The organism is Streptomyces sp. NPDC014907 (assembly GCF_055562975.1).
The window spans coordinates 386,698-441,419 of the sequence record NZ_JBVHEG010000005.1; the positions used below are offsets into that span (position 1 = coordinate 386,698).

Here is a 54,722-nt window from a genome sequence, read left to right on the forward strand (position 1 = left end):
CGGCCGGGTCGGCGAGATCACCGCCATCGAGACCGGCGCCATCGAAGCCCTCCTGGAGGACGGCCGCATCCCGGTCGTCTCCTCCATCGCACGCTCCCAGGACGACGGACATGTCTACAACGTCAATGCTGATACGGCGGCTGCGGCACTCGCTGCGGCGCTGGGTGCCGAGACCCTGATGGTCCTGACCGACGTCGAGGGCCTCTACGAGGACTGGCCGAACAGCGACGAGGTCATCAGCCGCCTCACCGCGAGCCAGCTGGAGAAGCTGCTGCCCGAGCTCTCCAGCGGCATGGTCCCCAAGATGGAGGGCTGCCTGCACGCCGTACGGAACGGGGTCACCACGGCCCGCGTGATCGACGGGCGGGTCCCGCACTCGATCCTGCTGGAGATCTTCACCGACGAGGGCATCGGCACGATGGTCGTGCCGGACGACCGGAACGGACCGGGGGACCGATGAACGGCGACGGCAACACGGAGCTGACCCTGCGCTGGCAGGGCTCGCTCATGGACAACTACGGCACGCCCCGGCTGCCCCTCGTCCGCGGCGAGGGCGCCAGGGTGTGGGACGCCGACGGCAGGGAGTACCTGGACTTCGTCGGCGGCATCGCCGTCAACGCCCTCGGCCACGCCCACCCGGCGGTCGTCGAGGCCGTCACCCGGCAGGCCGGGACCCTCGGCCACGTCTCCAACCTCTTCGTCGCCGAGCCGCCCGTGGCCCTCGCCGAACGGCTCCTCGGCCTCTTCGGCCGGCCCGGGAAGGTCTTCTTCTGCAACTCGGGCGCCGAGGCCGTCGAAGGCGCCTTCAAGCTCGGCCGGCTCACCGGCCGCCCCCACATGGTCGCCACGCGGGGCGGCTTCCACGGCCGGACCATGGGCTCCCTCGCGCTCACCGGCCAGCCCGCCAAGCAGACCCCCTTCCTTCCGCTGCCCGGCGACGTCACGCACGTCCCGTACGGCGACGCGGAGGCGCTGCGGGCCGCGGTCACCGAGGACACCGCCCTCGTGATCATCGAGCCGATCCAGGGCGAGAACGGCGTCGTCGTCCCGCCCGCCGGCTACCTGAGGGCCGCCCGCGAGATCACCCGCGCCACCGGGACGCTGCTCGTCCTCGACGAGGTGCAGACCGGCATCGGACGGTGCGGCCACTGGTTCGAGCACCAGGCCCACGAGGGCGTGGAGCCCGACGTCGTGACCCTCGCCAAGGGGCTCGGCGGCGGCCTCCCGATCGGAGCGACCGTCGCCTTCGGCCGCGCCGCGGACCTCTTCGGCCCCGGCCACCACGGCACCACCTTCGGCGGCAACCCGATCGCCTGCGCCGCCGGCCTCGCCGTCCTGGACACCCTCGCCGCCGACGCCGCCCTCGACCACGTGAAGGCGGTCGGGGAGCGGCTGCGGCGGGGAATCGAGGCCCTGGGCCACCCCCTGGTCTCCCACGTCCGGGGTGCGGGGCTCCTGCTGGGTATCGTGCTCACCGAGCCCCTCGCGCCCCAGGTGCAGCAGGCGGCTCAGGACGCCGGCCTCCTGGTGAACGCGCCCGCCCCCGACGTCGTACGGATCATGCCCTCGCTGCTCCTCGCCGACGCCGAGGCGGACGCCTTCCTCCGGGCGCTGCCCGGGGTCCTCGACGTGGCGAACGGGCAAGGACGAAGCGGAGAATGAGGCGACGATGACCGACGCGCAGGAGAACGAGCACGGAGGGCCGTCCGTTCCGCAGACCCGTACCGCCCGCCACCGCAGGATCGTCGACATCCTCAACCGGCAGCCGGTGCGGTCGCAGAGCCAGCTCGCCAAGCTCCTCGCGGACGACGGCCTGAGCGTCACCCAGGCGACGCTCTCCCGCGACCTGGACGAGCTGGGCGCGGTGAAGATCCGCAACACCGGAGGCGAGCTGATCTACGCGGTGCCCAGCGAGGGCGGTTTCCGCACCCCGCAGGCGCCGCTCGGCGAGTCCGCCAAGGAGGAGCGCATGCGGCGCCTCTCCGGCGAACTGCTGATCTCCGCCGAGGCCTCCGCCAACCTGGTGGTGCTGCGGACCCCGCCGGGCGCCGCCCAGTTCCTCGCGTCGGCCATCGACCAGGCCGAACTCCACGCCATCCTCGGCACCATCGCCGGTGACGACACCCTCCTGCTGATCAGCCGGGACCCGGCGGGGGGCCAGGCACTCGCGGACCACCTCCTGAAGCTGGCCCAGAAGTAGGCGGCCGGGCCCGGCGGCGCGTTCGTCTCCGGGCCCGCCGCGCCGGTCCCGGAGGCCGCCACCGGCCCCGGCCCGGACCCGGCGGCGGGGCGCGGCCCGTACGGCGGGCCCGTACGGGCCGCGCGGCCTCACCCGGTCTGCCCGGCGCCCTCCGGGGCGGGCAGCGGGGGAAGCGGCAGCGGGAGCGCCGGCAGCCCGTCGAGGCTGCTCGCGAGGTGCTCCTTGCGCGCGCAGTACGCGTTGAACTCCTCGTCCGTCTTCCGGTTGAAGTACTCGGCGTGCAGCGCCCGGTCCTCCCGGTACTCCATCAGCGGAACGGCGAACCCGCAGGAGTCGCCGATCCGCCGCGCCCGCACCAGGACGATCGCCCGCGCGCTGCCCTGCCCCGCCACGGCCTCGGCGGGGAACCGCGCGAACAGCTCGTTCCAGCGCGGGTCGTCCCGGAGCACCGCCTCCCCGGTGCCGTGCACCCGCACCACCGTCGGCGGCCCCGAGAAAGCGGTCCACATCAGGGTGATCCGCCCGTTGCCCGGCTCGCGCAGGTGCGCGATCGTCTCGGCGCTGCTGCCGCCGAAGTCGACGTAGGCGAGGGTCAGTTCGTCGAGGACCACGAGGGTGCCGCGCCGCCCCTTGGGGGAGAGGTTGACGTGCCCGTCGCCGGCGAGGGGAGCGGTCGCGGTGAAGAACACCGGTTGTTCCTCGATGAAGGAGCGCAGGCGTCCGTCGATGCGTTCGTATGTTTTTCCCATGTGGCGCATTCTGGTCGCCCCGTCCTCCCGGGGCACCCTTCCGGCACGTTCCTCGCGGAAGAGGGCGATCATGCCCGTGCCCGGCGCGCGCGTGCGCGCAGCTTCGGGTCCGGATCGTCTCCGAGGACCCGGACCGCCTCCCGGTACGGGAGTCCGCCGACCTCGGCCAGAAGCCTCAGCGCGCCCTTCCGGACGTGCGGGTCCGGACCGGCGACCGCGCGCCGCAGGAGCCCGTCGGACGGGAGTCGGCCGGCCCACGGCAGCAGCGCGGTCACCGTCTCGCGCACGACCCGTGGCGAACCGTCGTCCAGCAGCGGTACGAGCGGTTCGGCCCGGACCGCGTCGAGCCGGCGCAGCCCCGCCACGGCGCTCGCCCGCACGCGGGACCGCCCGTGGCCCGTGAGCGCCCACAGGACCGCGCCGTCCACGGCCCGGTCCCCGCACTCGGCGAGCCCGAGCGGCGCGTCGTCGGGCACCCCGGCACCGGCCGCGCAGGCCGCCCGGTACAGCGGCAGCGGGTCGGTGCCCGCCTGCCGCAGCACCCAGCGGGCGCAGGCGCGCACCAGCGCGGAGCGGTCGTGCAGGAACGGCCCGGCCCCGGCGGCCCGGCCCGCCCGGCGCAGCCCCGTCACCCCCGCCGCCCGCACCCGGCCCTGCCGGGAGCCCAGCAGCGGGGCGAGGACGGCCGCGCAGGCCCCGTCCCCCTCTCCGTCCCCCGCCCCGGCGAGCGCCGCGCTCGCGCAGAGGTCCTGGACGACCACGTCGGGGTCGCTCGCGGCGATCGCCGCGAGCCGGGCCGGGGAGAGCAGGCCGCGCTCCACGGCGGTCCGGTGGGCGAGCCGCCGGACCGCCCGGTCCCCGCTCGTGAGCAGGGCGGTCACCCGGTCGGCGGGACCTTCCCGTACGGCTTCGGTCAGGAGGTCCCGCGCGGCGTCCCCGCGCAGCCGGCCCCCGGTCAGCAGCGCGACCGCCAGGAGACCGCCGAACGCCCCGGCCGGCAGTCCCGGCGACTCCGCGCGCAGCACGGCGCGCGCCCGCTCGCGCACGGGCCCGGCCCAGTCGGCGCAGCGGACGACGACCAGGGGGAGGAGTCCGGGGAACCCTCTCACGGAGGAGAGGGCGGTCTCCCTGGTCCGGCCGTCGGGATCGCACAGGGCGACGGCGACCCGCTCGGCCGGAGTGCCGGGGAACCGGGAAACCGGATGCGGGCGGGCGGGAGGGGCCCACCGGAGCGCGGCCCTGACCCGCTCGTCGAAGTCGGTCCACAGGGTCGCGTCCGCTCCCTCCAGGGCCTGGGCGAGCCGGTCGGCGAGTTCGTCCGAGGTGCTGGTCCGCATGGGCGGAGCCTAGATCCGGACGCGAGGGGACGCCGCCGAATATCCGGGGGCGGCGGCCCGGGCGCGCTACCGCCGAAGCGCGTTGACAAAACATACGGCTGATTGCATAGTTATGCCATCACCTTCTCCACCCCGGGTCGGGAAGGTGGCGGTACACCCACCCTCCCGAGGAGCAGTAGCTGTGAGCAGCAACAACGGTGACGTACGGCTCTGGGGCGGACGGTTCGCCGACGGTCCCGCCGAGGCCCTGGCGAAGCTGTCCGCGTCGGTCCACTTCGACTGGCGCCTCGCCCCGTACGACATCGCCGGCTCCCGCGCCCACGCACGCGTGCTGCACAAGGCGGGCCTGCTCACCCAGGACGAACTGACCCGCATGCTGGCCGGTCTCGACCGGCTGGAGGCGGACGTGGCGGACGGCTCCTTCGTCGGCACCCTCGCCGACGAGGACGTCCACACCGCCCTGGAGCGGGGCCTCCTGGAGCGCCTCGGCCCGGACCTCGGCGGCAAGCTGCGCGCCGGCCGGTCCCGGAACGACCAGGTCGCCACCCTCTTCCGGATGTACCTGCGCGACCACGCCCGGATCATCGGCGGCCTCCTCGCCGACCTCCAGGACGCCCTGGTCGGTCTCGCCGAGGCGCACGCGGACGTCGCCATGCCCGGCCGTACGCACCTCCAGCACGCCCAGCCGGTGCTCTTCGCCCACCACGTCCTCGCCCACGTCCAGTCCCTCTCCCGGGACGCCGAGCGGCTGCGCCAGTGGGACACCCGGACGGCGGTCTCCCCGTACGGCTCCGGCGCCCTCGCCGGCTCCTCCCTCGGGCTCGACCCGGAGGCGGTCGCGAAGGACCTCGGCTTCGAGCGGGGCAGCGCGGGCAACTCGATCGACGGCACGGCCTCCCGCGACTTCGTCGCCGAGTTCGCCTTCATCACGGCGATGATCGGGGTGAACCTCTCCCGGATCGCGGAGGAGATCATCATCTGGAACACGAAGGAGTTCTCCTTCGTCACCCTCCACGACGCCTTCTCCACCGGTTCGTCGATCATGCCGCAGAAGAAGAACCCCGACATCGCGGAGCTGGCCCGGGGCAAGTCCGGCCGTCTCATCGGCAACCTGTCGGGCCTGATGGCCACCCTCAAGGCCCTTCCGCTCGCGTACAACCGCGACCTCCAGGAGGACAAGGAGCCGGTCTTCGACTCCTGCGACCAGCTGGAGGTCCTGCTCCCCGCCTTCACCGGCATGATGGCCACGCTCACCGTCAACCGGGAGCGCATGGAGGAGCTGGCCCCGGCCGGCTTCTCGCTGGCCACGGACATCGCGGAGTGGCTGGTCAGGCAGGGCGTCCCGTTCCGGGTGGCGCACGAGGTGGCGGGCGAGTGCGTGAAGGTCGCCGAGGCCGGCGGCAAGGAGCTGGACGAGCTGACCGACGAGGAGTTCGCCAAGATCTCCGAGCACCTCACCCCCGAGGTCCGCACGGTCCTCGACGTCCCCGGCGCCCTCGCCTCCCGCGACGGACGCGGCGGCACCGCCCCCTCCGCCGTCGCCGTCCAGCTCGTGGAGGTCAAGGCGGACCTGGTGATCCAGCACGCCTGGGCCGAGGCCAAGAGGTAACCGTCCGTACGCGTTCCGCGCGCCGCCGCCCCCGGGCCCCGGGGGCGGCGGCGTCGTGCCGTCCGCGCCGGCGCGTGCCGCGCCCGGCCGTGCGGCGTCTCCAGCCAGTGCGACATCCACCATCCGAATGAGACGTCAACGTCTCATCTCATGTATGGTTGTCTCATGTCAGTCGACCGCACCCAGATGCTCCGCGCCGCCGCCGCCCTCCTCTCCCGGAAATCGACCGCCACCATGGACGAGGTCGCACGGGCCGCCGGGGTCGGCAGGGCCACGCTGCACCGGCACTTCGCCGGACGCGACGCCCTGGTGCGGGCGCTCGAAGAACTGGGCCTCCAGGAACTGGACGCGGCCCTCGACGCGGCCGGGATCGAGGAGGGACCCGAGGACGAGGCCGTACGCCGGCTCATCGCCTCCGTGGAACCCGTGGCGCCCCTGCTGTCGTTCCTCGTCAGTGAGAACCAGCTCTTCGAGGGCGACCGGCGGAACGAGGGCTGGGAGCGCATCGACGCCCGGATCTCCGCCCTCTTCCGGCGCGGCCAGGAGCGCGGCGTCTTCCGGATCGACCTGACCCCCGCCTGGCTCACCGAGGCCCTCTACGGGCTCGTGGGCTCCGGCACCTGGGCCGTGCAGGACGGCCGGGTCGCCGCCAAGGACTTCCAGTACATGATCGTCGAGTTGCTGCTCGGCGGAGCGCGCAGGAGCGTGGAGAAGTGAGCACCAACACCCTCAAGACCCCGACCCATACCGAGGGCGTCCGCGGTCCCGGCCGGTGGCTCGCCCTCTCCGTCCTCGTCCTGGCCGTACTGCTCGTGGCGGTCGACGCCACGGTGCTCGGCCTCGCCACCCCCTTCCTCTCCGAGGACCTCGAACCCACCGGCACCCAGCTCCTCTGGATCGGCGACGTCTACTCCTTCGTCATCGCCGGCCTCCTGGTCTCCATGGGAAGCCTCGGCGACCGCATCGGGCGCAAGAAGCTGCTCCTGGCCGGCGCCACCGCCTTCGGCGCCGTCTCCGTGCTCAACGCCTACGCGACCAGCCCGGAGATGATGATCGTCGCCCGCGCGCTCCTCGGCGTCGCCGGCGCGACCCTCATGCCGTCCACCCTGGCGCTCATCCGCAACCTGTTCCACGATCCGCGCGAGCGCAGTCTCGCCATCGGCATCTGGGGTGCCATGGCCTCCGCGGGCGCGGCCGTCGGCCCGGTCGTCGGCGGCTTCCTCCTGGAGCACTTCTGGTGGGGCTCGGTCTTCCTCATCAACCTGCCCGTCATGGCCGTCCTCGTCCTCGTCGGCATCAAGCTGATCCCCGAGTCGAAGAACCCGGCCCCGGGCCCCTGGGACCTGCCCAGCGTGGCGCTCTCCCTCGTCGGCATGATCGGCGTCGTCTACGCCGTCAAGGAGCTGGCCTCCCACGGCCTCTCGCCCGCCGTGGGCGTCTCCGCCGCCGCCGGAGCCGCGGCCCTCGCCTGGTTCGTCCGCAGGCAGCTGACCCTGCCCGCGCCCCTCCTGGACATGCGGCTCTTCCGCCACCGGGGCTTCTCCGGGGCCGTCCTCGCGGACCTGCTGACCATCCTGGGCCTCTCCGGCCTGGTGTTCTTCCTGTCCCAGTTCTTCCAGCTGGTCCAGGGCCGCCACCCCCTGGAGGCCGGACTCGCCGAACTGCCCGCCGCGGTCGGCGCCGTCACCGCGGGGCTGATCGCGGGCAGGGCGGCCCGCCGCTTCTCCGTACGGTCCGTGGTGGCCGGAGGCCTCGCGGCGGTCGGCGTCTCCCTCGCCGTCCTGACGACGCTCGACCAGCACACCGGCTATCCGCTGCTCGGCGGCGCCCTGCTCGTCGTCGGCGTCGGCGCGGGCTTCGCCTTCACCGTCACCGCCGACGTGATCCTCTCCAGCGTCCCCAAGGAGCAGGCCGGTTCCGCCTCCGCCGTCTCCGAGACCGCGTACGAACTGGGCGCCGCGCTCGGCATCGCCGTCCTCGGCTCGATCGTGACCGGCGTCTACCGGGGCTTCCCCACCCCGGCCGGCGTCCCCGCGGACGTCACGTCGGCCGCCCACGAATCCCTCGGCGGCGCGGTCGAGGCCGCCGGCGCCCTCGCCCCCGACACGTCGGCCGCCCTGGTGTCGGCCGCGCAGACGGCCTTCGTCGACGGCCTGCGGATCGCGGCCGGCGCCGGCGCGGCGGTCCTCCTCGCCACGGCCGCCGCCGCCTGGTTCCTGCTCAGGGGCCAGAAGCTGGAGGACGGCGTCGAGCACTGACGCCCCGCACAGGGAGGTGCCCCCGTACAGCCGGGCTGTACGGGGGCACCCTCACGCGTGCGCGTACGTCCTCACGCGGCCTTCGCCTTGGTGGCGTACATGTCCACGTACTCCTGCCCGGAGAGCCGCATCACCTCGGCCATCACCGAGTCCGTCACCGCCCGCAGGACGTAGCGGTCGCGGTCCATCCCCTCGTACCGGGAGAACTCCATCGCCTCGCCGAAGCGGACCGTCACCCGGCCCGGACGGGGGAAGCCCGCCCCGCCCGGCTGGATCTTGTCGGTGCCGATCATCGCGAACGGCACCACCGGCGCGCCGGTCATCAGGGTCAGCCGCGCGATCCCCGTGCGGCCCCGGTACAGCCGGCCGTCGGGGGAGCGGGTGCCCTCCGGGTAGATCGAGAAGACCTTGCCCTCGTCGAGCACCCGACGGCCCGTCATCAGCGCCGCCACGCCGCCGCGTCCGCCGTCCCGGTCCACCGGGATCATGCCGACGCTGGTGAAGAACCAGGCCATCGCCCGGCCCTTGAGGCCCTTGCCCGTCACGTACTCGTCCTTGCCGATGAAGTAGACCGGACGGTCCAGGCAGATCGGCATGATCATCGAGTCGATGAAGGTCAGGTGGTTGCCCGCGAGGATCACGGGACCCGTCCCCGGAACGTTCTCGGCGCCCTCCACGCGGGGGCGGAACATCAGGCGCATGACCGGCCCGAGCACTGCCTTGATGATCGCGAGACGGGACAACGGTTCCTCCGGTGGGAAGCGGGTCAGCCGAGGACGGACGAACTGACGGTGCGACTGGCGACGATACTCGCGGGTCACCTCCGCGCGCACATCGGGTTCACCGAACGGATACGCAGTGTTGACACGTGTTTCCGCCATGTTCGACGCAGGTCTGCCGTCCGTAGGGGGTCGGTGCCTAACGTCGGGGGCAGCGCCGTCAGGTGCGGGACATCACACCACGATCCACCCAGGAGGACCCTTCATGACCCAGGGCGAACGCCGGACCCCGGCACGGCGGACGGTCCTCGGCGCCGCGGGCGCCACCGTCCTCGGCGCCTCCGCGGCCCTCACGGCCGGCACCGCGCAGGCCGCCCCGGCCGCCGCGGCGAACCGTCCGCACGGCCGCGGCTACCGCTCCCTCCCCGTCCCCACGGTCATCGGCCACCGCGGCGCGAGCGGCTACCGCCCCGAGCACACCCTCGGCTCCTACCGGCTCGCCCTCGACCTCGGCGCCCACGTCGTCGAACAGGACCTCGTCCCCACCCGGGACGGACACCTGGTCTGCCGGCACGAGAACGACATCACCGGCACCACCGACGTCGCCGACCATCCCGAGTTCGCGTCCCGGAAGACCACCAAGACCGTCGACGGCACCCGGATCACCGGCTGGTTCACCGAGGACTTCACGCTCGCCGAGCTCAAGACCCTGCGGGCCCAGGAGCGCATCCCCGGCACCCGCCAGGAGAACACCCTCTACGACGGCCGCTGGACGGTCCCCACCTTCGAGGAGGTGCTGCGCTGGGCCGACGAGGAGGGCCGCCGCCGGGGCCGCGAGATCTGGCTGTACGTCGAGACCAAGCACCCCACGTACTTCCGCTCCCTCGGCCTCGGCCTGGAGGAACGGCTCGCGAAGCTCCTGCGCCGGTACGGACGCCACCGCGCCCACTCGCCCCTCATCCTCCAGTCCTTCGAGCCGAGCAGCGTCCGGCGCCTGGCGGAACTGGTCGACACCCCCGGCGTCGTCCTGCTCTCCGGGGCGAACAGCCGCCCGTGGGACTTCGTCGAGGCCGGGGACCCGCGCACGGTCGCGGACCTGATCACGCCCGGGGGCCTGCGCCGCATCGCCTCGTACGCGCGGGGCATCGGCCCCACGCTCGACCTGGTCATCCCCCGGGACGCGAACGGCCGGCTCGGCGCGCCGACCACCCTGGTCCGCGACGCCCACGCGGCCGGCCTGATCCTCCACCCGTACACGCACCGCAACGAGAACGCCTTCCTGCCCGCCGACTTCCGCCGCGGCACCGACCCGAACGCCTACGGCGACTCCATCGGCGCCCTGAAGCGGTACCTGGAGACGGGCATCGACGGCATCTTCTCCGACAACCCCGACACCGCCCTGCTCGCCGCCGAGGACCTCACCGGCCGCGGCTGAGGCGCGCGTCCGGGGGCCCGCCCGGCCCGCGGCGCCCGGGACGGACGGCCGCGCGGGTCCGCTCCCGGGCCCGCGCGACCCCCTCCCGGGTGGTTTACGCCCCCGCACCGGGACCACGGGCGCGCGGGCCCGGCATCGTGCGGGGCATGACCACCCCCGCCGTTCCGGAGCCGGCCGCCGGCCCCCGGACCGCCCCCGACGCGCGCGCCGGGCTCCTCGCCGCGCTCGCCCCGCTGCTCGCCGCCGAGTCGGTCGCCGAGGCCCCCGCCGCCGGCGTCGAACCCGGCGACCTGGAACAGGCCGTCTGGCTCCGCCTCCTCGAACGCCTCCAGGAGACGGGAGCCCCCGCGCGGCCCGCCGACTGGCTGCGCCGGGCCGTCCGCGCCGAGGCCCGCCGCGCCCGCCGGACCGGCGACCGGGAACGCCCCTACCGGGACGAACCCGCCCACGACCGGGACGGCTCCGGGTCCCACGGCTCCCCGGAGCACTCCCTGCTGGCCGACGAGCGCCGCCGCACGGTGCGCGCCGCCGTCACCCGCACCCCCGGCCGCTGCCCCGGGGTCCTCGCCGCGATGCTCGATCCGGGGGACCCCACCTACCGGGAAATCGCAGGAGAGTTGGGTATCTCACAGGGGAGTCTGGGGCCGATGCGTTCCCGTTGCCTGGGATGCCTGCGCAGAATGCTGGCTGCGGAGGTTCCCGCCCCGGACCGTCGGGGAAGGGTGCGGTAGACCGGTGATCGGCAGGGGAGCGGGAGGCGGGCACCCATGGGCCTGAGCGTGACCATCTCGGCGGCGGACGCGCGGGACGCGGAGCAGATCCTGAAGTTGCAGTACCTCTGCTATCAGGGCGAGGCGGAGCTGTACGGGGACTGGTCGATCGAACCGCTCACCCAGTCGCTCGACGCCCTGCGCGCCGAACTGGAGGAGGGGCACGGACTCGTGGCCCGGCTCGGCGACGAGGTCGTCGCCTCCGTACGGGCCAGGCTCGACGAGGACGGCACGGTGCGCATCGCCAAGCTCATCGTCCACCCGCGCATGCGGCGGCACGGTCTCGGCGGCCGCCTCCTCGACGGCATCGAACGCCACTTCGCGACCGCGCCCGCGCCGCCCGCCAAGCGCTTCCGGCTCTTCACCGGCCACCGCAGCGAGGGCAATCTGCGCCTCTACCGCCGCAAGGGGTACGCACCGGTCGGCACCCGCGAACTCGGCACCGGGCTCACCCTGGTGACCCTGGAGAAGGCCGCCTGACCCGGCGGCCCGGCGTCCGTCCCCGGCCCGGCGTCCGCCTGACCCGGCGTCCGTCCCCGGTCCGCGACCCGTCTCCGGTCCGCGACCCGTCTCCGGCCCGCCGCCCGCTCCCGGTCCGCCGGACGGGCGTCAGACCGCCGGCACCGCGCGCGACCGGCGCAGCCACCAGATGCCGGTCAGCGGCAGCAGCACCGGGATGAAGACGTAGCCGTAGCCGTACTTCGACCAGACGGTCGTGTCCGGGAAGGCGGACGGCTCGATCAGCGTCCAGGTCCCCACGACCAGGACGCCCGCGAGTTCGGCGGCGCAGCACACCAGCGCCGCCCTGCGGGCCGCCTCCCCGCCGCGCACCAGCGTGTACGTGATGAAGACGTAGACGACGGCCGCCACCGCCGACAGGCCGTACGCGAGCGGCGCCCGGTCGAACTCGGTGGCGATCTGGAAGGCCGAGCGGGAGACCGCGCCCACCGACATCACGCCGTACAGCCAGACGACCAGCATGCCCGGACCCGTGACGAGCCGGGTCCCCGTGCTCCCCGCGGCCCTCTCCTGCGTCCCGGTCATGGTCAGCCCACCGTCCAGATGTCGTAGAGACGCACTTCGAGCACGGCCAGCACGACCGCGCCCGCCGCCACCGTCGCCGAACCCCACCGGCTGCGCTCCGCGAGCGACATGAACCCGGCGATCGGCACCGCGCACAACGCGCCGAGCAGATAGGCGACGAAGATCGTCGCGCCCTCCTCGGCCTTCTCGCCGCGCGCCAGCTGCACGACGCCGACGATCAGCTGGACCAGGACCAGGAAGGTCACCACGGCCATGCCGATGAAGTGCCAGTCCTTGGTCGGCCGGTCGCGGAAGGCGGCGAAGCCGCACCAGGCGGCGAGGGCGAGCGCGGCCGCGGAGACCGCGACCGTCAGGGCGTCGAGCATGCGCCCGAGGGTATTACGGGCCGGGCGGCCCGACGCGCCCGGCCCTCCCCTCCCGGCCGCGCGGGCGCCCCTGTGTCCTCGGCCACAGCCCGCTCCGGACCGCTCCCCGGGAGGACCGGCCGGGCCCCGGAAAGACGCGGCGAGAAGGGCCCCCGGACCGTCCGCATGCCGTCTCAGGCATGTCCGCTATTCGGACAGGGCGCTTTCGTTCGCAGTCGCGCATGCTTTACTTGCAGACATGACCACGACGAGCAGCCGCATCCTTGCGACCGAGGCGACCACGACGCCCGGTGCTCGCCGCATGTGTCGAATGTGCGCCTTCTGAGGGCCCCCGCCCGAGTCCCGCGCCCCGAAGCGGGACCGACGGCAGCGCCGGTACCCGCCGAACGGCGGTGGACCGTGCCCGCCCCGCGCACCCGCCGGCGCCCGGCCACCCGCCGGACCGGCACCCCCGTGCGCCTGACTGTCCGATGACGAATGCCCCGTGCGTGACGGACCCCGCGTCGCGCACTCGACAGTGACGGAAACCCCTGTGATCACCACTTCGGGCCTGACCAAGGTCTACGAGTCGCGCGGCCGGCAGGTCACCGCTCTGGACGGCGTCGACCTCCACGTCCGCGAGGGCGAGGTGTTCGGCGTGATCGGCCAGAGCGGCGCCGGCAAGTCCTCCCTCATCCGCTGCGTCAACCTCCTGGAGCGCCCCACCTCCGGCACGGTGACCGTCGACGGCGTCGACCTCACCGCCCTCGCCGGCAGGGGCCGCCGCGCGGGCAAGGACCTGCGGCGGGCGCGCAGCGGCATCGGCATGGTCTTCCAGCACTTCAACCTGCTGTCCTCCCGCACGGTCAAGGACAACATCGAGCTGCCCCTGGAGATCCTCGGCGTCTCCGGTGCCGAGCGCTCCCGCCGCGCCCTGGAACTCCTCGACCTCGTCGGCCTCGCCGACAAGGCCAAGGCCTACCCCGGCCAGCTCTCCGGCGGCCAGAAGCAGCGCGTCGGCATCGCCCGCGCCCTCGCCGGCCGGCCCAAGGTCCTCCTCTCCGACGAGGCCACCAGCGCCCTCGACCCGGAGACCACCCGCTCCATCCTCCAGCTCCTGCGCGACCTCAACCGGCAGCTCGGCCTCACCGTCCTGCTCATCACGCACGAGATGGACGTCGTCAAGACCGTCTGCGACTCCGCCGCCCTCATGCGGCAGGGCCGGATCGTCGAGTCCGGCACGGTCGCCGGACTCCTCGCCACCCCCGGCTCCCGGCTGGCCGCCGAACTGTTCCCGGTGAGCGGCCGCGCCACCGGCGCCGACCGCACCGTCGTCGACGTCACCTTCCACGGCGAGGCCGCCGCCCGGCCGGTGATCTCCCGGCTCTCCCGCACGTACAACATCGACATCTCCATCCTCGGAGCCGCGATGGACACCGTCGGCGGGAAGCAGATCGGCCGCATGCGGATCGAACTGCCCGGCCGGTACGAGGAGAACGTCGTCCCGATCGGCTTCCTGCGCGAGCAGGGCCTCCAGGTCGAACCCGTCGAAGAACCGCACGAGGAGGGCGCGCCCGCGCTGCCCGTCCAGCGGCCCGTGCTCGCGAAGGAGAGTGCCAAGTGACCTGGGAAGAGATGCGCCCCCTGCTCGAACAGGGCACCGTCGACACGCTCTACATGGTCCTGTGGGCCACCGTCGTCACCGTCCTCGGCGGCCTGCCGCTCGGCATCCTCCTCGTCCTCACGGACAAGGGCGGACTGCTGCAGAACAAGCCGGTGAACAAGACCGTCGGTGCGATCGTGAACATCGGCCGCTCGCTGCCCTTCATCATCCTGCTGATCGCCCTGATCCCCTTCACCACCTTCGTCGTCGGCACCTTCATCGGCCCGACCGCGATGATCGTGCCGCTCGCCGTCGGCGCCGTCCCCTTCTTCGCGCGCCTCGTCGAGACCGCGATCCGCGAGGTCGACCACGGGCTCGTCGAAGCCGTCCAGGCCATGGGCGGCGGCATCCCCACCATCGTCCGCAAGGTCCTGCTCCCGCAGGCCCTGCCCTCCCTGGTCTCGGCCGTCACCACCACCGTGATCGTGCTCATCGGCTACTCCGCGATGGCCGGCGCGGTCGGCGGCGAAGGCCTCGGCTCCAAGGCCGTCACCTACGGATACCAGCGCTTCGACACCACCTTCATGCTCGTCACGGTGGTCGTCCTCGTCCTGATCGTGACCGTCGTCCAGCTCATCGGCGACGGAGCCGTCCGGCTCCTCGCCCGCCGGGGCCGCACCACCTGACGGCCCCCGGCCCCCACAGACTTCGTCCTTCGAAGAACAGTCCGGACTTGTTGTCCAGACGTCCACCGCTCCACCGGAAAGAGGCACTCTTCGTGCGCAAGAACATCAAGCTCGCCGCCGGCCTGGCCGCCGTCTCCTCCCTCGCCCTCGGCCTCACCGCCTGCGGCACCTCCTCCGACCCGTCCTCCTCCAAGGACCCGGCCGGCTCCGCCGGCAAGCCCCTCGTCGTCGCCGCGTCCCCGACGCCGCACGCCGACATCCTCGACTTCGTCAGGGACAACCTGGCCGGAAAGGCCGGCCTGAAGCTGGAGGTGAAGGAGTTCACGGACTACGTCCTGCCGAACACCGCCACCCAGTCCGGCCAGGTCGACGCCAACTTCTTCCAGCACAAGCCGTACCTCGACGACTTCAACCAGAAGAACAAGACCACCGTCGTCCCCGTGGTCAACGTCCACCTGGAGCCGCTGGGCCTCTACTCCAAGAAGCTGAAGTCGCTGAAGGACGTCAAGCCCGGCCAGACCGTCGCCGTCCCCAACGACACCACCAACGGCGGCCGCGCGCTCCAGCTCCTCGCCGACAACGGCCTGATCGTCCTCAAGGACGGCGTCGGCACCGGTGCCAAGCTCTCCGACATCACCGACAAGAAGGGCCTGGAGTTCAAGGAGCTGGAGGCCGCCACCGTGCCCCGCGCCCTGAACGACGTGGACGCCGCCGTCATCAACGGCAACTACGCCCTGGAGGCCGGGCTCCGGCCGGCGAAGGACTCCCTCGCCCTGGAGAAGGCGGAGGGCAACCCCTACGCCAACTTCCTCGCCGTCAAGAAGGGCAACGAGAAGGACGCCCGCGTCCAGAAGCTCGCCGCGCTCCTCAACTCGCCCGAGGTGAAGAAGTACATCGAGGACACCTACAAGGGATCGGTCGTCCCGGCCTTCGGGCCCGTCGAGTAGGACCCGGTGACCGAGGGGCCGTCAGAACGCCGCCCCCTCCCGGTCCTTGAGCCGAAGGCCCCCGCACCCCGGCCGGTGCGCGGGGCCTTCGGCGCCCCCGTCCCCACACCCGACCCGGCCATGCGCACCGGCGGCGGCATGCTGCATGCTGTGCGTTCACGGTCGATTCGGACGGTCCACGGCATGGAGCTGCGCATGACTACCACCTTTCCGGACATCTCCATCAACACGGACCGGCTGGTGCTGCGCGCGCTCGAGGAGGCGGACGTCCCCGCGCTCGCCGAGATGATGAACGACGAACTCGTCGGCGCCTGGACCGCCGTGCCCCAGCCCTGCACCGAGGCCGCCGCCCGTACCTGGATCACCCGGCACGCGCCCGCCGAACGCGCCGCCGGCCGCGGCCTCGACCTCGCCGTCACCGAGTTCCTCACCCAGCGCCTCGTCGGGGTGATCCGGCTGGACAACACCGACTGGCGGGTCCGCTCCACCGAACTCTCGTACATCGTCGCCCCCTGGGCCCGCGGCGAGGGCTACGCCTCCGAGGCCGCCCTCGCCACCGCCCGGTGGCTCTTCGGCGACCAGAGGTTCGAACGCCTGGAACTGCGCACCGCCGCCGACAACACCGCCGCCCAGCAGGTCGCCCAGAAGATCGGCTGCATCAGCGAGGGCGTCCTGCGCAACGCCTGCATAGCCCGCACCCGTACCGAGGACGGGAGCTGGACCGACCTGCGCACCGACTTCATCGTCTGGGGCCTCCTCCCCGAGGACCTCGACGACGCCGCCGACCAGATGGCCGAGGCCGGGTACTCCTCGTACACCGACTGGAGCTGATTCCCGGAGCCGATCCCGGGGTACGCTCGGCACGCCCCCGACCTGCGACAACACCACAGGGAGACAGACGACGATGGCCGACCGCGTCACGGTGATCGGCTGGGACGGCTCGCCCCTTTCCCCGGCGGCCCGGTCCGCGCTCTCCGCCGCCACGCTCGTGGCAGGAGCCGCCCACCACCTGGCCCGGCCGGAGGTGCCCCCCGCCGCCGAACGCATCCGGCTCGGCAGCGTCGACCTCGCCGCCCGCCGCATCGCGGGCCACCGCGGCACCGCCGTCGTCCTCGCCGACGGCGACCCCGGGTTCTTCGGCGTCGTGCGCACCCTGCGCGCCCCCGAGCACGGCCTGGAGGTCGAGGTCGTCCCCGCCGTCTCCTCCGTCGCCGCCGCCTTCGCCCGCGCCGGCATGCCCTGGGAGGACGCCCGGATCGTCGTCGCCCACCAGCGCACCCTGCGCCGCGCCGTCAACGTCTGCCGCGCCCACCCCAAGGTCGCCGTCCTCACCTCGCCGGGCGCCGGCCCCGCCGAACTCGCCCTCCTCCTCGACGGGGTCCACCGCACCTTCGTCGTCTGCGAGGAACTGGGCACCGAACGCGAACGGGTCTCCGTCCTCACCTCCGACAAGGCCGCCGACCACAGCTGGCGCGACCCCAACGTCGTCCTCGTCATCGGCGGGGGCGGCGGTGCCCCCGCCGCCCCCTGGCTGGCGGGCCACGACCCCGCCGTCCACCCCGTACGGGGCTGGGGCCTGCCCGCCGGGGAGTACGACTCCGAGGAGCACGGCCCCGGAACCGGCACCGTCCGGACGGGCGCGGGCGCGGACCCCGCCCTCCGCGCCGCCCAGCTGGCCCGGCTCGGCCCCCGCACCGGCGACCTCGTCTGGGACGTCGGCTGCGGGGGAGGGGCCTTCTCCGTCGAGGCGGCCCGTTTCGGCGCCGCCGTCATCGCCGTCGACGCCGACCCGGACGCCTGCGCCCGCACCGAGGCCGCCGCCCGCCGCCACGGCGTCCCGCTCCAGGCCGTGCCGGGCCGCGCCCCGCACGTCCTGGAGAGCCTGCCCGAACCCGACGTCGTGCGGATCGCGGCCGGCGGCGTCCAGGTCGTCACCGCCTGCACCGACCGGCGCCCGGAGCGCATCGTCGCCCACGCCTCCACCCGTGACGAGGCCGAGGCGATCGGCGCCGCCCTCATCGCGGGCGGCTACCTCACCGAGAGCGTCCTCCTCCAGACCGTCGGCCTCGACCCGGACACCTGGTCGGAACGCGATCGTTCGGCCGTCTTCCTGCTCTCCGGACGCAGGATCGAACGCGCCCCCTGACCCGGCCGCCCCACCGGGCCAGGTAGGCTGGCCGATTGTTGTACCGCGTCCGGACACTCGTCGCTTCGTGTGCCGATGTCCCGAATGGGTGGCCCTCCGGGGGCCCTCGGCGCGGTACGCGACGAGGGGGGACCGCGCGACGTGGCGCAGTCCACAAGCGCATCGTGGCGGATCTTCCCGCCACGGGGGCCGGAGGTCGCGACAATGTGTCAGTGTCCGCGTCCTTCGTGCCGCGCGGCGCGCGCGCTCGTTCTTCTCGACGGGCGCAGGTCTGAAGGAACACAAGCGATGGGCGAGGGGTACGCATGACGGACACCGGCCAGGTCCCGGGCGAGGGGCTGCCGGAGAACGCAGGCATGGTCGAGCAGCCGGGCATCCCCGCACCGGGCGCGTACACCTTCCTGGACCCCTCCGAGCACACACCCGAGGACGACGACCTGCTCCTGATGCCGGGCGCCCAGGGCGCCTGGAGCGAGCACCCGCCGGGCGTCGTGCCCGCGCCGCCGGTCGCCGTGCCGCCCCCGCCGGCCCCGGTGGTCCCGCACCAGGGCGTGCCGCACGCGGCGGCCCCGCACCAGGAGGCCCCGGCCCCGGCGGGCGATCCGCTGACCGACCCGCTCCCGGAGCCCGCCGCCCCCGGCGACGCGCCGGCCGCCCCGTGGCACGGGACCCCGCCGCAGGGCGTGCCGACCGACCCGTTCACCGGCACCCCGGCGCACGGCGTCCCGGCGGCCGGCACCCCGGCGCACGGCGTCCCCACGGCCCCGCAGGAGCCGGTCACCACCGACCACGGTTACGAGCCCGGCATCCTCGACACCGGGGCGCACGAGGCCGCCGGCCGGGACACGGGCTCCGTCGACCTCGGTGCCGTCCGCACGCCGCACACCGCCCCGACCCCGCCGCCCGCCCGCCGCCCGCTGCACATGGGCCCGCCCGTGCCCGAGGGCACCGGCGGCGTGGTGCGCTCGCTGGCCGACCGGGGCCCGGCCACCGCGCCCGCCCCGGCCCCGCAGCCCGTTCCGGAGCCCCTCGTGGCCACCGGCCCCGCCCCCGTGCCGGTCCGGAACCCGGGCCCGCCCACCACGGGCCCCGAGTACTTCGACATCGCGCAGGAGCAGCAGCCCGCGCCGCAGGGCGCCGAGCCGTGGCCCGCGCAGCCGCAGGAGCGGGGCCCCGCAGAAACGGTCGTCCCGCAGTCGGGCGGGTTCGTCCAGGTGGAGGGTTCCGTCCCGACCGCCCCGCACCTGGCCCCGACGCCCGCCCCGGTGGCGGAGACCATGACCGGTGCCCCGGCCGAACCCGCCGCCGAGACGGCTCCCGCGCCGGAGGAGGCGCCCGAGGCCGCCGTGGCGCCCGGCACCGTCGTGCCCGCGCCGCGCGAGGCCGAGCCCGCCGCCGTGGCGCCCGAGCCCACGGAGCCGGAAGCCGCAGCGCCCACGACGCCTGAAACCGCCGTGCCCGCGCCCGTCGAGGCCGCCGTGCCCGCGCCGGACGAGACCGTCGCGCCCGTCGAGGCCGCCGTGCCCGCGCCGGACGAGCCCGCCGTGCCGGTCGAGGCCGCCGTGCCCGCGCCGGACGGGACCGGGCAGATCCCGGGGAACGCGCCCGAGGCGCCCGTGCCGACGGAACTGCCGGAGGAGCGGGCCCCCGAGGAGCGGGAGAGCACCCCGGAAGCCCCCCTGGCGGAACCGCTTCCGCCGACCGGGGAGACCGTGGAAACGGCGGAACCGGAGACGGAGACCGCCGCCGCCGGGGAACAGATCCAGGGACAGTCCCCGGAACCGGTCCGGGAGCAGACCCGGGAACCGGCCCCCGCCACGGAACCGGCCCCCGTCGAGGAGCAGGTCCCGGCCGGGGAGCAGGTTCCGGCCGGGGAACAGGCCTCGACCGAGGAGCCGGCCCCGGCCTCCGTCGAAGCCGCGCTCCCCGCCGAAGACCCGGCCCCCGCCCAGGACCCGGCTCCCGCCGACGCCCCGGCTCCCGCCGACGCCCCGGCTCCCGCCGACGCCCCGGCTCCCGCCGGCGAGGCCCCCGACGGCCCCGGCCAGGAGGACGCCGTTCCGGCTCCCGCGCGGCAGGAGCGGACCGCCCCGGCCCCCGGGTACGACGAGGCCGAGCGGGACGCGGTCCTGCGGGTGATGCGGGAGCGCCGCGACATCCGCAACGGCTTCCGTTCCGACCCGATCCCGCACGAGGTGCTGCTCCGCGTCCTGGAGGCCGCGCACACGGCGCCCAGCGTCGGCCACTCGCAGCCCTGGGACTTCGTCGTCATCCGCTCCGCCGAGACCCGGCAGGCGATGCACGAGCTGGCCCGGAAGCAGCGCGAGGCGTACGCCCAGTCGCTGCCGAAGGCCCGGGCGAAGCAGTTCAAGGAACTGAAGATCGAGGCCATCCTCGACACCCCGGTCAACATCGTCGTGACCGCCGACCCCACCCGGGGCGGCCGCCACACGCTCGGCCGCCACACGCAGCCGCAGATGGCCCCGTACTCCTCCGCGCTCGCGGTCGAGAACCTCTGGCTCGCGGCCCGAGCCGAAGGCCTCGGCGTCGGCTGGGTCAGCTTCTTCGACGAGCGCGAGATGGTCCGCGCCCTCGGCCTCCCCGAGCACCTCGAAGTGGTCGCGTACCTGTGCGTGGGGTACGTGGACGAGTTCCCCGAGGAGCCCGAGCTGGTGCAGGCGGGCTGGTCCAGGCGCCGCCCGCTGGCCTGGGTCGTCCACGAGGAGACGTACGGCCGCCGCGCCCTGCCCGGCGAGGAGCCGCACGACCTCCTCCAGGAGACCGTCGCGAACATCCGCCCGCTGGACGCCAAGGCGCTCGGCGAGGCGTGGGAGCGCCAGAAGCGGATGACCAAGCCCGCCGGCGCGCTCGGCATGCTGGAGATCATCTCCGCCCAGCTCTCCGGCCTCTCCCGGATGTGCCCGCCGCCGATCCCGGAGCCCGCGGCCGTCGCGATCTTCGCCGGCGACCACGGCGTGCACGCCCAGGGCGTCACCCCCTGGCCGCAGGAGGTCACCGCCCAGATGGTGGCCAACTTCCTCGGCGGGGGAGCGGTCTGCAACGCCTTCGCCAACCAGGTGGGCGCCGAGGTCTGCGTCGTCGACGTGGGCGTCGCCGCCGAACTCCCGGCCACCCCGGGCCTCCTTCCCCGCAAGGTCCGCCCCGGCACCGGCGACTTCACCACGGGCCCCGCGATGAGCCGCGAAGAGGTCCTGGCGGCGATCGAGGTCGGCGTCGAGACCGCGCGCGACCTGGTCGCGGCGGGCAACAAGGCCCTGCTCACCGGTGAGATGGGCATCGCGAACACCACCGCGTCCGCCGCCCTGATCTCGGTCTACACCGGTGTGGACCCGGCCGAGGTCACGGGCCGGGGGACCGGCATCAACGACGAGACGCACGCCCGCAAGGTCGACGTGGTCCGCCGTGCCCTCGCCCTGCACGAGCCCGACCCGGAGGACCCGATCGGCGTCCTCGCGGCGGTCGGCGGCCTGGAGCACGCGGCCCTCGTGGGCCTGATCCTGGGGGCGGCCTCCCTGCGCACCCCGGTCGTCCTCGACGGCGTCTCCACCGGAGCGGCGGCGCTCGTGGCCCGGGCGATCGCGCCCGAGGCGCTCGCGGCCTGCATCGCGGGCCACCGCAGCGCCGAGCCGGGGCACGTGGCGGCCCTGAACAAGCTGGGCCTGCGTCCCCTGGTCGACCTGGACCTCCGCCTCGGCGAGGGGACGGGCGCGCTGCTCGCCCTCCCGCTGGTGCAGAGCGCGGCCCGCGCGATGCACGAGGTGGCCACGTTCGACGCCGCGGGGATCACCGAGAAGTAGCACCCCTCCGCGCGTCTCCCCGCCCGCCGGCGCGGCGGGGAGACGCGCGGGGCCGCGCCCGGGCACGCGGAGCGCGACCCGGGCGCCGCCGGACGGCCCGGACGGCGGGCGCGGCCGGACGGGCCCGGGACGGCGGGCGCGGCCGGTCACGCGGTTTCCGGGCACGAACCCGGGCGGCTCCGCGCGCACCCGCCCCCGGGAGATCCGTCACAGAGTGGCACCCCCGGGCCACCGATATCGTGTGTCGGACGAACAGCGTCCCACCAGCCGCTCCACCGCCGCAGCGGCCCGCACCTGCCACGCCCCGAGGAGCCGCTCACCCATGGCCAAGAACGCCGGGCCCGTCGAGCCCGCAGAGAAGGCGACGCACCCCGCCTACCCCGTCGGCCTGCGCCTCACCGGCCGCCGCGTCGTCGTCCTCGGCGGCGGCCAGGTCGCCCAGCGCCGCCTCCCCGCCCTGATCGCGGCGGGCGCGGACGTCACGCTGATCTCGCCCTCCGCGACCCCGTCCGTGGACGCGATGGCCGGGACGGGCGAGATCACCTGGATCAGGCGCCGGTACGAGGAGGGCGACCTCGCCGGGGCCTGGTACGTCCTGGTCGCCACCACCGACCCGGCCGCGAACGCCACCGCCTCCGCCGAGGCCGAGCGCTCCCGGATCTGGTGCGTCCGCTCGGACGACGCGGAGGCGGCCACCGCCTGGACCCCGGCCACCGGCCGGGACGAGGGCGTCACGGTGGCGGTGCTCACCGGCCACGACCCGCGCCGCTCGGCCGCCGTGCGGGACGCGATCGTGGAGGGGCTGCGGGACGGCTCGCTCGCGGCCCGGCAGCACCGGGCCCGCGCCCCGTTCGTGGCCCTGGTCGGCGGCGGTCCCGGCGACCCGGACCTCATCACGGTGCGCGGCCGCCGCCTGCTCGCGGAGGCCGATGTGGTGATCGCGGACCGGCTCGGCCCCCGCGACCTGCTCGACGAGCTGCCCCCGCACGTCGAGGTGATCGACGCGGCGAAGATCCCGTACGGCCGGTTCATGGCCCAGGAGGCCATCAACAACGCGCTGATCGAGCACGCGAAGGCGGGGAAGTCCGTCGTCCGTCTGAAGGGCGGCGACCCCTTCGTCTTCGGCCGGGGCATGGAGGAGGCGCAGGCGCTCGCCGCCGCGGGCATCGCCTGCACGGTCGTGCCGGGCATCTCCAGCTCGATCTCGGTCCCGGGCGCGGCCGGCATCCCGGTCACGCACCGGGGAGTGGCCCACGAGTTCACCGTGGTCAGCGGCCACGTCGCCCCCGACGACCCGCGCTCCCTGGTGGACTGGGCCTCGCTCGCCAAGCTCACCGGCACCCTCGTGATCCTCATGGGCGTCGACAAGATCGGAAGGATCGCGGAGGCGCTCATCGCCCACGGCAAGGACCCGGAGACCCCGCTGGCCCTCGTCCAGGAGGGCACGACGGCCGCCCAGCGCCGGGTGGACGCGACGCTCGCGACGGTCGCGGAGACCGTCCGGGCGGAAGAGGTCCGTCCGCCGGCGGTCGTCGTCATCGGCGACGTCGTCGGGGAGAACCCGGACCGCCTGGTCGGCTAGCGACACGACACCCGGGGAAGACCCCGAACAGACCCCCACTGGCACCCCACCCGGACAAGGCAGTATCACCCCGTGGCCGAACCCCTCACGATCGACGCCCCCGACGACCCGCGCCTGCGCGACTACACGGACCTGACCGACGTCGAGCTGCGCCGCAGACGCGAGCCGGCCGAGGGCCTGTTCATCGCGGAGGGCGAGAAGGTCATCCGACGGGCCCTGCGGGCCGGGTACGAGATGCGGTCCATGCTGCTCTCGGCCAAGTGGGTCGGGGCCATGCGGGACGTCATCGACGAGACCGGCGCGCCGGTGTACGTGATCGAGCCGGACCTGGCGGAACGCGTCACCGGCTACCACGTGCACCGGGGCGCCCTCGCGTCCATGCGGCGCAAGCCCCTCCCGGACGCCGCCGGGGTGCTCGCCGGCGCCCGCCGGGTCGTGGTCATGGAGTCGGTCAACGACCACACCAACATCGGCGCCGTCTTCCGCAGCGCCGCCGCCCTCGGCATGGACGCGGTCCTGCTCTCCCCGGACTGCGCGGACCCGCTCTACCGGCGCTCGGTGAAGGTCTCCATGGGCGCGGTCTTCTCCGTCCCGTACGCCCGCCTGGAGGACTGGCCGCGGAGCCTGGAGACCGTACGGGAGGCGGGCTTCGAACTGCTGGCGCTCACCCCGGCGGAGGAGGCGGTCTCCATCGACGAGGCGGCCCCGCACCGGATGGACCGGGTGGCGCTGATGCTGGGCGCGGAGGGCGAGGGCCTGTCGGCGCGGGCCCTGCGGGCCGCCGGCACGTGGGTCCGCATCCCGATGGCCCACGGCGTGGACTCGCTCAACGTGGGCGCGGCGGCCGCCGTCGCCTTCTACGCTGTGGTGACGGGCCGGCCGGAGTCCTGAGGGGCCCGCCCGCGCGGGGCGGCTCAGCCCTGGAGGGCCTGCGCGGCGGCGATGCCCAGGGCGACGACGAGGGTCACGACCACGAAGACGAAGAGCCGCTGGCGCAGCAGCCGGGGGTTGGCGGGACGGCGGCCCGTCGCGGTGGAACGGGCCCCGGGCCTGGTGCCCGGACGGGACCGCGGGTCCCGCGAGCCCCCGGTCCGCGGCCCGGCGGAGGGGCGCGACGACGGCCCGGGACCGCGCCCCTGACCCCGCTCGGGCCCGCGCCCCCGGGTGTCCCGCTCGGTGTACCGCTCGGTCGGCCGGGCGGTACCGCGCTCCTCGGCCCGCTCCCGCTGCACGGGCGGCCGGGCGGCCGGGAGGCCCTGCGCCTCGCGCGCCGCGATCTCCTTGAGCCGCATCGACAGCTGGAGCGTGCTGGGACGGTCCTCGGGGTCCTTCGCGAGACAGGCCCTGATCAGCGGCGCCAGCGCGTCCGGCACGCCGTGCAGCTGCGGCTCCTCGTGCACGACCCGGTAGAGCATGACCTCGGAACTGCCGTGCCCGAAGGGGGAGTCGGCCATCGCCGCGTACGCCAGGGTGGCGCCGAGCGAGAACACGTCGGTCGCGGGGGTGACGGCCGCGCCGCGCACCTGCTCGGGGGCGAGGAAGCCGGGCGACCCGACGGCCGTGCCCACGTGGGTCAGGGTGCTGGCGCCGGTGGCCCACGCGATGCCGAAGTCGATGATGCGGGGGCCCTTGGGGGAGAGCAGGATGTTGGACGGCTTCAGGTCCCGGTGCACCACCCCGGCCTCGTGGACGGCGACCAGGCCCTCCGAGAGCGCGGCCCCGATCGTGGCCACGTCGGCGGCGCGCAGCGCGCCCTCCTCCGCGACCCGGTCGTGCAGGGAGGGGCCGGGCACGTACTGGGTGGCGAACCAGGGGCGTTCGGCCTCCAGGTCGGCGGCGACCAGCCGGGCCGTGCAGCCGCCGCGGATGCGCCGGGCCGCCGACACCTCGCGGGCGAACCTCGACCGGAACTCCTGGTCCTCGGCCAGGTCGGGCCGGATCACCTTCAGCGCCACCCGCTGACCGCGCCGGTCGGACCCCAGGTACACGACGCCCATTCCGCCGGCCCCCAGCCTGCGGTGGAGCCGGAACGACCCGACGATCCGCGGGTCCTCGCGCCGGAGCCGCATCATCGCCATGTCCGTCCCCTCGTCCGTTCGACGTGGCACAGCTTACGTAGTGGCGCCCGCACGCGCTCATAGGCCGCGCCCTCGCACCGGGACCGATTGTCGGCACGGTACGGGCCCCCGCGGCCGGACCCTCCCCGGGCGGCTCCCAACCGCCCTCCCCGAGAACCCACTTGACGGAACGTTCCGTGTGCCGTCCGCCGTCCAGGAGGGGCGCCTCCCGGCCCCGTGAACCGGGAGGCGCCCCCGACGATCAAGGAAGTGAGCGATGTCACGTCGTTCTCCACCCGTCCGGCCCCCTCCCGCGTCCCCTCCGGGAAGACCCCGGGTCGCGCGGGCCGCGTCTCCACCCAGGGGAGTACGCCGCGCGGGCGGGCGTCATCCTCGGGGAGGCCCGCAAGCCGGTACGCGGGCATGACGTCCCGGCGCCCCCCGCTCCCTAGGGTGGTGGTCATGCGGCAGGCGCGGCACTCGTCCCCCGAGATCACGTGCCTGCCGCGCCACACGACGGGAGAGGAACCATGGCCCACACGGCACCACGGACGACACCCCGGCCTCCGGGTCACCGTCACCCCCTGGTGGCCACCGCCATGGTCCTTCCCCTCGCGGCCCTGCTCGTGGTCGTCTTCGGCGGCTGGGAGGCGGTGGTCACACACGCGTCGTCCGTGGGCGTGATGCTGGGGCGCTGAACGGCGCCCCCGGTCCGGGAGAGCGGCCCGGGCCGGGGCATCCGGCCGTCAGCCCCGTGGGGACGGGGGTGCGGCGGACGACAGCGCGGGGGCCGGTCGGCCGGGAAGCCGACCGGCCCCCGCGCGTTCCCGTCCCGCGCACGGGCGCTCGCGGTGAACCGGACGGGCCGCCCGGCCGGAACCGGACCGCGCCCACCCCGTACGCTCCCGGCGTGACCCCCTCCGTCCCGCCCCCGCCGGTCCCGCCCCCGCCCGCTCCGCCCGTCCGGCTCGCCGCCCTCGCCCGCGCCGCCGCCCACCCGCCGGGCGCCCCCTGTCGCTGCGCGGACGGCCTGGTCGGGGTGCTGGCGGACCGGGACGACGGGACGGTCGTGCGCCACGGGGCGCTCGTCGCCAAGGCCCACGCCCCGGACACCGACCCCGAGGCGCACCGCGCGCGCCTCGCGCTGGCCGCCCACCCGGCCGTCGCCGGAGTGTTCCTGCCGCCCCTCCCGCCGCCGGGGACCGCCCCGGACGCACTCGACGGACGTCCCGTCACCCTCTGGCCGTACGGCCCGCCCGTCGATCCGGAGGACCCCGACGCCGCCCCCTGGGAGGAGGCGGCCCGGCTCCTCGCCCGGCTCCACCGCACCCCGCCCCCGCCGGAGGCCGCCGACCGGCTCCCCGCGGCGCGGGCACCGCTCAAGGCGGCGCTCGCGGTGGAGCGGATGCGGCGGGCGGCGCCGGACCACCCGGCCGCGGCCGCGGTCCTCGGCGCCTGGGGGACGGTTCCCGAACGTCCCGCGGGGGCGTTCCGGACGCTCTGCCACGGCGACTTCCACCTCGGCCAGCTCGTCCGCTCCGCAGGCCCCCCGCCCCCGTCCGGTCCGCCGTCCTGGCGGCTCATCGACATCGACGACCTCGGCCTCGGCGATCCCGCCTGGGACCTGGCCCGCCCGGCCGCCTGGTTCGCGGCCGGCATCCTGCCCCCGGAGATCTGGTCCCGTTTCCTGGACGCGTACCGGGAGGCGGGCGGGCCGGCGGCGGGCGCCGACCCCTGGGGCCGGCTCGACGTGCCCGCGCGGGCCCTGGCGGCGCAGACGGCCGCCCTGGCCCTGGTGAAGTCCACGGCCGGGCGCCGGCCGCTCGACGAGGTCGAGGAGATGATGGTCGACGCCTGCGTCCGCATCGCCGGACGGCGAACCGGGTAGGCGTTCCCGGCGTCCCCATAAGGTGAAGCCAGCATTCGAACGGCGATGTCAGGGAGTTGAGCCGAGCATGCAGTGTCCCAAGTGCCATGCGGCCATGCACACGTACAACCGCAACGGTGTCCAGATCGAGCAGTGCAGCGGATGCCGGGGCATCTTCCTGGACTACGGCGAGCTGGAGGCCCTGACCCGCCTGGAGTCCCAGTGGGGCCAGCAGGCCCCGCCGGCCCCCGGCGGCTACCCGGCGCAGCCGGCCCCCGCCGCCCCGGCCTGGGGAGCCCCGCACCACGGCGGTCACCACGGGGGCGGCCACTACCGCCAGCGCGGCTTCGGCCGGATGCTCTTCTCCTCCTGAGGGGAGCCGGTGACACCGGTCGGCCCCTGCGGGGTGCCGGCCGGCACGCCCCGGCCCGGCGGGCACGAAGGAGCCCCCGGCCGCGAAACGCGGCCGGGGGCTCCTTGCTGTGGTGCGCGATACTGGGATTGAACCAGTGACCTCTTCCGTGTCAGGGAAGCGCTCTCCCGCTGAGCTAATCGCGCGGGCCGGACACGACGTGCCCGGGGGTGCTGCGTACTGCGTGCGCGATACTGGGATTGAACCAGTGACCTCTTCCGTGTCAGGGAAGCGCTCTCCCGCTGAGCTAATCGCGCGGGGGACCCGAAGGTCCGGTGGACGATACTGGGATTGAACCAGTGACCTCTTCCGTGTCAGGGAAGCGCTCTCCCGCTGAGCTAATCGTCCTTGGAGGTGGAGACGGGATTTGAACCCGTGTAGACGGCTTTGCAGGCCGTTGCCTCGCCTCTCGGCCACTCCACCAGGAGTGAATACAGGGGTTCGGGAAGATCCCCCACATCGAGCGGACGACGAGATTCGAACTCGCGACCCTCACCTTGGCAAGGTGATGCTCTACCAACTGAGCCACGTCCGCTTGTCGTTTCCGGTCCGCTTGCGCGTCCCGGCGACGTGTTGAACTCTAGCGGATTCCCGGGCCAGTACAAAAACGCGTTTCCGCAGCGTGCTGACCTGCGGGCCGACCGGGCGCGCGCCGGGACGGGCCCGGTCGCGGTCCCGGGGCCCGGCACGGCGTCCACCCCCGTGCCGCCCGGGCCGCTGCCGTCCTCCCGGCGGACCTAGACTCGAAGCGTGCACGACCTCGCCCCCCTGGCCCGTTTCGGCGGCCTCGTCGCGACCGACCTCCGGGACGTGACCCACGACCCCGCGGCCCTGGACTCCACCGGCTTCTGGGCCGTCTGCGCGGACTTCGAGGGGCGCCTGACCTGCGCCCGCTTCGGGGACGTGCGGCCGGACCCGGTGCCCCCGCCCGTGCCGGGGGCCTGGCGCGGCCCCGCCGCGGACGCCTGGACGTCCTCCCTCGACCGCGCCGCCTACACGGCGGGCGTACGGCGCGTGCGCGAGCACATCGCGCGCGGCGAGGTCTACCAGGCGAACCTCTGCCGGGTGCTGACCGCGCCGCTGCCGGACCCGGCCGCCGCCGACGTGGACGCCCTCACCGCGCTCCTCGCCCGGGGCAACCCGGCTCCGTACGCCGGAACGATTCGCCTGCCCGCCCACGGCGTGGAGGTCGCCACCGCCTCCCCGGAGCTCTACCTGCGCAGGGAAGGGGCCCGGATCTCCTCCGGCCCCATCAAGGGGACCGGCCGCACCGCCGCCGACCTCCTCCCCAAGGACCACGCGGAGAACGTGATGATCGTCGACCTGGTCCGCAACGACCTGGGACGCGTCAGCGAGACCGGCTCCGTCACCGTCCCCGCCCTCTGCGCGGTCGAGGAGCACCCCGGCCTCGTCCACCTCGTCTCCACGGTCGACGGCCTGCTGCGCGAGGACGCCGGCTGGCCCGAACTGCTCGCCGCCACCTTCCCGCCCGGATCGGTCACCGGCGCCCCCAAGTCCAGCGCGCTGCGGATCATCGAGGCCCTGGAGGCCGGGCCCCGGGGCCCGTACTGCGGGGGCGTCGGCTGGGTGGACGCCGACGCGGGCACCGGCGAGCTGGCCGTCGGCATACGCACCTTCTGGATCGACCGCGCCGAAGGCGTGCTGCGCTTCGGCACCGGCGCGGGGATCACCTGGGGCTCCGACCCGGAGCGCGAGTGGGAGGAGACCGAGCTGAAGGCGTCCCGGCTGGTCGCGATAGCGTCGGGCGCCTACGAGTCAGGCGCCCTCGGGGCGACCGGAAAGGCCATTCCTCGATGAAACTCTGGGTCAACGGCGGTCTGCACGACGCGGAAACCGCCCGGGTCTCCGTACTGGACCACGGACTGACCGTCGGCGACGGCGTCTTCGAGACGGTCAAGGCGGAACGTGGCGAAACGTTTGCTCTCACCCTCCACCTGGAGCGCCTCACCCGCTCGGCGCGCGGCCTCGGCCTGCCCGATCCTGACCTCGACGAGGTCCGCCGCGCCTGCGCCGCCGTCCTGGAGGCCAACCCGGTCGAGCTCGGCCGGCTCCGCATCACGTACACCGGAGGCCTCTCCCCGCTCGGATCGGAGCGCGGGGACGCCGGGACCAGCCTCGTCGTCGCCCTCGGCGGGACCGTCCGCCGCCCCGACTCCACCGCCGTGATCACCGTGCCCTGGACCCGCAACGAGCGCGGCGCCCTCACCGGCCTCAAGACCACCTCGTACGCCGAGAACGTCGTCGCCCTCGCCAGGGCCCGCGAGCACGGGGCGTCCGAGGCGCTCTTCGCCAACACGGCGGGGCGGCTCTGCGAGGGCACCGGCTCCAACGTCTTCGTCGTGGTCGACGGCCGCCTCCTCACCCCGCCCGTCTCCTCCGGCTGCCTCGCGGGCATCACCCGCGCCCTCGCCGTGCGGTGGACCGGCGCGGAGGAGGCCGACCTGCCGATGGACGTCCTGGAGAGCGCCGACGAGGTCTTCCTGACCTCGACGCTCCGCGACGTGCAGGCCGTGCACCGGGTCGACGGGCGGGAGCTGTCGTCCGCGCCCGGCCCGGTGACCGCCAAGGCCATGCGGGTCTTCGACGAGCACGCGGCCCGCGACCGGGACCCGCTCCTCGGCTGAGACGCGGCCGGGCCCCGCGAAACCCGATGGCGGACGGGGCGCGGGATGGGTAGAACACCTCTGATGACCACCACCCTGCGGCCGGCCGAGCCGCTTCAGCAGTCGCCCGACGGCGGCCGTTCCCGTACCTACGACGTGTGTGTGAACAGCCGCCGCGTCGGCTCCGTCCGTCTCGCCACCGACCCCGCCTTCGGCGCCGCCTCGGGGGTGATCGAGGACATCCGGATCGACGGGCCGGACCGGGGCCGGGGCCGGGGCACGGTCGCCGCGCTCGCCTCCGAGGAGGTGCTGCGGAGCTGGGGCTGCGTCCAGGTGCGGGTGTCGGTGCCCGCCGGCGCCGGAGCGGCGCTGCGCACGGCCCGCGCGCTCGGCTACACCGAGCGCAGCCGGAACATGGTCAAGGAACTGCCCGCCGTCCCTCCCGCGCTGCCGGAGGGCGCCGAGGTCCGGCCGATGACCGGGGCCGAGTTCGCCGTGTGGGAGGAGCGGGCCCAGGAGGCCTTCGCGCGGAGCTGGATCGAGCGCGGCGTCCCCGAGGAGCAGGCCCGCGCCAAGGCCGAGAACAGCCATCGGGCGCTCCTCCCCGACGGTCTCGCCACCCCCGGCGCGGCGATCCACGTCCTCGTCCGCGACGGCCGGTCCGCCGGCTTCCTGTGGACCGGCCGGACCGAACTCGAACCGGGGCGGCCGGCGGCCTACGTGTACGACATCGAGGTCCGGGAGGAGGAGCGCGGGCGCGGCCACGGCAGGACGCTGATGCTGCTCGCCGAGCGGGTCGCGCGGGAGGCCGGGGAGACCCTGCTCGGACTGCACGTCTTCGCGGGCAACACCCCGGCGATCCGGCTCTACGAGTCGCTCGGCTACCGCACGACCCACGTCAACAGCGCCAAGTCGCTGCTGTAGCCCCGGGTCGCGCCGGTCCCGCCGGCCGTCCGCGTCCCCCCCTGTCCGCGTCCCCGCCGTCCCGCGCCCGGTCCCGGCCGCTCGCGCCCGGCCCCCGGCCGGCTCGCTCCCCGCACCGGGCGGTCGGGCGGATGTGCGGACGTACCGGTCTCAGGCGCCCAGGAGCCGGTCGGCGATCGTCCCGATCCGCTCCCGCAGGCCCTCCTGCTTCCGGCCCCCGTCGAGGCGTTCGCCGCCGATGACGTAGGTCGGCGTGCCGGTCACCCCGACCGCCCTGCCCTCCGCCTCGTCCGCGTCGACGGTCAGCAGGTGCCGGCCGTCGATCAGGGCGGTGTCGAACTCCTCGGCGTCCAGGCCGAGTCCGGCCGCCACCTCCAGGAGGACCGGTTCGCCCCGCTCGGCCAGGTCGGCGGTCCTGGCGAGCAGCGCCTCCGCGTACGGCCAGCCCTTCCCCTGCGCGAAGGCCTCCTCGGCGGCCTGGGCGGCGGCGTACGCGTGCTTGTGCTTCGCCAGCGGGAAGTGGCGCAGCTGCACGTCGAGCCGGTCGCCGTACTCCTCGCGGAGCGCGTGGACGTCGTCGAGGGCCCGGAAGCAGTCGGGGCACTGGAGGTCGAACCACGCCTCCAGGACGACGGGGGAGAGGGGTGCGGTGGTGGAGTCGCTCATGGCAGCAGTCTCCCTCACCGGCACCGGGGGAGGAGATCCCGGCCGGGACGACCCGGAGATCTCCCTGAGACCGGCCGCGGGGCATGGCCCCGGGCGGTGGTGGCGTGCAGGATGGAAGGGACGTATCACCCGGACCTGGAGGACCAGCATGCTCGCCGAGACCATCTGTTCCGCGGTGTCCGCGGCGGGCCTGGGCATCGCCGCGATCGCGGCGTACCGGAAGCGCTTCCTCACTGCCGCCCGGACCGCCGCCTACGCGCTGGTGCCGCTCGGTCTGGTGATGACGGGGGCCGTCGCCTGGGTCGCGGACGCGTTGTCGTTCAGCCCGGTGGTCTGGGCGGGCTTCGGCGTGCTCGGCGCCGCCTGGCTCCTCCTGCTGTCCACCCGGGTCGTCGAGCGGCGCCGGGCCGGCCGGGCGCGGGTCGCCGGGGGAGCCGAGCCGAGAGCCGTGGCTCCGGGCGTCTCCGCTCCCTCGTCCGCCGCCACGGCGAGGCCGCGGTCCGCCCAGCCCGCGGACGACGACTTCGGTGACATCGAGGCGATTCTGAAGAAGCACGGAATCTGACCGCTTCTGATGATTCCGGTGTCCGTCCCGGTTCGGTGAACCACGGGAAGGAGTGAACGACCCCCGCTTCGGGGTGGTTTCCGGAATTTCGGGTGCGCCGCGTGCGCGATCATCCCCCCGAGATGCCGAATACCTCGCGGGACCTCGTCCCCGCCCCCACCGACGCTCCCGCCGACACCCCCGGCGCCGCCGAAGAGCCGCGCGGCTGCATGTTCGCGCTCTCCCAGCCGCCGCTGATGATCTTCCTCGGGGTGATCGGCTGTCTGCTGCTCATGGCCGCCGTGCACGACCTCTTCGTACTGTGACCCCCGGACGCGTCCCCGCCCCCCGCCGCGCCGCTGTCCGTCCCGCACCCGTCCGTCGCGCCTCCGCGGCGGGCGTCAGCCCGCCGCCTCCTTGCGGCGCGCCCGGTACGCGGCCACGTGCAGCCGGTTCCCGCACGTCCGGCTGTCGCAGTAGCGGCGCGAGCGGTTGCGGGAGAGGTCCACGAAGGCCCGGCCGCAGTCCGGCGCCTCGCAGCGCCGCAGCCGCTCCTGCTCGCCCGCCACGACGATGAACGCGAGGGCCATGCCGCAGTCGGCCGCGAGGTGGTCCGCCACCGAGGCGCCCGGCGCGAAGTAGTGCACGTGCCAGTCGTAGCCGTCGTGGTCGGTGAGCTGCGGGGTGGTGCCCGCGCCCGCCACCAGCTGGTTGATCAGGGGAGCGGCGATCCGGGCCTCGGGGGCGGAGAAGACGGCCGCGAACTTCTCGCGCACCGCGCGCACGGCCCGCAGGTCGTCGGCGTCGAGGACGCCCACGTCGCTGATCTTGTGCGCGCGCACGAAGTCGTGGAGGCCCCGGAGATCCGCGAGGGCGTCGTCGCGGTCGCCCTGGGGCGCGGTGTTCATCAGATCGACGACGGTGTCGAGGGCGATCCGGGTGTCGTGAGGGATCAGCACGATTCGCTCCCTGGCCGGCCGCGGGCGGGCGCCCGTGGAATGGCGCTGACTTTAGCGCGGCCGGGACGACGGCACCGGCGCCCACCACCGCGCCGGCTGCGCGGTGGTGGGCGCCGGATGACGTGCTGGAGAGCCACCCGCGCGGCGCCGTCTCCCCGAGTCGGACGGCGACGTGCGGTTCCCTGCCTGGTTCAGCTGTCGGCCAGGATGTGGGAAAGCTCCGTATCGAGGTCGAAGTGCCGGTGCTCGGTGCCCGGTGGCACGGCGGCGTCGGTCCGCTTCAGGAACGACTCCAGGGCCCGCGCCGGGGCCTCGAGCAGGGCTTCTCCCTCGGGGGAGCTCAACGCGATGCAGACGACTCCCTGACCGTGACTACGGGACGGCCAGACGCGGACGTCGCCCGTGCCGGTGGGCCGGTGCAGCCCCTCGGCGAGAAGGTCGCGGGCGAAGACCCACTCGACCGTCTCCTCGGCTCCGGTGTGGAAGGTGGCGTGCACGGCATAGGGATCGGCCGTGTCATACCGCAGGCCCGCGGGTACAGGCAGTGAGGACTCGCTCGACACAACGAGGCGCAGGTGCAGCTCGCAGCTGACCGTGGTGTTCATAAGCGCCAGGGCCTTTCGCTCAGTGTGCGCTCGGGGATTCGCACGTCGGCGCAATCGACATGCCACCTCTGGTGCTGTTGTAAACCCCTCTGTCTGGTTTGTGGCCGTTCAGGTAGCTCGTCTGGGCGTGTGTAACTATGGGTAATACCCCGTTCCGGCGGCGGCCCCCGGTCCGGTAGGTTGGGCACATGCATGCGGAGAGTGACGAGCACGCCGGAGAGACGGCGGCCGGCCAGGGGTCCGAACTGGGTTCTCGCGCGCCGGAGTTCATCAAGGCCCGCCGGACCCTGCACCTGAGCTGGCAGGTCGGCGTCTTCATCGTGGGACTCGCCGTGGTCGGCGCCGGCGTGGTCATGCTGCCGCTCCCCGGCCCCGGCTGGCTGGTCATCTTCGCGGGCATGGCGATCTGGGCGACCGAGTTCGTCTGGGCACAGCTCGTGCTCCGCTGGACCAAGCGCAAGGTCACCGAGGCCGCCCAGCGGGCCCTCGACCCCAAGGTCCGCCGCAGGAATATCGCCCTCACCGCCGTCGGCCTGGTGATCGTCGCCGTCCTGCTCGGCATCTACCTCTGGAAGTTCGGCCTCGTCATGCCGTGGAAGATCGACGAGTGATCCTCCACCGGTTCGGGAGCCCCGCTGACATGGGGTAACGTATGCGGTGCGCCCGGGCGATTAGCTCAGTGGGAGAGCGCTTCGTTCACACCGAAGAGGTCACTGGTTCGAACCCAGTATCGCCCACCACCCGGACCGAAGGCCCGGAGACGATCACCGTCTCCGGGCCTTCGGCGTTCCCGGCCCCCTCAGCGCATCCGCGCCAGCCGCTCCCGCAGCCTCCGGGCGTCCCGCAGCCGCTGCTCGTACGTGGCGCCCACCGCGAGCAGCAGCAGTCCGGCGAGGGCCGGCGGCAGCCAGCGCGGCAGCGCGCCGACCACCTGCACCACGTACGGGGCCAGCTCGTGCAGCCCGACCAGGGCGAGCACCGCGCCGCCGAGGACCAGGAGGGCCTGGAGCCGGAACCGCGCCCCGGCCAGCGTCACCGCGAGGGCCGCGACCCCCAGGAGCAGCGGGCGCGTCCATCCCGGGTCCGTCCACGCGGCGCCGAGGTCCGGCAGCAGCGTCACCGCGAGGCCGGGACCGTACGCCGTCCAGGAGGAGGCCTCCGGGTCGCGCCGCCGCCGCAGGAACCCGACGACGAGCGCCGGGACCGTCACCGGCAGCGTGTACGCCTCCGGGACCGTCACGTCCCAGGCCCCCAGCCGCACCCAGGCCGCCGGCAGGAACAGCCCCGCCGCCGCCCAGGAGGCGAAGCGGCGCCGCTCCGGCCGGATCGCCGTCGCCGCCGCGATCACCCCGCCGAGCGCCAGGACGAGCGCCAGGAACGCCGGCCGGGACCCGGCGAGGCCCAGGGCCGTCAGGCCCACCGCCCCGCCGGTGATCTCGACGGGCAGGGCCACCGCCCGCGCCCTGGCGCCCACGGCGGCGGTCGCCGCCGGGACGAGGAGCAGGAGGAGGGCCGTCCAGTGGTCCTCGAACCCGCCGGCCGCCGCCACCGCCCGCACGAGCCCCGCCGCCGCGAGCACCGCCCCGCAGGCCGAGACCGCCCGGCGCGTGCCCGTGCCGAGGACGGCGACCGCCGTGAGGAGCGCGAGCACCGCCGTGAGCGCGGCGAACGTGGCACCCCGCGTGTCCAGGGCGAGGGCGAGCGCCCCCGCGGCGGACACGAGGCCTGCGGCGTACGCGAGCCGCCCGAGGACGTCGCCCGGCTCCGCCGGCCGGGGAGCCGGAAGGGCCGGGACGGGCCCGGGAGCGGCGGCCACCGGGCCTGCCATCGGGCCTGCCGCCGGGGGCGCCACCGGGGGCACGGACGGGGACAGGGGCGACGCTCCGGCGAGCCACGGGGCCCCCGTCGCCGCCGGAGCGCCCGCGTCCCCGGCCGCCCGCGCCCCGGGCCGGGGCAGGCCGCGGGTCAGCGGACCGGGCCGGACCGCGATCCACAGGGCCGCCGCCGCCGTGAGCAGCCGGAGGGCGAGCGCCGCCGCGTACGGCAGGTCCAGGGAGACCGGCAGGGCGGTGAGGAACGACCAGGCCAGGACGACGAGCCCGCACCGGGCCGCGAGGCGGGGGACGGTCGTGAGCGCGGCGGCGGCCACCGCCAGGACCAGGACGGCCGTCGCCGGGTACGGGGCCAGGACGGACCCGGCGTGCTCGCCCGACCAGACGCCCGTCGTCCTCGCCGCCGGCTCCAGCGCACCCGCCACGACCGGCGGCAGCGCCCACAGGACCCCGAGGGCCGCCGCCGACGCCCCCGCGGCCGAGAGGCCCGTCCGGACCCCGCGCGGCAGCCGGGCGCCCGCACCCACCCGCCCCAGCGACGCCGGGACGAGGGCGCACAGCACGTACCCCGGGACCGCCCAGCCGGACGGGACCGCGGACCGCAGCGGACCGCCGGCGGCCGCCACCACCGCCAGGCCGGCGACGACCGAGAGCGCCACCGCCCACGAAGGCCGCCGCCACGCCGCGTACAGGCAGACCGCCGCGCCCGCCAGGAGCAGGGGCGCGCCGCTCCACGGCGAGGAGAGGGAGAGCCCGCCGCCCGTCAGGAACGCCCAGCCGCCCAGCAGGGCCCCGCCCGCGCCCGCCGTGACCCGGACCCCCACCGGACGCGCCCACAGGACCGCCGCCCCGTCCGCCGCCGCCGTGACGAGCGCCGCCCAGGCGAGGGCCACCGGTCCCCCTCCGGCCGCGAGCACGCCCAGCGGCAGCGGCAGCTGCGCGGCGGCCACCGCCGCCGGCAGCGGGACGCGCAGCCGGGGGAGCGCCGAGCCGTACGCCGCCCACGCCCCCGCGAGGACCGCCGAGGCCGCCGCCGCGTACGCCGCGCCGTCCGCCCCGGTCGCCACCGCCCGGCGCAGCGCGTACGCGTCGAGGACCGTCAGGGCCAGGCCCAGCGCCGCCACCGCCTCGGCCGTCGACACCAGGCTCCCGCGCAGCAGCGCCACCGGCGCCGCGAGTGCCGCGCCGGTCACCACGGCCAGGACCGCCGCGCGACCGCCGATCCCCATCGACCCCCAGCTCACCAGGGTGAACGCGACCGCCGCGATCGTCAGCAGCGTGCCGCCCAGCGTCAGCAGCACGTTCTGCGCGCTCCGCGGGGTCGAGTCCGTCACCGGCACCGCCGGACGGGGCGCCGCCGGGTGGGGCGTCACCGGCCAGGCGGGCCGGTACAGGACCTGGACCAGCCAGGCCCGCCGGGTCAGCAACTGGGCCCGGCGCGCGTCGAGCCGGGCCAGTTCGCGGTCGACGAGCACCAGTTCGTCGGCGGGCGGCAGGGAGTTGTCCATGAGCGGAGTGTCGCCCCGGCGGCGGCCGCCGGAAATGGGTCCCGGTACTCAGATTCCGCCCCCCGGGGCCCTGAGTACGCCCACACTCGGGGCATGGACCCGAACCACTACCGCTTCCGCAGCGTCTGGCGGTTCCCCGCCCCGCCCGGAGCCGTCTACGCCGTCCTCGAACGGGCCGAGGAGTATCCCCTCTGGTGGCCGCAGGTCCGCGAGGTGGTCCCCGCCGGGGACGCGGCCGACCGCGGCACCGCCCGCTTCCGCTCCTTCCTCCCGTACGACCTCGTCGTCACCGTCCGAGCCCTGCGCCGCGACCCGGCGGACGGGGTCCTGGAGATCGGCCTCGGCGGGGACCTGGAGGGCCGGGTGCGCTGGACCCTCACCCCGGAGGGGACCGGCACCCGCGTCCTGTACGAACAGGAGGTCGAGGTCCGCGCCCGGCTCCTGAGGGTCCTCGCCGTCCCCGGGCGGCCCGTGTTCCGCGCCAACCACGCCCTGATGATGCGCGGGGGACGGCGGGGCCTCGCCGCCCGGCTGGAGGCCCCGTCCGCGGGGCGCGGGCGGGGAGCGGCGGCCGGATGAGGAGCGGGGCGGCCGGGGCGGTTTGAAGGAAGGGCGCGAAGGCCTGTATGGTTCAACCCGTTCCCGGGCGATTAGCTCAGCGGGAGAGCACTTCGTTCACACCGAAGGGGTCACTGGTTCGATCCCAGTATCGCCCACCGGGAGAGGCCGGTCCGTCGAAAGACGGGCCGGCCTCTGTCATGCGCGCGGCCGCGCGGATCACGCCGCCGTCCGCAGCTCCGGGCGCAGCGGCCACGAGGGGTCCACCGCCTCCGGCGTTCCCTGCCGCGCGAACCAGGCCTGGAGGCCCCGCGCCTGCGCCGCGTGCCACACCGCCTGGAGCGTGTGCAGCTCCGCCGGGGTCAGCCGCTCCAGACGGGACGAGAAGCGCCGCGCCACCGCCCGCGCGACCTCCATCGCGGCCGTCGCGTCCGCCGCCGCGTCGTGCGCCCCCGTCAGTTCCACCCCGTAGTGGGCGCACAGGTCCGTGAGGGTCCTGCGGCCCTTCCGGTAGCGGTCCAGGTGCTTGTCCAGGACCCGCGGGTCGAGCACGCACAGCGGCGTGTCCTCCAGGTAGTCGCCGAGCGTGGACGCCCGGTGCCGCCGCAGCTCCCGGTCGAGGAGCGTCAGGTCGAACGGCGCGTTCATCACCACCAGCGGACGCCCCGTCGCGATCTGCTCGGTCAGCGCCCGCGCCACCTCCTCCATCACGGGAGCGGGCCACCGGCCGTTCCGCCGGAGGTGATCGTCCGTCAGGCCGTGTACGGCGGTGGCCTCCGCGGGCACCGGAACGCCCGGATTCACCAGCCAGCGCGTCACCCGCGGACGTGCCCCCGCCGCGTCCTGCACGACGAGAGCGGCCGAGACGATCCGGTCGCCCTCGACGTCGACTCCCGTGGTCTCCGTGTCGAAAGCGGCCAGGGGCCCTTCGTACCAGTGCAACGTCATCCCCGAACTCCCTGCGCCCGTGCGGCAGATGGCCAACCCCCTGCCCCGAAACGGTGATACCCGGACTGTTTGCGCCGTACGCGGACCGGTCACAACAGAAGGGACGGGGAAGGAAGAAGACATGGCGCTCGCCCAGCCCGGGCCGGGCGGGCCGCCGCCCCGGCGGACGGCACCGGCGCGCGGCTCACTCGCCACCACCGCCTGCATGGAGACCCTTCAGGTGGGATACCTGCACGCCGTCGCCGCCGCGGCCGGCTGCTCGCTGTCCCAGCCCTTTCCGGACAACGGCATCGACTGGCACGTGAGCCACAGCGCTCCCGGGCACACCGTCGACGACGAGGTGACCATCAAGGTGCAGCTCAAGTGCACCTACCAGGTGCCGCCGCGCCCCTCCGGGAGCGCGTTCTCCTTCACCCTGGACAACGACCACCTGGTGAAGCTGGCCCGGACCCCCGTGTCCGTGCACAAGATCCTGGTCGTGATGCTCGTCCCGAGGTCCCGGGAGGACTGGCTGAGGGCGCACCACGACCGGCTCGACCTGCGGCACTGCTGCTACTGGATCAACCTGGCCGGACACCCGGTCACGGGGCGGCGCCGGACCACCGTGCGCGTGCCGACGGCACGGATCTTCGACGACCGGGCGCTCTGCGAGATCATGACCCGGGTCGGCGTGGGAGGGAGACCCTGATGCACCGGCCGATCGACGACCCCGGCCCCGGCGAAGCCGGGGGAGAGGGGAGCGGAGCCGGATACGGGTCCGCCCTCCCGCCCCACCGCCCCCACCCGGTCCCCGGCCCCCGCCCCGGACTCCCCGGCCCGCCCGCCGGCCCCCGGGGCGCGCCCGACCCCGGGCGCGTCGACCCGCGCGTCCTCGGCGCCCTGCTCGCCCGCCACGGCTGGCGGCGGCGCGGCGGAGCGCCCGGCCGCTACAGCCGCTGGACCCCGCCCGGGGACGCCACCGCCACGAGCCTCCTCGTCCCCGAGAGCCGCGCCTTCCCGGACTGCGAGGACCTCCTGGGCGAGGCCCTCGCCGCCCTCGCCCGCGGCCCCGCCCCCTCCGCCCACGAGATCCTCACCGCTCTCGCCGTGCCCAGCGACGAGATCCGCTGGTGGCGGGACGTGCCTCCGGGCCCGGCCGGAACCGTCCCCTGGACCGTGCGGGAACAGCTCGGCTCGGCCGCCCGCCGGCTCCTCCTCGCCGGGGCCCTCGCCGTGCGCGGCCGGGCCGGCTACCACGGCGCCCGGCACCGGCGCCCGGCCCGGGCCTCCCTGGAGAGCGTCCTCGTCGGGGCGGCCCCCGGGGGACGCGGCCTCACCGCCTTCCTGCCCGTCGACCCCGGCCGCCCGGTCGCCGTCCGGCTCCACCACGCGCTCCACGCGGCCCGGGAGGCCACCGACTACCGGCGGGCCACCGGCGGCACGGAGGCCTTCGACGCCGCCGTCGGGGCGGGCGTCAGCCGTGAACTCACCGAGGCCCTGATCACCCTCGTCCGGGGGACGGAGGGCGCCCGCGTCGCCCTGGAGTGGGCCCCGGCCGCCGGACCGCCCGAGGGGTGCGCCGCCCGCCCCGAACCCGTCGAGTTCTCCCCCGGCGACCTGCCCGCCCTGCGCGAGGCGAGCGCCCGCTACCTGGCCGGCGAGCCTTCCGTGCCGGTCCGCCTCACCGGCGCCGTCGTCCGCATGCGCCGCTCCGGGACCCGGGGCGAGGGCACCGTACGGCTGCGCGTCCTCGGCGGCGCGGAGGTCCCGTACGTCCGCGCCACCCTGGACGAGGAGGCGTACCGCACCGCCGGGCACGCCCACCTCGTCGGGCTCCCCATCCGCGTCTCCGGCCGTCTGGAGAGCCGGGGCGGCTTCCGGCGCCTCACCGGTGCCTCCGGGGTCGTCCCCGTCCAGGTCGACGAGACCGAGCGGGACCGCCTGATGAAGGCGCTCCACGAGAACCTGGACTTCTTCGGCGAGGCGTGCGGGCCGGAGGACTGAGGGGCGGCGGGCCGGAACTCCGGGGACGGGCGCGGGGCGGAGCCCGTAAGATCGGCGGTGCGCGGCACCTCGTCTCTGTCGCGCACCACCGGCGCGGGCACCTCGTGTCTGTCCGCGCCCCTATGTATGGAGTACCCGTGTCCGATGTCCGTGTGACCGTCCAGTCCACCCCCGAACCGGAGGAGAGGACGGTGAGCGCGGGCACCACCGCCGGCGCCCTGTTCGCCGACGACCGCACCGTCGTCGCCGCCCGCGTCGGCGGTGAGCTGAAGGACCTGTCGTACGAGCTCGCCGACGGCGATGTCGTCGAGGGCGTCGAGATCTCCTCCCCGGACGGTCTCGACATCCTGCGCCACTCGACCGCGCACGTCATGGCCCAGGCCGTGCAGGAGCTCTTCCCCGAGGCCAAGCTGGGCATCGGCCCGCCGGTCCGGGACGGCTTCTACTACGACTTCGACGTCGACAGGCCCTTCACCCCCGAGGACCTCAAGGTCATCGAGAAGAAGATGCAGGAGATCCAGAAGCGCGGGCAGAGGTTCGCCCGCCGCGTGGTCTCCGACGAGGCGGCCCGCGAGGAGCTCGCCGACGAGCCGTACAAGCTGGAGCTCATCGGCATCAAGGGCTCGGCCTCGACCGACGACGGCGCGAACGTCGAGGTGGGCGGCGGCGAGCTGACCATCTACGACAACCTCGACGCCAAGACCGGCGAACTGTGCTGGAAGGACCTCTGCCGCGGTCCCCACCTGCCGACCACCCGGAACATCCCGGCGTTCAAGCTGATGCGGAACGCGGCCGCCTACTGGCGCGGCAGCGAGAAGAACCCGATGCTCCAGCGCATCTACGGCACCGCCTGGCCGTCGAAGGACGAGCTGAAGGCGCACCTCGACTTCCTCGCCGAGGCCGAGAAGCGCGACCACCGCAAGCTGGGCAACGAGCTGGACCTCTTCTCCGTCCCGGACGAGATCGGCTCCGGCCTCGCCGTCTTCCACCCCAAGGGCGGCATCATCCGCCGGGTCATGGAGGACTACTCGCGCAAGCGGCACGAGGAGGAGGGCTACGAGTTCGTCTACTCGCCGCACGCCACTAAGGGCAAGCTGTTCGAGAAGTCCGGTCACCTGGACTGGTACGCCGAGGGCATGTACCCCCCCATGCAGCTCGACGAGGGCGTGGACTACTACCTCAAGCCCATGAACTGCCCGATGCACAACCTGATCTTCGACGCGCGCGGGCGCTCCTACCGCGAGCTGCCGCTGCGTCTGTTCGAGTTCGGCACGGTGTACCGGTACGAGAAGTCCGGCGTCGTCCACGGCCTGACCCGGGCCCGCGGCTTCACCCAGGACGACGCGCACATCTACTGCACCCGCGAGCAGATGGCGGACGAGCTGGACCGCACCCTCACCTTCGTCCTGAACCTGCTCCGGGACTACGGCCTGACCGACTTCTACCTGGAGCTGTCCACCAAGGACCCGGAGAAGTTCGTCGGCTCCGACGAGGTGTGGGAGGAGGCCACCGCGGTCCTCCAGCAGGTCGCCGAGAAGCAGGGCCTCCCGCTGACCCCCGACCCGGGCGGCGCCGCGTTCTACGGCCCGAAGATCTCCGTGCAGGCGCGGGACGCCATCGGCCGCACCTGGCAGATGTCGACCGTGCAGCTCGACTTCAACCTGCCGGAGCGCTTCGACCTGGAGTACACCGCCCCGGACGGCACCAAGCAGCGCCCGGTCATGATCCACCGCGCGCTGTTCGGTTCGATCGAGCGGTTCTTCGCGGTGCTCCTGGAGCACTACGCGGGTGCGATGCCGCCGTGGCTGGCACCCGTGCAGGCGACCGGCATCCCGATCGGCGACGCGCACGTCGAGTACCTGCAGGAGTTCGCCGCGAAGGCGAAGAGGCAGGGCCTGCGGGTGGAGGTCGACGCCTCCTCGGACCGGATGCAGAAGAAGATCCGCAACGCCCAGAAGCAGAAGGTCCCGTTCATGATCATCGCGGGTGACGAGGACATGGCCGCCGGGGCCGTCTCCTTCCGCTACCGCGACGGTTCGCAGGAGAACGGCGTGCCCGTCGACGAGGCCCTCGCCAAGATCGCCAAGCTCGTCGAGGACCGCGTCCAGGTCTGACGGCCGGACCGTGTCCAGGAGGCCCCCGGGGATTCCCCGGGGGCCTCTCCCCGTCCCCCCGCCTCTCGTCCCCGCGCGTGAACGCCCGCACCGGACGCGGCAGGGGGAGGAGCACGACCAGGGTGGCGAGGGGCCTCCGCGCGGTGGTCCCGGCGCTCCTGCCGGGACGGCGCCGGGGCCCCTCGCGCGGCGGCCCGCCGCCCCTCGCACCGGCACGGCGGCCGCACGGTTCCGCCGCCCCGGCGACACGTTCCGAACGGACGACGCAATATGCTGCACGGCATGACGACTGAGCCGGAGCAGCAGATCGGAGTGGGGACGCAGGACGCGTTCCAGCGCCTGTGGACGCCTCACCGGATGGCGTACATCCAGGGCGAGAACAAGCCGACCGGGCCGGGTGCCGAGGACGGCTGTCCGTTCTGCTCGATTCCGTCGAAGTCGGACGAGGACGGCCTGGTGATCGCGCGCGGCGCGAGCGTGTACGCGGTGCTCAACCTGTACCCGTACAACGGCGGCCACCTCATGGTCGTGCCCTACCGGCACGTCGCCGACTACACGGACCTGGACGCGGCGGAGACGGTGGAGCTGGCCGACTTCACGAAGCGTGCGATGGCGACGCTGCGGGCGGCCTCCGGCGCGCACGGCTTCAACATCGGCATGAACCAGGGCGCCGTCGCGGGCGCCGGGATCGCCGCGCACCTGCACCAGCACGTGGTGCCCCGCTGGGGCGGGGACACCAACTTCATGCCGGTCGTCGGCCACACGAAGGTGCTGCCCCAGCTCCTCGCGGACACCCGGAGGATGCTGGCCGCCGCCTGGCCGTCCGAGGCCTGAGCCGGGACCGCGCGGCACGGGGACCCGGCCCCGGGCCCCCGTGCCGCACCGTTCCGTCAGGCGTCGTAGACGTCGGCCTTCTTGGGTCCCGGCTCCTGGACGCCGCCGCTGAGGACGAGCGAGCGGTTGGTGAAGCGCTCGGTGTCGACGTTGTGCTCGTCGAGGACCCTGATGGTCGCGGCGTGGACCGCGCGCAGCACGGGCGTCGCCATGCGGATGGCGTCGTCGGCCATGAAGCGGTTCTTCCAGAGCGGGCCGGCCCAGGCGTGGCGCAGGCCGAAGGGCTCGGGAAGGACGAGCTTGCCGCCGAGGAAGTCCAGGACCGGCGGGAACCAGGTGAGCGGGGCGCGGACGGCCATCCGGACCACGTCGTCGGTGTCGGTCAGCGGCAGCTTGATCTCGCGGGTCTCCCAGAAGCGGACGGTCTTGGAGACCTCCTTGGTCTTCGCCTTCGGCTTGGTGGTGAAGAGGCCGTGGACGGGGCCGAGGGCGTGGCCGGTGACCTCGATGCGGAGCGTGTGGTGGAGCGAGGTCACGGTGACCATCATGGTCAGGACGAGGTTCCCGTCCCACAGGGTGAACTGCACGCCGAGGTAGTGGCGGTTGCCCGCGCCGAACTGCTGGTCGTTGCAGATGCGCTGTATCTCGTGGGGCTTCACCTGGTAGTGGACGATGCTGTCGCCCTCGGGACGGCTGACCTCGTCCGCCCCCTCGCCGACCGGGACGACGATCCAGTGCTTGACGTTCGGCTTGGGGAAGCCGGTCTTGAGCGAGCCGCGCTCCAGGAGGGTGAGCTGCTCGTGGATCTTGCGGACGACGTCCCAGGCCCGGAAGTCGTGGATCTCCTTGCCCTGCTTGGGGACGAGCTCCTCGGCGAGGGTCCAGCTGCCCCAGCGCGTGCCCATGCCCAGGATGCCCTTGGGGCCGGCGTAGAACACGATGTTGGACTGCTGCTCGGCGGAGAGCTTCTCCAGGTTCTGGCGGAGGTCCTCGGCGGACTTCTCGCCCGGGTCGCGGGGGGCGGCCTCGGGGATCTTGGCGCCGATGCCGCCGCCGCTGAGGAGGGCGGTCCAGCGTTCGCGCAGGTCGACGGCGGTGTTCTCGCAGACGCGGCGGGCGAGGAACCAGCCGGCGACCGGCGCCACGAGCATGAGGCGCAGGTAGGTCGGCAGGACGCCGCCGAAGGGCAGCTTGAACATGACGAGCAGGGCGAGGAACCCGGCGGCGAGGAGCAGCGCGGTGCCGAGGGCGCTGGTGCGCCGTTGCGCGGAGCCGGCGACGGTCCGGCGGAGCTGGATGACGCCGAGCCAGAGCAGCAGGCCGGGAAGGAAGAGGACCCCGCAGACGAGCGTGATCAGCGTCAGCTTGACGTCCCGCTGCTTGCGGATGCGGTTGGCGGCGAGGCAGTGCACCACCACCGGCTGGGGTTCCACGCCGAAGGACTGGACGAGCGCCTTGCGGGCCCCGCCGAGCATCCGCACCTGGACGGCGCGGGAGAAGGCCTCGCCGAGGTCGGGACGGAAGAGTTTCTTCCATTTGCCGTCCGTGACCTTCGACTTGTGCAGGTCGTTGTTGGCCTCCAGGATCGTCTCGACCGGGCTGTCACGGTACGCGGCGGAGGCGAGGGCGTGGGTCGCCGCCGTCTGCCCGTCCGAGCCCTGGAGGGGGATCTGTGCCCCGGGGCCAAAACCGTCGATCGCCACTGCCGCCCCCATCGCGTGCGAGTACGTACCTGTGCGGGCTGTTCCCAACTGCCGCGCCCCGCACACCTTCTGAGCTGGGCACCCCAGCGTAGCCGGGTACCGCCCCGCGCGTCACCGGAGTGCGGGGGGACGGCCGGATGCCGCCCGCCCCGCGGGGGCGCGGCGGGGCGGCCACGGCTGCCGGGGCATCAGTCATGCGCGCTTTTCGGCCTGTTCCCGTACCTTCTTCGCCAGATGCGGCGGCATCGGCTCGTGCCGGACGTACGTGCGGTCGAAGCGCCCGGTGCCGTGGGACACGGACCGCAGGTCGACCGCGTACCGGACGATCCCGGTCTCCGGGACCTCGGCCCGCACGAGGGTCCGCCCCGGCCCCGCCCGGTCGGTGCCGACGACCCGGCCGCGCCGGCCCGACAGGTCGCTCATGACCGGACCGACGTACTCGTCGGGGACGAGGACCTCGACCTCGTCCACCGGCTCCAGGAGGCGGACGGGGACCCCGGCGGCCGCCTCCCGCAGGGCGAGGGCGCCGGCCGTCTGGAAGGCGGCGTCGGAGGAGTCGACCGAGTGGGCCCTGCCGTCGCGCAGGGTGACCCGGACGTCCACGAGCGGATGGCCGGTGGCGACCCCGCGCGCGGCCTGCGCCCGCACGCCCTTCTCGACGGAGGAGACGAACGGGCGCGGCACCGCCCCGCCGACCACCGCGTCGACGAACTCGACGCCGCTGCCCGCCGGCAGCGGCTCCACGTCGATCTCGCAGACGGCGTACTGGCCGTGCCCGCCGGACTGCTTGACGTGCCGGCCCCGGCCGGAGGAGGCGCCGCCGAAGGTCTCGCGCAGCGCCACCTCGTACGGCACGGCGTCGACCCGTACGCCGTGCCGCTCGCGGAGGCGTTCGAGGGCGACCTCCTGATGGGCCTCGCCCAGGCACCACAGCACCGTCTGCCCGGTGTCCGGGTTCTGTTCGAGCCGCAGCGCCGGGTCCTCGGCGACCAGCCGGGCGAGGCCCTGCGAGAGCCGGTCCTCGTCGGCCCTGCCGTGGGCCCGGACGGCGAGCGGCAGCAGGGGCTCCGGCAGGGGCCACGGCTCCATCAGGAGCGGGTCGTGCGCGGCGGAGACGGTGTCGCCGGTCTCGGCGTCCCCGAGGCGGGCGACGCAGACGAGGTCCCCCGCCACGCAGTGCGGCACGGGACGCTGCCGCCCGCCGAAGGGGGAGGTGAGGCCGCCGATCCGGTCGTCCGCCTCGTGGACGTCCCCGCTCCTCCCGGCCCGGCCGGCGGGACCGTGCCCGCAGACGTGGACGGTCTCCTCGGGGCGCAGGGTCCCGGAGAACACCCGGACCAGGGAGATCCGGCCCACGTAGGGGTCGGAGGCGGTCCTGAGGACCTCGGCCACCAGGGGTCCTCCGGGGTCGCACACGACCGGCGGCCGGTCCCGTCCGTCGGGGGCGGTGACGGCGCGGGGCCCGTGCTCCAGGGGGGAGGGGAAGCCGCGGGTGATCAGCTCCAGGAGTTCGACGGTGCCCAGGCCCTGCGCACCGCCGCCGGCGGGGGCGGCCGCGAGCACCGGGTGGAAGGCGCCCCGGGCGACGGCCTTCTCCAGGTCGTCCACGAGCGTCTCCGGGTCGATCCGCCCGCCGCCGAGGTAGCGGTCCATGAGGGTCTCGTCCTCGCTCCCGGCGATGATCCCCTCGATGAGCCGGGCGCGGGCCCCCGCGATGAGTTCTCCCTGCCTCCCGTCGGGCGGCAGCTCCCGCCGCGTCCCGGTGGAGTAGTCGAGGACCCGTTCCGGGAGCAGGTCCACCAGGCCGGTGACGGGCGCGTGCCCGTCGGGGCCCTCGGCGCCGCGCACCGGCAGGTGGAGGGGGAGGACGGCGTCCGGGTCGCCGCGGCCGAAGAGCCCGGCGCAGACGTCGGTCAGCTCCGCGAAGCCGGTCCGGGCGGTGTCGAGGTGGGTGACGACGACGGCGCGCGGCATGCCGACGGCGGCGCACTCCTCCCAGATCGCGCGGGTGGAGGCGGCGACGGCGTCGGCCTCCTGGGCGGCCGAGACGACGAAGAGGGCCGCGTCCGCCGCGCGCAGACCGGCCCTCAGCTCCCCGACGAAGTCGGCGGACCCGGGCGTGTCGAGCAGGTTGATCCTGTAACCGTTCCAGCCGACCGGGACCAGCGAGAGCTGGACGGAGCGGTGGCGGCGCCGTTCGATCGCGTCGTGGTCGGAGACCGTGTCGCCGTCCTCGACCCGCCCGGCCCGGCCGACCGCCCCGGTGGTCCGCGCGAGGGCCTCGACGAGCGTCGTCTTGCCCGCTCCGCCGTGGCCGACCAGCACCACGTTCCGTACGGCCGAGGGCCGGTCGGCCACCGGCACCCCGCCGGCGGCCCCGGCTGCCGTCTTCGTCCTGTCACCCATGACGTGTTCCTCCCGACTGCTCGCGCGGTGCGGCGGGACGCGGGGGCGGGGGCCGTGCGACACGGCGTCCGCGGTGCCCGCGGCGGTCCTCCGGGCCCGGCACCGGCTTCCGCGGTGCCCGCGGCGGCCCTTCGGCCGGCACCGGCTCCGGGGGTGCCCGCGGTGGGTGCCGGGGCCCGGCACCGGCGCCCGTGGTGGTCCTTCGAGCTTGGCACCCCCGCCGGGAGGCGTCCATCCGTCGCGGCGGCGCCCGCCCGCCGGGCCCGCCGGTCCGGAGGCACGCCGACGCGAACGGGCGGGCACCCGCCGGTGACCGGGGGCGCTCGTGACTACGATGGGCGGGCCGGTGGTCGCAGGGGCCGCGCGGCCCACCGAACCTCGGGAAGGCCATGCTGAACAAGTACGCGCGTGCCTTTTTCACGCGTGTCCTCACACCGTTCGCCGCGTTTCTGCTCCGCAGGGGCGTCAGCCCCGACGCGGTCACGCTCATCGGCACGGCGGGGGTGATGGCCGGCGCGCTGGTCTTCTTCCCGCGCGGGGAATTCTTCTGGGGCACCATCGTCATCACCCTGTTCGTCTTCTCCGACCTCGTCGACGGCAACATGGCCCGGCAGGCCGGGATCTCCAGCCGCTGGGGGGCCTTCCTCGACTCGACGCTCGACCGGGTCGCGGACGGCGCGATCTTCGGCGGCTTCGCGCTCTGGTACGCGGGCAGGGGCGACGACAACGTGATGTGCGCCGTGTCGATCTTCTGCCTGGCGAGCGGCCAGGTCGTCTCGTACACCAAGGCCCGGGGCGAGTCGATCGGCCTGCCCGTCGCCGTCAACGGCCTCGTGGAGCGTGCCGAGCGGCTGGTCGTCTCGCTGGTCGCCGCCGGACTCGCCGGGCTGCACGCCTTCGGCGTCCCCGGCGTCCAGGTGCTGCTGCCGGTCGCCCTGTGGGTCGTGGCCGTCGGCAGCGCGGTCACCCTGGGGCAGCGGGTCGTGACGGTCCGGCGGGAATCGGCCGAGGCGGACGCCGCCGCGGCCGGGGGAAACGGGGGAACGACGTGAACGCGATGAAGGACCGGCTCACCGACGGCCTGTACGGCCTCGGCTGGGCGACCGTGAAGAAACTGCCCGAACCGGTGGCCGCCGGTCTCGGCCGGCGGATCGCCGACCTCGCGTGGAAACGGCGCGGCGAGCGCGTCCTGCGCCTGGAGGCCAACCTCGCGCGCGTGGTGCCGGACGCCACGCCCGAACGGCTCGCCGAGCTGTCGAAGGCCGGCATGCGCTCGTACATGCGGTACTGGATGGAGTCCTTCCGGCTGCCGGCCTGGAGCAGGGAGCAGGTCGCGCGGGCGGTGGACATCAAGGACATCCACCTCCTCGAAGAATGCCTCGCCTCCGGACGCGGGGTCGTCCTCGCCCTGCCGCACCTGGCCAACTGGGACCTGGCGGGCGTCTGGGCGACCCGCGCGCTGGGCGTGCCGTTCACCACGGTCGCGGAGCGGCTCGAACCGGAGTCGCTGTTCGACCGGTTCGTCGCCTACCGCGAGTCCCTCGGCATGGAGGTCGTGCCGCACACCGGCGGCTCCGCCTTCGGCAGGCTCGCGCGGCGACTGCGGGCCGGGGGCCTGGTCTGCCTGGTCGCGGACCGGGACCTGTCCGCCTCCGGCACCGAGGTCACGTTCTTCGGGGAGACCGCCCGGATGCCGGCGGGCCCGGCGATACTCGCCCAGCAGACGGGCGCGCTGCTGCTGCCGGCGACGCTCTGGTACGACGGCCCGGCGGTCATGCGGGGGCGCGTCCACCCGCCCGTGGAGGTGCCCGGGACGGGCACGCGGGCCGAGAGGACCGCGATCATGACCCAGGCCCTCGCCGACGCCTTCGCCGAGGGCATCGCGGAGCACCCGGAGGACTGGCACATGCTGCAACGGCTCTGGCTCGCGGACCTGGAGGAGCGGGAGGGCGGGACGGCGTGAGGATCGGGATCGTCTGCCCGTACTCCTGGGACGTGCCGGGCGGCGTCCAGTTCCACATCCGCGACCTGGCCGAGCACCTGATCGGCCTCGGCCACGAGGTCTCCGTCCTCGCCCCCGCCGACGACGAGACCCCGCTGCCGCCGTACGTGGTCTCCGCGGGCCGTGCCGTCCCCGTGCCGTACAACGGCTCGGTGGCCCGGCTCAACTTCGGCTTCCTCTCCGCCGCGCGGGTGCGCCGCTGGCTGCACGACAACGCCTTCGACGTCGTCCACATCCACGAGCCGACCTCGCCCTCCCTGGGGCTGCTCACCTGCTGGGCGGCGCAGGGACCGATCGTGGCCACCTTCCACACCTCGAACCCGCGCTCGCGCGCCATGATCGCCGCGTACCCGATCCTCCAGCCCGCCCTGGAGAAGATCAGCGCCCGCATCGCCGTGAGCGAGTACGCGCGGCGCACGCTCGTGGAGCACCTGGGCGGCGACGCCGTCGTCATCCCCAACGGCGTCGACGTGGACTTCTTCGCCCGCGCCGAGCCGAGGAAGGAGTGGCAGGGCGGGACCCTCGGCTTCATCGGCCGCATCGACGAGCCCCGCAAGGGCCTGCCCGTCCTGATGAGGGCCCTGCCCCGCATCCTCGCGGAACGGCCCGGGACCCGGCTCCTGGTGGCCGGGCGCGGGGACGAGGAGGAGGCGGTGGCCTCGCTGCCGCGCGAGATGCGGTCCCGGGTGGAGTTCCTGGGCATGGTCAGCGACGAGGACAAGGCGCGGCTGCTGCGCAGCGTCGACGTGTACGTGGCGCCCAACACCGGCGGGGAGAGCTTCGGCATCATCCTGGTCGAGGCGCTGTCGGCCGGGGCACCCGTGCTCGCCGCCGACCTGGACGCCTTCGCGCAGGTCCTCGACCAGGGCGGCGCGGGCGAACTCTTCGCCAACGAGGACGCCGACGCCCTCGCGGAGGCGGCGATCCGCCTCCTGGGCGACGAGGAACGCCGCGCGGAACTGAGCGCCCGGGGATCGGCCCACGTCCGCCGCTTCGACTGGTCCACCGTCGGCGCGGACGTCCTCTCGGTCTACGAGACCGTCACGGCCGGCGCGGCGGCGGTGGACACCGACGAACGGGCGGGCGGACTGCGGGCGCGGCTGGGACTGTAGGGGCCGGGGGCCGGCCGTGAGCCGGCCCCCGCGCCGTCCGGCACCGGCCCGTCCGGAACCCCCGTACCGCCCCGGTAGCCTGTGCGCCCGTGACCCAAACCCTGATCTGGACCGTCGCCGCGCTGATCCTCGTCGGCGTCTACCTCAGCTGGACCGCCGGGCGGCTCGACCGGCTGCACTCCCGCATCGACGCCGCCCGCGCCGCCCTGGACGCGCAGCTGCTCCGGCGGGCCTCGGTCACCCAGGAACTGGCCACCTCGGGAATCCTCGACCCGGCCGCCTCGATCGTCCTGTACGAGGCCGCGCACGCCGCCCGGCAGGCCGAGGAGGACCACCGGGAGGTCGCCGAGAGCGAACTCAGCCAGGCGCTGCGGGCCGTCTTCGGCGAACCCGAGCAGATGGAGCTCGTACGGGAGGTCCCCGGCGGCGAAGAGGCCGTGGGGGAGCTGGCGCAGGCCGTCCGCCGGGTGCCGATGGCCCGCCGCTTCCACAACGACGCCGTGCGGGCCGCCCGCGCGCTGCGCCGCCACCGCACGGTCCGCTGGTTCCGGCTCGCGGGCCACGCCCCCTTCCCACTGGCCTTCGAAATGGACGACGAGCCGCCGGTGGCCCTTGCCGATCGTCCGGTCTGACCCTCCGTAACCTGCGAAAACGATCCACCGGGTCCACATTGGCCCTTGCCGTGGCCCGGGAGTGGACTGTTTCCTCGTTCCTGTCGTCAACCCCGTTGTCACCAGTGAGGTATCCGTGTCCACCACGCCTTCCACCCCCTCCCCGTCCCCCGAGACCGGCACCGCGCGCGTGAAGCGCGGCATGGCCGAGCAGCTCAAGGGCGGCGTGATCATGGACGTGGTCAACGCCGAGCAGGCGAAGATCGCCGAGGACGCCGGCGCCGTGGCCGTCATGGCCCTGGAGCGGGTCCCCGCGGACATCCGCAAGGACGGCGGCGTCGCCCGCATGTCCGACCCGAACATGATCGAGGAGATCATCGGCGCGGTCTCCATCCCCGTCATGGCCAAGTCCCGCATCGGCCACTTCGTCGAGGCCCAGGTCCTCCAGTCCCTCGGCGTCGACTACATCGACGAGTCCGAGGTCCTCACCCCGGCCGACGAGGTCAACCACTCCGACAAGTGGGCCTTCACCACCCCCTTCGTCTGCGGCGCCACCAACCTGGGCGAGGCCCTGCGCCGCATCGCCGAGGGCGCGGCCATGATCCGCTCCAAGGGCGAGGCCGGCACCGGCAACGTCGTCGAGGCCGTCCGCCACCTGCGCCAGATCAAGAACGAGATCGCCAGGCTGCGCGGCTACGACAACAACGAGCTGTTCGCCGCCGCCAAGGAGCTGCGCGCCCCGTACGAGCTGGTCAAGGAGGTCGCCGAGCTCGGCAAGCTGCCCGTCGTCCTCTTCTCCGCCGGTGGCGTCGCCACCCCCGCCGACGCCGCGCTCATGCGCCAGCTCGGCGCCGAGGGCGTCTTCGTCGGCTCCGGCATCTTCAAGTCGGGCGACCCGGCCAAGCGCGCCGCCGCCATCGTGAAGGCCACCACCTTCTACGACGACCCGAAGGTCATCGCGGACGCCTCCCGCAACCTGGGCGAGGCCATGGTCGGCATCAACTGCGACACCCTCCCCGAGTCCGAGCGCTACGCCAACCGCGGCTGGTAAGCACCCATGAGCACTCCTGTGATCGGTGTCCTGGCCCTCCAGGGCGACGTACGGGAGCACCTGATCGCCCTGGCCGCGGCGGACGCCGTGGCCAGGCCGGTGAGGCGCCCCGAAGAGCTCGCCGAGGTGGACGGCCTGGTCCTCCCCGGCGGCGAGTCCACCACCATCTCCAAGCTGGCCGCGCTCTTCGGCCTCACGGAGCCGCTGCGCGAGCGCATCGCCGCGGGCCTGCCGGTCTACGGCACCTGCGCCGGCCTGATCATGCTCGCCGACAAGATCCTCGACCCGCGTTCGGGCCAGGAGACCTTCGGCGGCATCGACATGATCGTCCGCCGCAACGCCTTCGGGCGGCAGAACGAGTCCTTCGAGGCCGGCGTCACCGTCGCGGGCGTCGGGGGCGGCCCCGTCGAGGGCGTCTTCATCCGGGCCCCCTGGGTGGAGTCGGTCGGCGCGGACGTCGAGGTCCTGGCCGAGCACGGGGGCCACGTCGTCGCCGTACGGCAGGGCCGGGCGCTCGCGACCTCGTTCCACCCCGAACTCACCGGGGACCACCGGGTCCACGCCCTGTTCGTCGACATGGTGCGCGCGGCGGGCTGATCCGATCCCGGTAGGATCTCTGGGGTTCGTTCAGGAATGGGTTACGCGAAGGAGACAGGCAGATGTCCGGCCACTCTAAATGGGCTACGACGAAGCACAAGAAGGCCGTGATCGACGCCAAGCGCGGCAAGCTCTTCGCGAAGCTGATCAAGAACATCGAGGTCGCGGCCCGCACGGGCGGCGCCGACCCCGACGGCAACCCGACGCTCTACGACGCCATCCAGAAGGCGAAGAAGAGCTCGGTGCCGAACAAGAACATCGACTCCGCGGTCAAGCGCGGCGGCGGCCTCGAGGCCGGCGGCGTCGACTACGCCACGATCATGTACGAGGGCTACGGCCCGAACGGCGTCGCGGTGCTCATCGAGTGCCTCACCGACAACCGCAACCGCGCCGCCTCGGACGTGCGCGTCGCCATGACCCGCAACGGCGGTTCCATGGCCGACCCGGGCTCCGTCTCGTACCTGTTCAACCGCAAGGGCGTCGTCGTGCTCCCCAAGGGCGAGCTGACCGAGGACGACGTCCTGGGCGCGGTGCTCGACGCGGGCGCCGAGGAGGTCAACGACCTCGGCGACTCCTTCGAGATCATCAGCGAGGCCACCGACCTGGTCGCGGTCCGCACCGCCCTCCAGGAGGCCGGCATCGACTACGACTCCGCCGACTCCAGCTTCGTCCCGACCATGCAGGTCGAGCTGGACGAGGAGGGCGCGCGCAAGATGTTCAAGCTGATCGACGCGCTGGAGGACAGCGACGACGTGCAGAACGTCTTCGCCAACTTCGACGTGTCCGACGAGGTCATGGCGAAGGTCGACGCCTGATCGCGTGCGTGCCGCAACGGGCCGACGGGGACACGTTCCCGTCGGCCCGCCGCGTTGTCGGTGACACCCGATAGCCTGCTCAAACAGGAGATCGAAGAGAGGGGGCGACGTGCGCGTACTCGGAGTGGACCCCGGGCTCACCCGGTGCGGCGTCGGCGTCGTCGAGGGCGTCGCCGGCCGGCCCCTGACCATGCTCGGCGTCGGCGTGGTGCGGACGCCCGCGGACGCCGACACCGGAATGCGCCTCGTCGGCATCGAGCGGGGCCTGGAGGAATGGATCGACCGCTTCTCGCCCGAGCTCGTCGCGGTGGAGCGGGTCTTCAGCCAGCACAACGTCCGCACGGTGATGGGCACCGCCCAGGCCAGCGCGGTCGCCATGCTCTGCGCCTCCCGGCGCGGCATCCCGGTCGCCCTGCACACCCCCAGCGAGGTCAAGGCCGCCGTCACCGGCAGCGGCCGCGCCGACAAGGCCCAGGTCGGGACCATGGTGACCCGGCTGCTCCGGCTCTCCGAGCCCCCCAGGCCCGCCGACGCCGCCGACGCCCTCGCCCTCGCCATCTGCCACATCTGGCGGGCCCCCGCCCAGAACCGCCTCCAGCAGGCCGCCGCAGCCCAGAACCGCCTCCAGGAAGCGGCCGCCCGGCACGCGTCCGCAGTGAAAGGCCGAATCCGATGATCGCCTTCGTCAGCGGCCCGGTCGCCGCCCTCGCCCCCACCACGGCCGTCATCCAGGTCGGCGGCGT

General features: G+C 74.4%; 52 protein-coding genes and 7 tRNA genes (2 of these 59 only partly in view). 41 read left to right on the forward strand and 18 right to left on the reverse strand.

What is annotated here, in order from left to right; genetic code table 11:
* The 3 genes in view from argB to ACZ3IL_RS16935 are tightly spaced (at most 7 nt apart) and all read left to right on the forward strand, a layout consistent with a single transcriptional unit that may run on beyond the window.
* Positions 1 to 460, forward strand: the 3' portion of a protein-coding gene (gene argB / locus ACZ3IL_RS16925) for an acetylglutamate kinase (RefSeq protein WP_467391071.1). It extends 455 nt beyond the left edge of the window; the window shows 460 of its 915 coding nt (coding positions 456–915); its start codon lies beyond the left edge, outside the window; it ends in the stop codon at positions 458 to 460.
* A complete protein-coding gene (locus ACZ3IL_RS16930) occupies positions 457 to 1,662 on the forward strand; it encodes an acetylornithine transaminase (RefSeq protein ID WP_467391073.1) in 1,206 nt (401 codons plus the stop codon). The genes argB and ACZ3IL_RS16930 overlap by 4 nt, the downstream gene beginning before the upstream one ends.
* Before the next feature lie 7 nt (positions 1,663 to 1,669).
* Positions 1,670 to 2,200 (forward strand): arginine repressor, encoded by a 531-nt coding sequence (locus tag ACZ3IL_RS16935; RefSeq protein ID WP_030316147.1) that lies wholly within the window; start codon positions 1,670 to 1,672, stop codon positions 2,198 to 2,200.
* A 128-nt stretch (positions 2,201 to 2,328) separates the two neighbouring features.
* On the opposite strand, the gene ACZ3IL_RS16940 is transcribed toward ACZ3IL_RS16935, so the two are convergent.
* Together ACZ3IL_RS16940 and ACZ3IL_RS16945 are read right to left on the reverse strand one after the other, a co-directional pair.
* Positions 2,329 to 2,949 carry a pyridoxamine 5'-phosphate oxidase family protein gene (locus tag ACZ3IL_RS16940; RefSeq protein ID WP_467391076.1) on the reverse strand — a complete coding sequence of 207 codons (621 nt, stop codon included), beginning with the start codon at positions 2,947 to 2,949 and terminating at the stop codon, positions 2,329 to 2,331.
* A gap of 68 nt (positions 2,950 to 3,017) precedes the next feature.
* Positions 3,018 to 4,286, reverse strand: a complete 1,269-nt coding sequence (locus ACZ3IL_RS16945) for a hypothetical protein (protein ID WP_467391078.1) — start codon at positions 4,284 to 4,286, stop codon at positions 3,018 to 3,020.
* A 181-nt stretch (positions 4,287 to 4,467) separates the two neighbouring features.
* Here ACZ3IL_RS16945 and argH point away from each other — a divergent pair, with 181 nt between their 5' ends.
* From argH to ACZ3IL_RS16960, 3 genes are all read left to right on the forward strand, one after another.
* Positions 4,468 to 5,895: an argininosuccinate lyase gene (gene argH, locus ACZ3IL_RS16950; RefSeq protein WP_467391080.1), complete on the forward strand. Its 1,428-nt coding sequence runs from the start codon at positions 4,468 to 4,470 to the stop codon at positions 5,893 to 5,895.
* A gap of 165 nt (positions 5,896 to 6,060) precedes the next feature.
* A complete protein-coding gene (locus ACZ3IL_RS16955; protein ID WP_467391082.1) occupies positions 6,061 to 6,612 on the forward strand; it encodes a TetR/AcrR family transcriptional regulator in 552 nt (183 codons plus the stop codon).
* Positions 6,609 to 8,153 carry an MFS transporter gene (locus ACZ3IL_RS16960; RefSeq protein ID WP_467391084.1) on the forward strand — a complete coding sequence of 515 codons (1,545 nt, stop codon included), beginning with the start codon at positions 6,609 to 6,611 and terminating at the stop codon, positions 8,151 to 8,153. The genes ACZ3IL_RS16955 and ACZ3IL_RS16960 overlap by 4 nt, the downstream gene beginning before the upstream one ends.
* A 71-nt stretch (positions 8,154 to 8,224) precedes the next feature.
* Here ACZ3IL_RS16960 and ACZ3IL_RS16965 read toward each other — a convergent pair whose 3' ends face one another.
* Entirely contained in the window at positions 8,225 to 8,896 is a 672-nt protein-coding gene (locus ACZ3IL_RS16965; protein ID WP_467391086.1) for a lysophospholipid acyltransferase family protein, read from the reverse strand.
* Positions 8,897 to 9,137: 241 nt separating this feature from the next.
* Between ACZ3IL_RS16965 and ACZ3IL_RS16970 the strand changes: the two genes are divergently transcribed.
* The 3 genes from ACZ3IL_RS16970 to ACZ3IL_RS16980 all read left to right on the forward strand — a co-directional run bounded on the left by ACZ3IL_RS16970 (position 9,138) and on the right by ACZ3IL_RS16980 (position 11,557).
* Positions 9,138 to 10,307 carry a glycerophosphodiester phosphodiesterase gene (locus ACZ3IL_RS16970; protein WP_467391088.1) on the forward strand — a complete coding sequence of 390 codons (1,170 nt, stop codon included), beginning with the start codon at positions 9,138 to 9,140 and terminating at the stop codon, positions 10,305 to 10,307.
* Between the two features lie 146 nt (positions 10,308 to 10,453).
* On the forward strand, positions 10,454 to 11,038 hold the full coding sequence (locus ACZ3IL_RS16975; RefSeq protein ID WP_467391090.1) for a sigma-70 family RNA polymerase sigma factor: 585 nt from the start codon (positions 10,454 to 10,456) through the stop codon (positions 11,036 to 11,038).
* A 36-nt stretch (positions 11,039 to 11,074) separates the two neighbouring features.
* A complete protein-coding gene (locus tag ACZ3IL_RS16980; RefSeq protein WP_467391092.1) occupies positions 11,075 to 11,557 on the forward strand; it encodes a GNAT family N-acetyltransferase in 483 nt (160 codons plus the stop codon).
* Positions 11,558 to 11,686: 129 nt separating this feature from the next.
* Here ACZ3IL_RS16980 and ACZ3IL_RS16985 read toward each other — a convergent pair whose 3' ends face one another.
* Together ACZ3IL_RS16985 and ACZ3IL_RS16990 are read right to left on the reverse strand one after the other, a co-directional pair.
* Positions 11,687 to 12,121: a hypothetical protein gene (locus ACZ3IL_RS16985; protein ID WP_467391094.1), complete on the reverse strand. Its 435-nt coding sequence runs from the start codon at positions 12,119 to 12,121 to the stop codon at positions 11,687 to 11,689.
* 2 nt (positions 12,122 to 12,123) lie between these two features.
* Positions 12,124 to 12,486 (reverse strand): hypothetical protein, encoded by a 363-nt coding sequence (locus tag ACZ3IL_RS16990; protein ID WP_467391096.1) that lies wholly within the window; start codon positions 12,484 to 12,486, stop codon positions 12,124 to 12,126.
* A 532-nt stretch (positions 12,487 to 13,018) separates the two neighbouring features.
* On the opposite strand from ACZ3IL_RS16990, the gene ACZ3IL_RS16995 reads away from it, so the two are divergent.
* From ACZ3IL_RS16995 to ACZ3IL_RS17030, 8 genes are all read left to right on the forward strand, one after another.
* Positions 13,019 to 14,089 carry a methionine ABC transporter ATP-binding protein gene (locus ACZ3IL_RS16995; RefSeq protein ID WP_467391098.1) on the forward strand — a complete coding sequence of 357 codons (1,071 nt, stop codon included), beginning with the start codon at positions 13,019 to 13,021 and terminating at the stop codon, positions 14,087 to 14,089.
* The gene (locus ACZ3IL_RS17000) at positions 14,086 to 14,754 is read left to right on the forward strand and encodes a methionine ABC transporter permease (RefSeq protein ID WP_467391100.1); all 669 of its coding nucleotides are present in this window, start codon (positions 14,086 to 14,088) and stop codon (positions 14,752 to 14,754) included. Before ACZ3IL_RS16995 ends, ACZ3IL_RS17000 begins: the two co-directional genes overlap by 4 nt.
* 92 nt (positions 14,755 to 14,846) lie before the next feature.
* A complete protein-coding gene (locus ACZ3IL_RS17005; protein WP_467391102.1) occupies positions 14,847 to 15,701 on the forward strand; it encodes a MetQ/NlpA family ABC transporter substrate-binding protein in 855 nt (284 codons plus the stop codon).
* 195 nt (positions 15,702 to 15,896) lie between these two features.
* Complete coding sequence (locus tag ACZ3IL_RS17010) at positions 15,897 to 16,532, forward strand: GNAT family N-acetyltransferase (RefSeq protein WP_467391104.1); 636 nt, start codon at positions 15,897 to 15,899, stop codon at positions 16,530 to 16,532.
* A 73-nt stretch (positions 16,533 to 16,605) separates the two neighbouring features.
* Positions 16,606 to 17,847: a precorrin-6y C5,15-methyltransferase (decarboxylating) subunit CbiE gene (cbiE, locus tag ACZ3IL_RS17015; RefSeq protein WP_467391106.1), complete on the forward strand. Its 1,242-nt coding sequence runs from the start codon at positions 16,606 to 16,608 to the stop codon at positions 17,845 to 17,847.
* A 305-nt stretch (positions 17,848 to 18,152) separates the two neighbouring features.
* Positions 18,153 to 21,665 (forward strand): nicotinate-nucleotide--dimethylbenzimidazole phosphoribosyltransferase, encoded by a 3,513-nt coding sequence (gene cobT, locus ACZ3IL_RS17020; protein ID WP_467391108.1) that lies wholly within the window; start codon positions 18,153 to 18,155, stop codon positions 21,663 to 21,665.
* Between the two features lie 322 nt (positions 21,666 to 21,987).
* Positions 21,988 to 23,247 (forward strand): uroporphyrinogen-III C-methyltransferase, encoded by a 1,260-nt coding sequence (cobA, locus tag ACZ3IL_RS17025; protein WP_467391110.1) that lies wholly within the window; start codon positions 21,988 to 21,990, stop codon positions 23,245 to 23,247.
* Positions 23,248 to 23,319: 72 nt separating this feature from the next.
* Complete coding sequence (locus ACZ3IL_RS17030) at positions 23,320 to 24,138, forward strand: TrmH family RNA methyltransferase (protein ID WP_467391112.1); 819 nt, start codon at positions 23,320 to 23,322, stop codon at positions 24,136 to 24,138.
* A 23-nt stretch (positions 24,139 to 24,161) separates the two neighbouring features.
* On the opposite strand, the gene ACZ3IL_RS17035 is transcribed toward ACZ3IL_RS17030, so the two are convergent.
* A complete protein-coding gene (locus ACZ3IL_RS17035) occupies positions 24,162 to 25,325 on the reverse strand; it encodes a serine/threonine-protein kinase (RefSeq protein WP_467391344.1) in 1,164 nt (387 codons plus the stop codon).
* 889 nt (positions 25,326 to 26,214) lie between these two features.
* On the opposite strand from ACZ3IL_RS17035, the gene ACZ3IL_RS17040 reads away from it, so the two are divergent.
* Complete coding sequence (locus ACZ3IL_RS17040; RefSeq protein WP_467391115.1) at positions 26,215 to 27,192, forward strand: phosphotransferase family protein; 978 nt, start codon at positions 26,215 to 26,217, stop codon at positions 27,190 to 27,192.
* 67 nt (positions 27,193 to 27,259) lie between these two features.
* Positions 27,260 to 27,544 (forward strand): TFIIB-type zinc ribbon-containing protein, encoded by a 285-nt coding sequence (locus ACZ3IL_RS17045; RefSeq protein ID WP_467391116.1) that lies wholly within the window; start codon positions 27,260 to 27,262, stop codon positions 27,542 to 27,544.
* Positions 27,545 to 27,654: 110 nt separating this feature from the next.
* Here the strand turns inward: ACZ3IL_RS17045 and ACZ3IL_RS17050 are convergent.
* The 5 genes from ACZ3IL_RS17050 to ACZ3IL_RS17070 form a co-directional block, all read right to left on the reverse strand.
* Positions 27,655 to 27,729 (reverse strand) — tRNA-Val (locus ACZ3IL_RS17050).
* A 39-nt stretch (positions 27,730 to 27,768) separates the two neighbouring features.
* Positions 27,769 to 27,840 (reverse strand) — tRNA-Val (locus tag ACZ3IL_RS17055).
* A gap of 19 nt (positions 27,841 to 27,859) precedes the next feature.
* Positions 27,860 to 27,931: transfer RNA gene (locus ACZ3IL_RS17060), tRNA-Val, on the reverse strand.
* Position 27,932: 1 nt separating this feature from the next.
* A tRNA-Cys gene (locus tag ACZ3IL_RS17065) sits at positions 27,933 to 28,006 on the reverse strand.
* A gap of 39 nt (positions 28,007 to 28,045) precedes the next feature.
* Positions 28,046 to 28,118, reverse strand: a tRNA-Gly gene (locus tag ACZ3IL_RS17070).
* A 215-nt stretch (positions 28,119 to 28,333) separates the two neighbouring features.
* Here ACZ3IL_RS17070 and ACZ3IL_RS17075 point away from each other — a divergent pair.
* From ACZ3IL_RS17075 to ACZ3IL_RS17085, 3 genes are all read left to right on the forward strand, one after another.
* Positions 28,334 to 29,401, forward strand: coding sequence for a chorismate-binding protein (locus ACZ3IL_RS17075; protein ID WP_467391118.1), 1,068 nt, complete (start codon positions 28,334 to 28,336; stop codon positions 29,399 to 29,401).
* Positions 29,398 to 30,228, forward strand: a complete 831-nt coding sequence (locus tag ACZ3IL_RS17080; protein ID WP_467391120.1) for an aminotransferase class IV — start codon at positions 29,398 to 29,400, stop codon at positions 30,226 to 30,228. Before ACZ3IL_RS17075 ends, ACZ3IL_RS17080 begins: the two co-directional genes overlap by 4 nt.
* A 63-nt stretch (positions 30,229 to 30,291) precedes the next feature.
* Positions 30,292 to 31,131 carry a GNAT family N-acetyltransferase gene (locus ACZ3IL_RS17085; protein WP_467391122.1) on the forward strand — a complete coding sequence of 280 codons (840 nt, stop codon included), beginning with the start codon at positions 30,292 to 30,294 and terminating at the stop codon, positions 31,129 to 31,131.
* Between the two features lie 150 nt (positions 31,132 to 31,281).
* On the opposite strand, the gene ACZ3IL_RS17090 is transcribed toward ACZ3IL_RS17085, so the two are convergent.
* On the reverse strand, positions 31,282 to 31,797 hold the full coding sequence (locus ACZ3IL_RS17090; protein WP_467391124.1) for a DsbA family protein: 516 nt from the start codon (positions 31,795 to 31,797) through the stop codon (positions 31,282 to 31,284).
* Between the two features lie 148 nt (positions 31,798 to 31,945).
* On the opposite strand from ACZ3IL_RS17090, the gene ACZ3IL_RS17095 reads away from it, so the two are divergent.
* Together ACZ3IL_RS17095 and ACZ3IL_RS17100 are read left to right on the forward strand one after the other, a co-directional pair.
* Positions 31,946 to 32,362: a hypothetical protein gene (locus ACZ3IL_RS17095; RefSeq protein WP_467391126.1), complete on the forward strand. Its 417-nt coding sequence runs from the start codon at positions 31,946 to 31,948 to the stop codon at positions 32,360 to 32,362.
* 122 nt (positions 32,363 to 32,484) lie between these two features.
* Positions 32,485 to 32,667 (forward strand): hypothetical protein, encoded by a 183-nt coding sequence (locus tag ACZ3IL_RS17100; RefSeq protein ID WP_467391128.1) that lies wholly within the window; start codon positions 32,485 to 32,487, stop codon positions 32,665 to 32,667.
* 75 nt (positions 32,668 to 32,742) lie between these two features.
* On the opposite strand, the gene ACZ3IL_RS17105 is transcribed toward ACZ3IL_RS17100, so the two are convergent.
* Positions 32,743 to 33,300, reverse strand: a complete 558-nt coding sequence (locus ACZ3IL_RS17105) for a CGNR zinc finger domain-containing protein (protein WP_467391130.1) — start codon at positions 33,298 to 33,300, stop codon at positions 32,743 to 32,745.
* A gap of 191 nt (positions 33,301 to 33,491) precedes the next feature.
* Complete coding sequence (locus tag ACZ3IL_RS17110) at positions 33,492 to 33,905, reverse strand: SsgA family sporulation/cell division regulator (RefSeq protein WP_015032345.1); 414 nt, start codon at positions 33,903 to 33,905, stop codon at positions 33,492 to 33,494.
* 188 nt (positions 33,906 to 34,093) lie between these two features.
* Between ACZ3IL_RS17110 and ACZ3IL_RS17115 the strand changes: the two genes are divergently transcribed.
* Together ACZ3IL_RS17115 and ACZ3IL_RS17120 are read left to right on the forward strand one after the other, a co-directional pair.
* Entirely contained in the window at positions 34,094 to 34,516 is a 423-nt protein-coding gene (locus tag ACZ3IL_RS17115; protein ID WP_467391132.1) for a TIGR02611 family protein, read from the forward strand.
* 54 nt (positions 34,517 to 34,570) lie between these two features.
* Positions 34,571 to 34,645, forward strand: a tRNA-Val gene (locus tag ACZ3IL_RS17120).
* A gap of 59 nt (positions 34,646 to 34,704) precedes the next feature.
* On the opposite strand, the gene ACZ3IL_RS17125 is transcribed toward ACZ3IL_RS17120, so the two are convergent.
* A complete protein-coding gene (locus tag ACZ3IL_RS17125; RefSeq protein ID WP_467391134.1) occupies positions 34,705 to 37,245 on the reverse strand; it encodes an SCO7613 C-terminal domain-containing membrane protein in 2,541 nt (846 codons plus the stop codon).
* 93 nt (positions 37,246 to 37,338) lie between these two features.
* Here ACZ3IL_RS17125 and ACZ3IL_RS17130 point away from each other — a divergent pair, with 93 nt between their 5' ends.
* On the forward strand, positions 37,339 to 37,824 hold the full coding sequence (locus ACZ3IL_RS17130) for an SRPBCC family protein (RefSeq protein WP_467391136.1): 486 nt from the start codon (positions 37,339 to 37,341) through the stop codon (positions 37,822 to 37,824).
* Between the two features lie 65 nt (positions 37,825 to 37,889).
* Positions 37,890 to 37,961: transfer RNA gene (locus tag ACZ3IL_RS17135), tRNA-Val, on the forward strand.
* A 61-nt stretch (positions 37,962 to 38,022) separates the two neighbouring features.
* Here ACZ3IL_RS17135 and ACZ3IL_RS17140 read toward each other — a convergent pair.
* Positions 38,023 to 38,751 (reverse strand): exonuclease domain-containing protein, encoded by a 729-nt coding sequence (locus tag ACZ3IL_RS17140; RefSeq protein ID WP_467391138.1) that lies wholly within the window; start codon positions 38,749 to 38,751, stop codon positions 38,023 to 38,025.
* 121 nt (positions 38,752 to 38,872) lie between these two features.
* On the opposite strand from ACZ3IL_RS17140, the gene ACZ3IL_RS17145 reads away from it, so the two are divergent.
* From ACZ3IL_RS17145 to ACZ3IL_RS17160, 4 genes are all read left to right on the forward strand, one after another.
* On the forward strand, positions 38,873 to 39,439 hold the full coding sequence (locus tag ACZ3IL_RS17145; RefSeq protein WP_467391141.1) for a DUF4365 domain-containing protein: 567 nt from the start codon (positions 38,873 to 38,875) through the stop codon (positions 39,437 to 39,439).
* Positions 39,439 to 40,734, forward strand: a complete 1,296-nt coding sequence (locus tag ACZ3IL_RS17150) for a serine/threonine-protein kinase (RefSeq protein WP_467391143.1) — start codon at positions 39,439 to 39,441, stop codon at positions 40,732 to 40,734. The genes ACZ3IL_RS17145 and ACZ3IL_RS17150 overlap by 1 nt, the downstream gene beginning before the upstream one ends.
* A gap of 137 nt (positions 40,735 to 40,871) precedes the next feature.
* Positions 40,872 to 42,848: a threonine--tRNA ligase gene (thrS, locus tag ACZ3IL_RS17155; RefSeq protein ID WP_467391145.1), complete on the forward strand. Its 1,977-nt coding sequence runs from the start codon at positions 40,872 to 40,874 to the stop codon at positions 42,846 to 42,848.
* A 270-nt stretch (positions 42,849 to 43,118) separates the two neighbouring features.
* Positions 43,119 to 43,682: an HIT family protein gene (locus ACZ3IL_RS17160; RefSeq protein ID WP_467391146.1), complete on the forward strand. Its 564-nt coding sequence runs from the start codon at positions 43,119 to 43,121 to the stop codon at positions 43,680 to 43,682.
* 56 nt (positions 43,683 to 43,738) lie between these two features.
* Here ACZ3IL_RS17160 and ACZ3IL_RS17165 read toward each other — a convergent pair whose 3' ends face one another.
* Both ACZ3IL_RS17165 and ACZ3IL_RS17170 read right to left on the reverse strand, forming a co-directional pair.
* Entirely contained in the window at positions 43,739 to 45,397 is a 1,659-nt protein-coding gene (locus ACZ3IL_RS17165; protein WP_467391148.1) for a hypothetical protein, read from the reverse strand.
* 180 nt (positions 45,398 to 45,577) lie between these two features.
* A complete protein-coding gene (locus tag ACZ3IL_RS17170) occupies positions 45,578 to 47,791 on the reverse strand; it encodes an elongation factor G-like protein EF-G2 (RefSeq protein WP_467391150.1) in 2,214 nt (737 codons plus the stop codon).
* Between the two features lie 389 nt (positions 47,792 to 48,180).
* Here ACZ3IL_RS17170 and pgsA point away from each other — a divergent pair, with 389 nt between their 5' ends.
* From pgsA to ruvA, 9 genes are all read left to right on the forward strand, one after another.
* Positions 48,181 to 48,843, forward strand: coding sequence for a phosphatidylinositol phosphate synthase (pgsA, locus tag ACZ3IL_RS17175; protein WP_467391152.1), 663 nt, complete (start codon positions 48,181 to 48,183; stop codon positions 48,841 to 48,843).
* Positions 48,844 to 48,848: 5 nt separating this feature from the next.
* Positions 48,849 to 49,754, forward strand: a complete 906-nt coding sequence (locus ACZ3IL_RS17180) for a phosphatidylinositol mannoside acyltransferase (RefSeq protein WP_467391345.1) — start codon at positions 48,849 to 48,851, stop codon at positions 49,752 to 49,754.
* Positions 49,751 to 50,905, forward strand: coding sequence for a glycosyltransferase family 4 protein (locus tag ACZ3IL_RS17185; RefSeq protein ID WP_467391154.1), 1,155 nt, complete (start codon positions 49,751 to 49,753; stop codon positions 50,903 to 50,905). Before ACZ3IL_RS17180 ends, ACZ3IL_RS17185 begins: the two co-directional genes overlap by 4 nt.
* 89 nt (positions 50,906 to 50,994) lie before the next feature.
* Complete coding sequence (locus ACZ3IL_RS17190) at positions 50,995 to 51,537, forward strand: LemA family protein (RefSeq protein ID WP_467391156.1); 543 nt, start codon at positions 50,995 to 50,997, stop codon at positions 51,535 to 51,537.
* Positions 51,538 to 51,652: 115 nt separating this feature from the next.
* Positions 51,653 to 52,567: a pyridoxal 5'-phosphate synthase lyase subunit PdxS gene (gene pdxS / locus ACZ3IL_RS17195; RefSeq protein WP_467391158.1), complete on the forward strand. Its 915-nt coding sequence runs from the start codon at positions 51,653 to 51,655 to the stop codon at positions 52,565 to 52,567.
* Positions 52,568 to 52,573: 6 nt separating this feature from the next.
* Positions 52,574 to 53,164, forward strand: a complete 591-nt coding sequence (gene pdxT / locus ACZ3IL_RS17200) for a pyridoxal 5'-phosphate synthase glutaminase subunit PdxT (protein WP_467391160.1) — start codon at positions 52,574 to 52,576, stop codon at positions 53,162 to 53,164.
* 62 nt (positions 53,165 to 53,226) lie between these two features.
* Complete coding sequence (locus ACZ3IL_RS17205; RefSeq protein ID WP_467391162.1) at positions 53,227 to 53,979, forward strand: YebC/PmpR family DNA-binding transcriptional regulator; 753 nt, start codon at positions 53,227 to 53,229, stop codon at positions 53,977 to 53,979.
* A 109-nt stretch (positions 53,980 to 54,088) separates the two neighbouring features.
* Positions 54,089 to 54,655 (forward strand): crossover junction endodeoxyribonuclease RuvC, encoded by a 567-nt coding sequence (ruvC, locus tag ACZ3IL_RS17210; protein ID WP_467391164.1) that lies wholly within the window; start codon positions 54,089 to 54,091, stop codon positions 54,653 to 54,655.
* Positions 54,652 to 54,722: the beginning of a Holliday junction branch migration protein RuvA gene (gene ruvA / locus ACZ3IL_RS17215; RefSeq protein WP_467391166.1), read on the forward strand. The gene runs 559 nt beyond the window's last position; 71 of the gene's 630 nt are visible here — the first part of the coding sequence; its start codon is at positions 54,652 to 54,654; the stop codon falls past the right edge of the window. Before ruvC ends, ruvA begins: the two co-directional genes overlap by 4 nt.

Excerpts from the sequence above, each read along its gene's own strand:
- ACZ3IL_RS16930 (WP_467391073.1), top strand. The coding sequence starts at position 457 with ATGAACGGCGACGGCAACACGGAGCTGACCCTGCGCTGGCAGGGCTCG.
- ACZ3IL_RS16935 (WP_030316147.1), top strand. The coding sequence starts at position 1,670 with ATGACCGACGCGCAGGAGAACGAGCACGGAGGGCCGTCCGTTCCGCAG.
- ACZ3IL_RS16940 (WP_467391076.1), bottom strand. The coding sequence starts at position 2,949 with ATGGGAAAAACATACGAACGCATCGACGGACGCCTGCGCTCCTTCATC.
- ACZ3IL_RS16945 (WP_467391078.1), bottom strand. The coding sequence starts at position 4,286 with ATGCGGACCAGCACCTCGGACGAACTCGCCGACCGGCTCGCCCAGGCC.
- ACZ3IL_RS16955 (WP_467391082.1), top strand. The coding sequence starts at position 6,061 with ATGTCAGTCGACCGCACCCAGATGCTCCGCGCCGCCGCCGCCCTCCTC.
- ACZ3IL_RS16970 (WP_467391088.1), top strand. The coding sequence starts at position 9,138 with ATGACCCAGGGCGAACGCCGGACCCCGGCACGGCGGACGGTCCTCGGC.
- ACZ3IL_RS16975 (WP_467391090.1), top strand. The coding sequence starts at position 10,454 with ATGACCACCCCCGCCGTTCCGGAGCCGGCCGCCGGCCCCCGGACCGCC.
- ACZ3IL_RS16980 (WP_467391092.1), top strand. The coding sequence starts at position 11,075 with ATGGGCCTGAGCGTGACCATCTCGGCGGCGGACGCGCGGGACGCGGAG.
- ACZ3IL_RS16985 (WP_467391094.1), bottom strand. The coding sequence starts at position 12,121 with ATGACCGGGACGCAGGAGAGGGCCGCGGGGAGCACGGGGACCCGGCTC.
- ACZ3IL_RS16990 (WP_467391096.1), bottom strand. The coding sequence starts at position 12,486 with ATGCTCGACGCCCTGACGGTCGCGGTCTCCGCGGCCGCGCTCGCCCTC.
- ACZ3IL_RS17010 (WP_467391104.1), top strand. The coding sequence starts at position 15,897 with ATGACTACCACCTTTCCGGACATCTCCATCAACACGGACCGGCTGGTG.
- cbiE (WP_467391106.1), top strand. The coding sequence starts at position 16,606 with ATGGCCGACCGCGTCACGGTGATCGGCTGGGACGGCTCGCCCCTTTCC.
- cobT (WP_467391108.1), top strand. The coding sequence starts at position 18,153 with ATGACGGACACCGGCCAGGTCCCGGGCGAGGGGCTGCCGGAGAACGCA.
- cobA (WP_467391110.1), top strand. The coding sequence starts at position 21,988 with ATGGCCAAGAACGCCGGGCCCGTCGAGCCCGCAGAGAAGGCGACGCAC.
- ACZ3IL_RS17035 (WP_467391344.1), bottom strand. The coding sequence starts at position 25,325 with ATGGCGATGATGCGGCTCCGGCGCGAGGACCCGCGGATCGTCGGGTCG.
- ACZ3IL_RS17045 (WP_467391116.1), top strand. The coding sequence starts at position 27,260 with ATGCAGTGTCCCAAGTGCCATGCGGCCATGCACACGTACAACCGCAAC.
- ACZ3IL_RS17080 (WP_467391120.1), top strand. The coding sequence starts at position 29,398 with ATGAAACTCTGGGTCAACGGCGGTCTGCACGACGCGGAAACCGCCCGG.
- ACZ3IL_RS17085 (WP_467391122.1), top strand. The coding sequence starts at position 30,292 with ATGACCACCACCCTGCGGCCGGCCGAGCCGCTTCAGCAGTCGCCCGAC.
- ACZ3IL_RS17090 (WP_467391124.1), bottom strand. The coding sequence starts at position 31,797 with ATGAGCGACTCCACCACCGCACCCCTCTCCCCCGTCGTCCTGGAGGCG.
- ACZ3IL_RS17095 (WP_467391126.1), top strand. The coding sequence starts at position 31,946 with ATGCTCGCCGAGACCATCTGTTCCGCGGTGTCCGCGGCGGGCCTGGGC.
- ACZ3IL_RS17100 (WP_467391128.1), top strand. The coding sequence starts at position 32,485 with ATGCCGAATACCTCGCGGGACCTCGTCCCCGCCCCCACCGACGCTCCC.
- ACZ3IL_RS17110 (WP_015032345.1), bottom strand. The coding sequence starts at position 33,905 with ATGAACACCACGGTCAGCTGCGAGCTGCACCTGCGCCTCGTTGTGTCG.
- ACZ3IL_RS17115 (WP_467391132.1), top strand. The coding sequence starts at position 34,094 with ATGCATGCGGAGAGTGACGAGCACGCCGGAGAGACGGCGGCCGGCCAG.
- ACZ3IL_RS17125 (WP_467391134.1), bottom strand. The coding sequence starts at position 37,245 with ATGGACAACTCCCTGCCGCCCGCCGACGAACTGGTGCTCGTCGACCGC.
- ACZ3IL_RS17130 (WP_467391136.1), top strand. The coding sequence starts at position 37,339 with ATGGACCCGAACCACTACCGCTTCCGCAGCGTCTGGCGGTTCCCCGCC.
- ACZ3IL_RS17140 (WP_467391138.1), bottom strand. The coding sequence starts at position 38,751 with ATGACGTTGCACTGGTACGAAGGGCCCCTGGCCGCTTTCGACACGGAG.
- ACZ3IL_RS17145 (WP_467391141.1), top strand. The coding sequence starts at position 38,873 with ATGGCGCTCGCCCAGCCCGGGCCGGGCGGGCCGCCGCCCCGGCGGACG.
- ACZ3IL_RS17150 (WP_467391143.1), top strand. The coding sequence starts at position 39,439 with ATGCACCGGCCGATCGACGACCCCGGCCCCGGCGAAGCCGGGGGAGAG.
- ACZ3IL_RS17160 (WP_467391146.1), top strand. The coding sequence starts at position 43,119 with ATGCTGCACGGCATGACGACTGAGCCGGAGCAGCAGATCGGAGTGGGG.
- ACZ3IL_RS17165 (WP_467391148.1), bottom strand. The coding sequence starts at position 45,397 with ATGGGGGCGGCAGTGGCGATCGACGGTTTTGGCCCCGGGGCACAGATC.
- ACZ3IL_RS17170 (WP_467391150.1), bottom strand. The coding sequence starts at position 47,791 with ATGGGTGACAGGACGAAGACGGCAGCCGGGGCCGCCGGCGGGGTGCCG.
- pgsA (WP_467391152.1), top strand. The coding sequence starts at position 48,181 with ATGCTGAACAAGTACGCGCGTGCCTTTTTCACGCGTGTCCTCACACCG.
- ACZ3IL_RS17180 (WP_467391345.1), top strand. The coding sequence starts at position 48,849 with ATGAAGGACCGGCTCACCGACGGCCTGTACGGCCTCGGCTGGGCGACC.
- pdxT (WP_467391160.1), top strand. The coding sequence starts at position 52,574 with ATGAGCACTCCTGTGATCGGTGTCCTGGCCCTCCAGGGCGACGTACGG.
- ACZ3IL_RS17205 (WP_467391162.1), top strand. The coding sequence starts at position 53,227 with ATGTCCGGCCACTCTAAATGGGCTACGACGAAGCACAAGAAGGCCGTG.